Source organism: Pseudoalteromonas sp. Angola-30, from assembly GCF_028599215.1.
In the GTDB taxonomy this organism is placed as follows: domain Bacteria; phylum Pseudomonadota; class Gammaproteobacteria; order Enterobacterales; family Alteromonadaceae; genus Pseudoalteromonas; species Pseudoalteromonas atlantica.
In genome coordinates this window covers 1-57,671 of the sequence record NZ_JAQREI010000009.1, presented here as the reverse complement: position 1 = coordinate 57,671, position 57,671 = coordinate 1, and the positions used below count along the sequence as shown (strand labels likewise).

The following is a 57,671-nucleotide window of genomic DNA, read 5'->3' as shown; positions in this document are numbered from 1 at the left end:
TAGTTCAATGGTGGCGTCAATGTTTGTGCTTCATCTGTACCAGATGCACGAACGTTAGTAAGTTGCTTACCTTTAAGGGCGTTAACTGTAAGGTCGTTATCGCGGCTATGAATACCGATAACCATACCTTCGTAAACTTCAACACCGTGACCGATGAATAATTTACCACGCTCTTGTAAGTTAAATAATGCGTTAGTAAGTGCTTTACCTGTAGCATTTGCAATCATTACGCCGTTCTTACGAACACCTAGCTCGCCACCTTTGTGCGGACCGTAGTGATCGAATGTATGGTAAAGTAAACCAGAACCTGAAGTTAACGTCATGAACTCAGTTTGGAAACCGATTAAGCCACGGCTTGGGATCATAAAGTCTAAACGCATACGGCCCTTACCATCTGGTGCCATATCAGTAAGTTCACCTTTACGAAGACCAATTTGCTCCATGATAGAACCTTGATGCTCTTCTTCACAGTCAATTGTTAATGTTTCATACGGTTCTTCTAATACGCCATCAACAGTACGCAAGATTACTTCTGGACGAGATACAGCTAGCTCATAACCTTCACGACGCATGTTTTCGATTAAGATACCAAGGTGTAATTCACCACGGCCCGATACGCGGAAGCTATCTGGGTTGTCAGTATCAGCAACACGAAGTGCAACGTTATGTACTAATTCTTTGTCTAAACGCTCACGAATATTACGTGATGTTACAAACTTACCTTCTTTACCACAGAAAGGAGAGTTATTTACAGAGAACGTCATTGTTACTGTTGGCTCATCAACACTTAGTGGTGGTAATGCTTCAACGTTGTTAGGGCAACAAACAGTATCTGAAATCTTAAGCTCGCCAAGACCTGTTACCGTTACAATGTTACCAGCGTAAGCTTTATCTGTTTCGATACGCTCAAGACCTAGGTAGCTTTGTACTGAACCAATTTTGCCGTTACGTGTAGAGCCATCAGCACTAACAATCGTTACTTGCTGGTTAGGCACAACAGAACCACGTTTGATACGGCCGATACCGATTACACCTTTATAAGAGTTGTAATCAAGCTGAGAAATCTGCATTTGGAAGTCACCTTCAGGATCTGCATCCGGTGGTGATACTTCATCAACGATCATTTGGAACATAGGTTCCATGTTGTCAGACGGCTCGTCTAAATCTAGTGTAGCCCAACCGTTGATTGCTGAAGCGTAGATTACTTTAAAGTCTAGCTGTTCGTCAGTTGCACCAAGGTTGTCGAATAAATCAAAGATTTGATCCATAACCCAATCAGGACGTGCACCTGGCTTGTCGATTTTGTTGATAACAACAATTGGCTTTAAGCCTTGCGCGAATGCTTTTTGCGTTACGAAACGCGTTTGCGGCATTGGACCTTCTTGAGCATCAACAAGTAATAATACTGAGTCAGCCATCGAAAGTACGCGTTCAACTTCACCACCAAAATCGGCGTGTCCCGGGGTATCTACGATATTGATATGGTAGTCTTTCCAAGAAATGGCTGTGTTTTTAGCCAAAATGGTAATACCACGTTCTTTCTCAATGTCGTTTGAGTCCATCACACGCTCTTCGTTACCGCCGCGTGTTTCTAATGTACCTGATTGCTCAAGTAGTTTGTCAACCAATGTCGTTTTACCGTGGTCAACGTGCGCGATAATCGCTATATTTCTTAACTGTTCGATGCTCATATTTTTACTCAGAGAAGTTTATTCTCATTGATCCTGCAAGATCTACGCACTCATCTGCGTTTTCACCAGATGTCCCAGCATAGGATTTAAAAGGGCGCATATTATCCCTCATTAATGACATGGATGAAAGTTTATCCAATACAATTTTAAAAACTTTCTTAATACTTTTACTAAGTATCTGTTTTTTATATGACAATTATATGAAATAAATTTCGACAAATTACATAAATTGTCGTTTTTTAGCTAATTTGTTGATTGCTTTGGCACTATTTACTATTTAAGTTAAGCTGATTTAGGTGATTAAAATACGTGCAGAATCGAGCGTGAAATTTTTGCACCAATGTGGATATTTTACGCACCACAAAAGTGCAAAGCCCGTGACCACTTTTGTGCAACCATAATTTTTAACTTAATAAACAGCAAGTTAAAATAATGGCATAAAATCGGCTTACTAAAAAACCAAAGCATTTAATGCAGCAATAATAAAACCCAACAGTTGGAGGACACATGTCACAATCGGTTTTAGATTTTATTAAAGAAAATGACGTTAAGTTCATTGATTTACGCTTTACTGATACTAGAGGTAAAGAACAACATGTTTCTATTCCTCATCACCAAGTAGATGAAGATTTTTTTGAAGACGGTAAAATGTTCGACGGCTCTTCAATTGCAGGTTGGAAAGGCATTAACGAATCAGACATGGTACTTATGCCAGTAGCTGATTCAGTAAAATTAGACCCATTCACAGAAGAAGCTACGCTAATCGTACGTTGTGATGTTGTAGAGCCATCTACACTACAAGGTTACGAGCGTGACCCTCGTTCAGTTGCTAAACGCGCTGAAGAGTACATGAAATCTACCGGTATCGCAGATACAGTTTTATTTGGCCCTGAGCCAGAATTCTTCCTATTTGATGATGTTAAATACAAGTCAGATATGTCAGGTTCTATGTACAAAATTGATGCTGTTGAAGCAGCATGGAACTCAGATAAAGACTACGAAGGTGGTAACACAGGTCATCGCCCTGGTGTTAAAGGTGGTTACTTCCCATGTTCACCAGTTGACTCTTCACAAGATTGGCGTTCAGCTACTTGTTTAGTACTTGAAGAACTAGGCCAAGTAGTAGAAGCACATCACCACGAAGTTGCAACAGCGGGTCAAAACGAAATCGCAACTCGCTTTAATACAATGGTATTAAAAGCGGATGAAATCCAAGAGATGAAATATGTTATTCATAACATGGCTCACCTTTACGGAAAAACGGCCACATTTATGCCTAAGCCTGTTGTAGGCGATAACGGCTCTGGTATGCACTGTCACCAATCTTTAGCAAAAGACGGTGTTAACCTTTTTGCTGGTGATAAGTACGGTGGTCTTTCTGAAGATGCACTTTACTACATTGGCGGTATTATTAAGCACGCTAAAGCAATCAATGCGTTTGCAAATGCCTCAACTAACTCGTACAAACGTTTAGTACCAGGTTTTGAAGCACCGGTAATGCTTGCATACTCTGCACGTAACCGTTCTGCATCAATCCGTATCCCAGTTGTACCATCTGAAAAAGGTCGTCGTATCGAAGTACGCTTCCCAGATCCAACTGCTAACCCATACCTTGCTTTCTCTGCAATGCTTATGGCTGGCCTTGACGGTATCAAAAACAAGATCCACCCTGGCGATGCTATGGATAAGGATTTATACGACCTACCAGCAGAAGAAGCAGCAGAAATTCCACAAGTTGCATCTTCACTAGATGAAGCGCTAGAAGCACTTAGTGCTGACCGTGAATTCTTAACGCAAGGTGGCGTATTCACTGATGATTTAATCGATGCTTACATTGCACTTAAATCTCAAGAAGTTGAAAAACTTAACATGACAACTCACCCAGTTGAGTTTGAAATGTACTACAGCGTTTAATACGCCGTAGACAAAATTATCGATAAGATAATAAATGTGTGTTCTCAAGCCCGCTTAGCGGGCTTTTTTTTATGGTAAATTAGGGTTATCTCCACTAAAGTTATGTAATTACAAAATATGCAGGGTAGCAATGTGAATTACAGGATATTATTACTATTTTTTGCTTTAGGATTAAGCATTTATAGTTATGCAGGCAATAAGAAAATTTATGCTTGGAAAGATAAAAATGGTGTTTTAGTGTTCTCAGATACACCACGTAGTGGCGCGCACGAAATAAAACTAAGCAGCCAAGATCTTACCCTGTCTGAGACCGATAAACACCCCCCTGGTTCACCACAACCAACACACCCTAACCGTTTTCAAATTATGATATCGTCGCCTACACATAACCAAACCGTACGCGAAAACACCGGCTCGGTGTACGTAACAAGCCGCATAACACCGCGTTTTGAAGCTGGCTTTACCATACAGCTATTTTTAAACGGTAACGCTTATGGGCCCGCAAGCGATTTATCAACGTTTGCTATACGGGATGTAGAAAACGGAGCTCATACTTTGTATCTCAAACTTTATAATAAACAAAATCAAGCCATTGCTATCAGTCAGCCCAGTACCTTTGTGATGCAAAGAAAGGCTGTAAACTAAGTACAATGTCTCATGAAGCAAAATTAGCGCAGCAGTATTTACTGATTAAAACTTGCTTGCAAATATTAACGCACTAAAGTGGTGCAAAGATGTCAAACGAACAAAATTTTAGCCCTGAACTTCTCAATGCCATTTGGCAAAATCAAACTACATCGGTCATGTTACTTGATAAAAGTTTTACCCTTGTTTATGCCAACACCAGCACCAGCGAACTACTCGGCTTGGGTAAAAAGCGCATTATTGGGCAAACCTTTAACAGCTTATTTAATTACCATTCTGTGGATTTAGAGCGCATAGCCCAGTACTCACTTGTTGATGGTGTAGATTGCAGCCAGCACAGAGCTGACGTGGTCTTTATAGATTCTCGCCATGCAAAAATAGCCATTACATCGCGCCAAGTTAAGTTTAAAAACGAACGCTATATTTTACTTGAGTGTCGTAAAACCGATGAAGAAATAAAACACGACAAAGCCTCTAACCAAATGCATCAATATCAAGCTGCACGAAATTTAATTAGAGGGCTTGCTCACGAAATTAAAAATCCTTTAGGGGGAATACGCGGAGCGGCGCAGTTATTGCAGTATGAGGTAGATCAACAAGAAAGGGACGAATGCGCTGAGCTTATAATTGAGCAAGCCGACCGATTACGCGAATTAGTTGATAGGCTACTTGGGCCAAATCAGCTTCCGCAAAAGTCGTATGGCAATATTCACCAAACACTTGAGTCGGTTGTTAAATTAAGCACATTAGATAATTGTAAAAATATTAGTCTAGTTAAAGATTACGACCCAAGTATCCCTGATGTGTTTATTGACCAAGGCAAGGTTCAGCAAGTTGTACTTAATATTGTACGCAATGCTCAACAGGCGTTAGTTGATGGCGGTGAAATAAAAATAAAAACCCGCATTAATCATCAGTATCGCCGCCCCGGAAAAGCCCCTAAAAAAGCCTTGTTGATCCAGGTTTCTGATAATGGACCAGGCATAGACCCTAGCGTTCGCGAAACATTGTTTTACCCGATGATCACCAACAAGGAAGGTGGCTCAGGGCTAGGGCTTTCAATCGCACAAACGCTCATAGATCAGCACGACGGTTATATAGACTGCGATAGCTGGCCTGGCCATACTGAATTTAATATCTATCTGCCTTTTGCAGATTAATGTTTTGGAGTTGGCATGAAAACAGTTTGGCTTGTAGATGATGACGCATCAATTCGCTTTGTATTAGAAAAAGCGCTGACACGCGCAGGGTTTGAAGCAGAAAGCTTTGCAAATGCGCAAGACGTGTTAAGCGCGCTTAAATTTAGCCAGCCAACCGTGTTGGTATCTGACGTACGGATGCCAGGCATGGACGGCATGGCATTGCTTGAACTCATAGCAGAGCAAAACCCAGGGCTGCCGGTTATTATAATGACCGCCCACTCAGATTTAGACTCAGCGGTTAACGCATTTCAAAAAGGCGCGTTTGAGTACTTAGCCAAGCCATTTGATTTAAACGAAGCCGTGGCATTAATCGAAAGTGCCTGTAGAGCAAACTCAACTAAAAAGACTAAGCGTAAACAAGTTCCACCTAAAAGCGCGCACATTATTGGCGAAGCCCCTGCGATGCAGGAAGTGTTTAGAGCGATAGGTAAACTGTCGGCTTCAAGTATGAGCGTACTAATTAATGGTGAGTCTGGCACAGGTAAAGAGCTTGTTGCCAGCGCTTTGCATAACCACAGCCCACGTAAAGAAAACCAGTTTATTGCATTAAACATGGCCGCTATTCCAAAAGAGCTTGTGGAGTCTGAGCTATTTGGCCACGAAAAAGGCGCATTTACTGGTGCCGATAGCGTTCGTAAAGGCCGCTTTGAACAAGCCAATGGCGGCACACTGTTTTTAGATGAAATTGGCGATATGCCACTGGATGTGCAAACACGTTTATTACGTGTACTCGCCGATGGTGAGTTTTACCGCGTGGGCGGGCACCAAAGTATTAAAGTTGATGTACGCATTATTGCTGCAACGCATCAAAATTTAGAAGATTTAGTAAAACAGGGTAAATTTAGGGACGATTTATTTCATCGTTTGAACGTTGTGCGCCTTCGTTTACCGGCTCTTAGAGAAAGAACTGAAGACATTGAGCGCCTAGCGCAGCACTTTTTACACAAAAGCGCAAAAGATCTACAAGTAGAAAGTAAAGTGCTAAGCCCAAAAGCCACAGAGCAGCTTAGGCTATTTAGCTGGCCTGGTAATGTTCGCCAACTCGAAAACACCTGTCGCTGGTTGACCGTTATGGCCCCTGGTGAATTAGTAAGTGAGCAAGACCTACCACCAGAGATCATTGATGCAGCGCCTGTTCAACAAGAAGGTGATTGGCTCGATGCGTTTCAGCAATGGCTCAATCAAGAGCTTAAGCAAGGTAAAGAAAATATTTGGCCCGATATTCAAGCCCAGCTTGAAACTCGCCTTATAAAAACAGCACTGGCTAATTGCTCTGGCCATAAACAAGATGCAGCCATAAAAATTGGCTGGGGGCGCAACACGTTGACCCGCAAATTAAAAGAGCGCAATATTAGCTAGTTTCTAACCGTTACTCGTTGGCCCTAGGATGAAATTAATAGAACACATTCCATTATTTAAACAAATGGAAATAGTGAATAGATTGCACTTTTTTAAAGACTTCACCCTTGCTGAACGCCAAGTGTTATTAGAGTCGTTTGGGTTATTGTATTTAATTAACCAGCATCAGTTTTTATTTAAACAATACGATAACGACAAACGCTTATACATTGTATTAAGTGGTGCGTTACTTGTTTTTAAACATAACCACTTGCTGGAGCTTGGCACTATAGAGCCCGGTGAGTTTATCGGTGAAGGCGCATTTATTAATAACCGCGAGCGCAGTACGAGCGCTCGCGCTAAAACCGACACCATAGTACTTGCCATTACCCCAGAGGCACTTACTCGCTTGCCTAATGTAATACGCGAAAAAATTAAAGATAGAATCATAGAAGGTATGAGCCTGCGTATTGCAAAGCTGAGTGAGCACATAGAAACCCACGGTTAACTCTATCACTCAGTCCATGTAAACAATTTGTAGTGAGCAATCAAGCCAGCTGGGGTGATTAACATGCGCCGTAAATGTATACGTATCGGATGGCTTAGCGCCAAAGGGCGTTGCTACAAGCGGCTGTGAGTGGCTATATGTTTGCGAGTAGGTTTTATAATAAATAACAACATAACCATATAAAAACTCCCAACCTAACCTTACAACAGCGCCGCTGGGTAAGGTAAAGTCAGCGTGTTCATTTGAAAATCTAACCGCTAAGTCATTGTACTTGTCTTCGCTGCATTGGGTTGTTCTTAGCCGAGACGGCATAGTAAAAGCATCTTCTCCATCAGTGCTCTTTAAATAAAAACCAATATTGCCATCGCCATAAAAATGATTTGATCGTGTGGTGTAGTTAATTTCGGGCTGATAACCTAGCTCTTGCATAATAATAGCTAACTGCTCAGTTTCTTTTGGGTAAATTTTATCGCTTGATAAGAGTAACGTAGCCTCACCAAAGGTAGATGGGATTTCTAGCGCTACGTATTCATAAGGAAGATTTTGTGCTTTTAGCGCAGCATCGAGCTGCTTGCGCTGCTCATCTTGCAAGTTTTCACTAAAAACATAAACGGTAGGTTGTTGGCACGCAGTTAATAAAAGTACCCACATACAGATTAAAATGCCATTTTTCATAGCGTCCCTCCAATGATTACAATTGTAGTCTATTGGAGGAAACTATCTATAGCAACTTAATACTCATGTGCTTAATTAAGTATTATTGTACGTTGGTATAATTTGTTTGGCTGTCTAACCAGGCATCTACACTTTGGCGCGTATATAAAACTTCGTTAAATAAGCGATGACGTTCAAATTCCAGTTTTGATTTTTTAAGTGGATCGCCACTAATTAGTCGACTGTGCGTATCGTTAAACTTAGAAATAACCGAAAAGCCGCGTTCATCTTGCTCTTTGTGTGTTTTTACCGAGTTAGCTAAGTGAGCTCTTACATCATCTGCTGTCAGCATATCTGAATTATCTAAGCCCATTAGCTCTTTTTTCATTGCTAATCTTATGCCCATTTACTGCTCCACTTATATGCAGACCTAAACAATTAAAACGGTGAAATAATTACCATGTTTTAGGTACGATTTTTTATTTGCCAAAGCAATAGCAAATAGCACACCAAATTTTTGCTAGAGCATACGCATCAAATGCTGCAGTTTTTTTAAAGTTGAAAAAAGTTTTATATTTATCACTCTTTTTTATCCCACTCGGGCGAGCTTGCTAGGTGCAAAAAACAGTGCAAGCCTTTATACTTGCTGCTTATGCGCCACCAACAGAGATAACCATGTCAGAAGAATACATTGAAATTGAACTTGAAGAAGAACCTATAGAGCTTTGTAAATTACTAAAAGTACTCGATTTAGTAGAAGGTGGCGGCCAAGCTAAAAACCTAATAGCGCAAGGCTATGTTGGGGTTAACCATGAAATATGTACAATAAAACGGAAAAAATTATACAGTGGCGATGTACTTGAATTTGATGGCGAGCTTTTTCAACTCACTTTAAGTGAAGATGCGACTCCTGTAGAGCGCCCAGTGGCAACAACCCAGCCACAGCCAGAAAAAACACCCAATGAAACAGCTCAAAAGCCGGCAAAAAATAAAAGAAAGCGCACTAAAAAGCCAAAGGTTGATGAAAACACAGGGCGCCGCCCTATCTCATTTGGCTAGCCATTAGCGCTTTGTGCCATTTTTATTATATGTATAGGCTAGCTTGAACAGTTAGCCTTTTTGCTCTTTAATTACCTCGTAAAATACAATAAAAACAAGGTAATAATATGACAACCTCAGCTACACCCAATTGGTTTAAACCCGCCCTGTGGGCAGCACTTATCTGGAATTTATTAGGTGTGTTTGCATTTATAATGCACCTTATGATGACCCCCGAGATGATAAGTAAACTTCCGCTAGATCAACAAGCTGCATATTCAAACGTGCCTTTATGGTCTACCATTGCGTTTGCTGTAGCGGTATTTGGTGGCACCCTTGGCTGCATACTACTATTGGCCAAAAATGCACTTGCAACGCCTACCTTTGCGCTATCGTTGGTAGCGATATTTATTCAGCAATTTTATAATTTTATTGTGATAAATAGCATTAAAATGCTGGGGGTAAGCGCGGTGTTTATGCCTATTTTAGTGATTGTTATTGCGTTTTTGCTTTTATATTTAAGTATAAAAAGCAAACAACAAGGTTGGTTGAACTAACTTCCCCCCCTTTTTGTAAACTCATTATTTTGCTACTTGAAAAAACAATTTTAGGTAGCACTTCTATACTTAGTACTGTCTAAAAAACATGCATTGCACTACCTGCTTTTTAGCCTGATTTGTCATATTTATTATCTCTGGTATGCACTTTGCAAACTATTGGCAAATAAACACGTTATTTTATCAAGGACATAATCCTAAGTATCAAAGGGGCAAAAAATGAATAGTTTCGACACCCAACAACAATTAACGATTAATGGCGAGCAATACCATATTCACTCACTTAAAGGATTAGGCGACAAAGCAAAGCGATTGCCCTTTTCTCTCAAAGTATTACTAGAAAACCTATTACGCAATGAAGATGGCGTAAATATTAAAGAACAAGACATTCAAGCCCTTCTTGACTGGGACCCTAAAGCAAAGCCCTCAGCTGAGGTAGCCTTTACGCCGGCACGTGTGGTAATGCAAGACTTTACAGGTGTTCCCGCCATTGTTGATTTAGCAGCCATGCGTGATGCAATGGAAAAACTAGGTGGCGATCCTGCAAAAATAAATCCGCTTTCTCCTGCTGAACTTGTAATTGACCACTCAGTACAAGTAGATGGCTATGGTGACGACGGTGCGTTTGATTTAAATGCCAAGCTAGAATACGAACGAAATAAAGAGCGCTACGAATTTTTACGCTGGGGGCAAACTGCTTTTGATAATTTAAAAGTAGTGCCACCAGCTACAGGTATTGTGCACCAAGTAAACTTAGAGTTTTTAGCGCGTGTTGTTTTTAACGACAGTGAAAACGGAAAATCAATAGCCTACCCAGACACCCTTGTAGGGACTGATTCGCACACCACCATGATTAATGGTTTAGGTGTGCTAGGCTGGGGCGTAGGCGGTATTGAAGCCGAAGCAGCCATGCTTGGGCAACCAATTAGCTTGCTTATTCCTCAGGTAGTGGGCTTTAAATTAAATGGCCGCTTACCCGAGGGCACCACAGCTACCGATTTAGTGCTCACCGTTACCGAAATGCTACGTAACCACGGCGTAGTGGGTAAATTTGTTGAGTTTTATGGTGACGGCCTAGCTGATTTACCGCTCGCCGATAGAGCAACCATTGCCAACATGGCGCCAGAGTACGGTGCAACATGTGGTATTTTCCCCATTGATGATGAAACAATTAACTACCTGCGTTTAACGAACCGCGATGAAGATCACCTCAAACTGATCGAAGACTACGCTAAACACCAAGGCTTATGGCGCCATGAAGGCGACGAAGCGCATTACACAGACACCCTTGAGCTTAAATTAGACGACGTAGTACCTAGCCTTGCAGGCCCTAAACGCCCACAAGACAGAATTACACTTGATAAAGCCGGTGATGTGATAGGCCAGCACCTAAAAGGTTTCCAAGATGAGCGTATGGCTCGTCGTGATAAAAGCGATATTGAAGAAGCGCGCATTGAAAGTGAAGGCCCAACAACCAACCCAGATGAACCGGTAGACGAAGCGCAGTTTATGGGTGCAGCCAAAGTGAAGTTTAAAGGCCAAGAATTTGAACTAAACGATGGCGCCTGTGTTATTGCCGCGATTACAAGCTGTACAAATACCTCTAACCCCAGTGTTATTTTAGCCGCAGGCTTAGTGGCTCAAAAGGCTAAACAGCTGGGTATTAATGTAAAACCGTGGGTTAAAACATCGCTTGCACCCGGTTCGCAAGTGGTAACCGACTACCTTGAAAAAGCAGGCCTAATGGATGACCTAGAAAGCTTAGGCTTTAACTTGGTCGGTTATGGTTGTACCACGTGTATAGGTAACTCAGGCCCGCTTGCAGATGAAATTAGCGAAGCTATTCAAAAGCATAAGCTAGTTGTAAGCTCTATTTTATCGGGTAACCGTAATTTTGAAGGGCGTATACACCAAGACGTTAAAATGAACTTTTTAGCCTCGCCTCCACTTGTGGTAGCGTATGCCATTGCAGGGCGTACAGACATAGATGTATACAACGAGCCATTAGCGCAAGATGAAAACGGTAACGATATTTACCTAAAAAATATTTGGCCAAGCGTGAGCGAAGTCAGCGAACTAGTACAGAAAACGGTAACCAGAGAAATGTTCGAAAAAAGCTATGCCAACGTATACGAAGGCGACAGCCGTTGGCAAAAAATTCAAATTCCTGATGGTAAGCTCTATGATTGGGATGATGGGTCAACTTACATTAAAAAAGCACCATTCTTTGAGGGCATGAGCGTTGAACCACCAGGCGTGCCAACAATTGAAGGGGCGCGTTGTTTAGCTAAACTTGGCGACTCAGTAACCACTGACCATATTTCTCCTGCGGGGGCCATTAAAGCTGAAGCGCCAGCCGGTATTTACTTACAGGAAAAAGGCGTAGAAAAAGCGCAGTTTAACTCGTACGGTTCACGCCGTGGTAACCACGAAGTGATGATGCGAGGCACATTTGCGAACGTTAGGCTTAAAAACTTACTCGCACCAGGTACAGAAGGTGGCGTTACTCGCACCCAACCTGATGACAAGCTTGCCAGCATTTACGATGCCGCAATGGAATATGAAAAGAGTAACACACCATTAATTGTGTTAGCTGGTAAAGAATACGGTACCGGTTCATCACGCGACTGGGCAGCAAAAGGCTCACTCTTATTAGGTGTAAAAGCGGTGGTTGCACAAAGTTATGAGCGTATTCACCGCTCTAACCTTATTGGTATGGGTGTACTGCCTTTACAGTTTAAAGAAGGTGAGAGCCACGAATCATTAAATTTAACTGGCCAAGAGCAGTTTGATATTGAAGGTTTGTACGACAAAACGAATGAAGTGAGCATTATTGCCACGAATGCTGAGGGCAAAAAAGTCAGCTTTAGCGCCGATGTACGTATAGATACCCCTAAAGAGTGGGATTACTACAAGCACGGCGGTATTCTACAATACGTTTTACGTAACATGCTTGACTAATCATATACTTAAAACTAAAAAGCCTAGCAGTCGCTAGGCTTTTTTATGCACAAAAAAATTAACGAGTATTGCAACTTGATATTGCTCTTAACTGGTTATAAGCCCTTAGCCTAACGAAGGCGCAGTAACTCAGCTCACAAATTACAAACCCCCTCATATTGAGTAAGTTTTAATGCTAAGCACACAATAAAATTTAGTACCCACCTATACTTTGCATCTCTTTACTGCGCTGCTCTAATTTTTGCTTTGCCTTTTCGGCATCTTCAAACAGTTTTTGAATAGATTCAGCGTTGTAAACGGTAGGCGTAGGTGGTTGAATACTCTTTTTTGAGGTACTTGCACTGCTACTCAAAATTGAGGTGTCTTCTGCGGCTACAACAGTGACATCACGGGCATCAAGTTTTACCTCAATACTTTTGCCATCTGCATTAGGCGTATCTGAAAAATTCCATTGGCCGTTTTTATCTTGCCACTTATAAATTTTACTACCGGGTTTAATTGTCGCCGCATCATTGTTTACACTCTGCGCAATTTTATCACCCGCTTGCTTTGCACCTTGCACTGCCTGATTAAGCGTATTGGTAGATAACGCGACCATTTTTTCTTTAATTTTGTGAGATTCAGCACTAATAGATGAACTAGAAAGCCATGTTTGGCCATCTGGCTTTTTTAGGTAAAACAAAGAGATAACAGCAATGATCATGACTGATATTGCCAAGTAGGTGAAGTATTTCATAGCGTTCCTGCTTAAAAATGAATCCTTGAAAGGCAAGTCTAATAAAAAATACTTAATCAGGCAATTTTTTTGCAATAAAAAACGCAACCTAAGTTGCGTTTAAATAGTTGTTTAGCATTCGCTTTTTTTAAATACCATCGCCGTCAATATGCAGTCCGCATTCGCGGTTTAAACCAAAAAAGCGCGTTTCTTCTTCGCTCATACCTGGCTCAAGTTTACGCGTAGTATGCACATCACCCATCGACACATAACCTTGCTCCCATAATGGGTGGTAAGGTAAATCATGCTTGGTAAGGTATTGATATACATCGCGGTTTGACCATTCAATAATCGGGTACACTTTTACCGTACCTCGGCTTATCTCAACAAACTGTTTATCTGCACGGGTCGACGATTGGTCACGGCGCAGGCCACTAAACCAGGTACCGGCACCAATTTCTTTTAATGCGCGGGTCATGGGCTCTACTTTATTAAGCTGATTATATTGCTTAATACCGTCCTCGCCTTGTTCCCATAATTTACCGTATTTAGCTTCTTGCCATGCAGGGCTTAGCTCAGCTTTATACACCTGTAAATTGAGTGATAGGCGCGCTGTCATTTGCTCAATAAACTGATATGTTTCTGGAAATAAATAACCCGTATCGGTTAATACCACAGGAATATCAGGACGCTGAGATGTTACTAAATGCAGCATGACCGCCGCTTGAATACCAAAGCTTGATGATAAAAAAGCTGTATCGGGTAAGTTCTCTAGTGCCCATGCAACACGCTGCTCCGCACTCATTGGTGCAAGTATGCCGTTTGCATCTGCAAGCAATGCCGCTTGGCTTTGCTTATCAAGCTGTAATATGTTTTTAAATTCACTCATGGTCAATTTTAAACCTCACCCACGCTCCGCGTGGGTATTTAATTAAGCGTGAAAATCGGTTACTGATACTTTTACTTCAGCAACAATGCCTTTGCGAATTACAAAGTCACCAAAACATTCACCGTCGTTTCGCTCACTTGCCCACTGGCCAATTAGCTTATCAAACGCGTCTAGGTAAACATCTTCACCTACGTTTTCTAGGTACAGTTTAGGAATGCGTGTACCTTCTAAATTACCACCTAGGTAAACGTTGTATTTACCAGGGCCTTTACCTACTAAACCAGCTTCTGCAAGCATTGCGCGGCCACAACCGTTAGGACAACCTACAACACGCATAATAATGCTGTCATCAGGTATGCCATGCTTAGCAAGTAGTGCTTCGGTTTTTTCAATTAAGCTTGGTAAGTAACGCTCAGCTTCGGCCATAGCAAGCGGACACGTTGGCAATGCTACACACGCCATTGAGTTTTTACGTTGCTCAGTGTCTTTGTCATCAATTAGGCCGTGGTTACGGGCAATTTCTTCAATAACTGCTTTTTGATCGGCAGGCACACCGGCAATAATTAAGTTTTGGTTAGCCGTCATGCGCATATCGCCTTGGTGCACTTCTGCAATTTTACGACAACCTGTTTTTAATGGCTTACCTGGGTAGTCTAAAATACGGCCACTTTGTATAAATAGCGTAAGGTGGTGCTTGCCATCAATGCCTTCTACCCAACCGATACGATCGCCACGGTGAGTAAACTCATAAGGGCGGCTTGGTGCAAAGCTTACACCGGCACGTTTTTCTACTTCGGCTTTAAATACGTCAGACCCAACACGGTCTAGTGTGTATTTAGTTTTTGCATTTTTACGGTTAGAACGGTTACCCCAATCGCGCTGCACTGATACAACGTGCTCAGCAATTTTTAAGGTGTCTTCTAGGGCAATAAAACCAAAGTCGTCAGCTTTACGCGGATACGTAGCCGTATCACCGTGAGTCATAGCAAGGCCACCACCTACAAGTACGTTAAAGCCAACAAGCTTGCCATCTTCAGCAATAGCAACAAAGTTTAAGTCATTCGCATGCACATCAACTTCGTTGTTAGGCGGAATAGTAACCGTGGTTTTAAACTTACGCGGTAAGTAGTTAGAACCTAAAATTGGCTCTTCTGTGGTTTCTGCCTTTTCGCCATTTAACCAAATTTCAGCGTATGCTTTCGTTTTTGGAAGTAAATGCTCAGAAATTTTTGCAGCCCACTCATACGCTTCTTGATGTAACTCTGACTCAACAGGGTTAGTCGTACATAGTACGTTACGGTTTACATCGCCTGCGGTGGCAATAGAGTCAATACCAACGCTATTAAGCATTTGGTGCATGCCTTTAATATTTGGCTTTAATACACCATGAAATTGAAACGTTTGACGTGTTGTTAAACGAATACTGCCGTAGCTTGTTTTTTCATCGGCAAATTTATCAATTGCTAGCCATTGCTCAGGCTTGATAATACCGCCAGGCATACGTGCACGTAGCATTACATTGTGCAGCGGCTCTAGCTTTTGCTTTGCGCGCTCAGGGCGTATATCGCGGTCATCTTGCTGGTACATACCGTGAAAACGTATAAGTTGGAAGTTATCGGCTGTAAAACCACCGGTAATTTCATCTTTTAAGTCTTGCTCTATGGTGCCACGTAAAAAGTTACTTTCTCTTTTCAAACGTTCGTTATCAGAAAGTTTTACGTTTTTATCTTGTTCGCTCATTTTAAATCCTAAATTTGTTACAGTGACGGCTGCTAGCTGTTAATAAAATAAGAAACGTGATTAATACACGTCTTTCTGATAGCGGTTAGCACTACGTAAGTCTTTTAAATATTGCTCTGCGTCTTCGTAGCTTTTACCGGTGTTTTCGCTGATGATATCAACTAAGGCGTTGTGTACATCTTTTGCCATGCGGTTTGCATCACCACATACATAAAAATGCGCACCTGCTTCTAGCCACTCAAAAATTTCTTTTGAGTTTTTGCGTAGTTTGTCTTGTACGTATACTTTTTCGGCTTGGTCACGGCTAAATGCAACGTCAACTTTGCTTAATAGGCCTGATTTTAAATAACCCTGAATTTCTACTTGGTACAAAAAGTCTTGTGTAAAGTGTGGGTTACCGAAAAACAGCCAATTTTTGCCTTGTGCTTCTCGCGAGTCACGCTCTTGTAAAAATGCACGGAATGGCGCAATACCGGTACCTGGGCCAACCATAATAATGGGGGTATTATCATCGCTAGGTAAACGGAAGTTGTCGTTGTGCTCACTAAATACTTTAACTTTACACCCTTCTTCAGCACGGCGTGCTAAATAACCAGAGCAGCCACCTAAATGTTCGCTGCCAAAGGCGTCAAACTCAACTAAACCTACCGTTAAGTGCACTTCCTCTTCAACCTCGCTTTGGCTTGAAGCGATTGAGTATAAGCGCGCTTGTAGTTTACGTAGGCAATCTACTAAGGTTTGTGCGTCTATTTTTGCAGGATTTTGTGCCACTACATCAAAAATTTGACGAGGCTCAATGTACTCACGCATAGCGGCTTTATCTTCTACAAGCTTTAGTAGCTCTGGCGTGCCCGTTGCAACTGCGTATTTTTCTACAAAGCCTGGGTATGACTGAGTAAGCTCTAACTTTTCGATTAATGCATCGCGAATAGGCAGTGACTCTTCGCCCACTTTTACAAGTGTGCCTGAATCGATTTGCGTGTGTGTTAGTAGCTCATCTACGCGGGCTTCATCATTTAAAAAGTACACGCCTAATGAATCACCAGGTATGTAGGTGATGTCTGAGCCTTCAAGCGAAATCTCAACATGGCGTACATCTTTAGTAGAATCGCGCCCTGTAATTTTTTGTACGGTAACAAGCTCTGCCGCAAATGGGTTTTGCTTAGTGTATTGGCTTGCTGCCGCTGTTGGCGCGCCAAATGGCATTGATACAACTTGGCCGCCAGCAGCATCTTGCTGCGCTTTTAAATCAGGTTCGAATGCATCAAGTGCACCGGTGATCCAAGTGGCTGCTTCATCATCGTAATCAACATCTAGGTCGGCACGTTGGAAAATAGTTTCTGCGCCAAGTTTGTTTAAACGCTCTTCAAAGTCTTTTGCTGTTTGGCAGAAAAACTCATAGCTAGAGTCGCCTAAACCCAGTACCGCGACTTTAACGCCATCTAACTTAGGTGCTTTTTTGGTAGTTAAAAATTCATACAGTGTTTCAGCATCTTCAGGTGGCTCACCTTCACCGTAGGTAGATACAACAACGGTTAAAAACTTTTCTTTTTTCAGGGCTGTAGGTTTGTAGTCAGACATGCTCACAAGTTTTACAGCTAGACCGCGCGACTCTGCTTGCTCTTTAAGCTTAGTCGCCACACCTTTTGCATTACCTGTTTGCGAACCATACAAAATAGTAAGTGGCGCAGCATCGCTTGCAGCCGCTGTAGGCGCTGGCCCACCAAGAGCCGCAGAATTAGCATTTGCAGCTAAGTAACCACTTACCCACGCTTGCTGAATCGGATTAAGTTCTGCTACTAAGCCTTGCAGCTTTTGTACTTGCTCTTGCGATAGCGGGCTTGCCGCTGCGTTAAGTTGACCTAACAACATGAATTTGTTCCCCATAACCCTGAAAATTACATACAGCCCACATGGTGCGCTGTTCAAAATGAGTTTTACCTCACCCAGAGTAACTCTGCTGAGGTTTTATTAGTGTGCAGGATAGCGGGCTATGCGGTGAGAAAAAAAGAATAGAATCTGCTTTGTTATTCCATTTAGTTATTAATTTATATAAAGACCTTCAAAAACAGCTTAAAGGCTTATTATTGCTATTTTATTAATTTTGTATTTAACAAATTTGTAACCTTGTGCAGATAGTGTATGTTATTTACTCAACTATAAAAAATAGGAAAAATCATGTCACACGGGACATACAAAAATAAGTTACTTAGCACGGCATTACTGATTGCCGCCACCCCAGCAATGGCCAATGTCGCAAATGGCGGATTTGAGCAGTGGACAGGCAATACGCCTGACGCGTGGACCACAATTGATAGCGGTATTAATGTATCGCGCTCAACCAGTATCGTAAATAACGCAAACAGCGCGGCGGCTATTAATGTGACCACCGGCTCGCAAAGCAATACCGACTTATTACAACAAGTTAGTGTGGAGGCTGGCAAAACATATGATTTCTCAGTGGATGTATATCACACTGAAGGAAGCATAAGAGCCCGCCTGTATGTAGATGGCTACCAAGGGTACTCTAACCAAGCGCAAACTAACCAGTGGCAAACAATTAACCACAGTTATACGCCTAGCAGTAATAAAACCATTAATGTTGGTTTACGTTTTTACGATATGAGCGGCTTTGATGGCAATGAAACCGTTTATATAGATAATTTTTTGCCTAATACAGACGGCGGCGCTACAGGCAGCTGTAACGACCATAGCCTTACTTTAACACTTAATACCGATAACTACGGCAGCGAAACCAGCTGGGTGGTTAACAACAGCCAAGGTAGCAGCGTAGCCAGTGGTAGTGGTTATGCCTCTAACACACAATATAATGAGCAACTATGTTTAACTGATGGCGCATACACCCTAGTTATAAGTGACAGCTATGGCGACGGTATGTGCTGTAACGTAGGTAATGGTAATTACGCGCTCACTCAGGGCAGCACCACACTTGCCAGTGGCGCAAGTTTTAATAACACAGATAGTACAACTTTTGAATTAGGCGATAGCTCTGGTGGTGATACTGGCGGTGGCACTAACCCAACACCAACAGGTTACTACGTAACAACTCAAGGTTTATCTGGCTATGCATTAAAAACTGAGCTTTATAACATTATCAAAAATCACAGCTCGCAAGGTTACTCAGCTATTTGGAACTTTTACGATTCTTCAGCACGCGATAAATACTTTGAAAACGATAACAGTATTTTAGATATGTATAGTGAAAAGCCAAATGGTAGCGACAGCTATACTTACACCGCGGTGAGCGATCAGTGTGGTACTTATAACAGTGAAGCAGATTGCTATAACCGTGAGCATTCGTTCCCTAAAAGCTGGTTTGGCGGCACAAATGAGCCAATGAATTCAGACGTGCACCACATTTATGCAACCGACGGTTATGTAAACTCAAAACGTAGTAACTACCCTTTTGGTGAAGTGGCTAGCGCATCATTTACATCAACAAACGGTAGTAAAGTCGGTTCAGCAGCAAGCTCTATTAATTACTCAGGTACGGTGTTTGAGCCAATTGATGAGTTTAAAGGTGACTTTGCCCGCGCTTATTTTTACATGGCAACCCGCTACGAGAATGTAATAGGCTCGTGGCAAAATAACACAACTGCCAGTAATGCAGTCCTTAATGGTACAAGCAATCAAGTATTCGAAAACTGGGTGGTAGCTATGCTACTTAACTGGCATAACGCCGACCCTGTTAGCCAAATGGAACTTGACCGTAACCAAGCAGCTTATGAGTTTCAAGGTAATCGTAACCCGTATATCGATCACCCTGAATTTGTTGAGATGATTTGGTAAAGGGTCAGCGGTCAGCGGTCAGCGGTCAGCGGTCAGCGGTCAGCGGTCAGCGGTCAGCGGTCAGCGGTCAGCGGTCAGCGGTCAGCGGTCAGCGGTCAGCGGTCAGCGCAGAAAAACATCAGCCTTTGCACTTGCAAAGGCTTTTTATTACCACAATCGGAATGTTCTTTATAATCGATTGGAGACTTATTATTTAAAAAAACCTACCCCTATTAAAATAAGTAGATAGTTTATAGTTGAGAGGGCCTCAGCAGGAAATTTGCTTATAAAAAAACTAACTATATGCGGATATACAGTTGAGCCGAACCATGAGCTAAACAATAATTCAATACAAAACAAACATAAAAAGACTAAGTTCCCTACTAATCTTCTAAAGAAATAATTTGGATGAGAGTCTTCTTCTTTCTTTTCTTGATGAATATTAAGTGTGATTATATTGCAGTTTGTATAAATTTTAGAGTCGCCTTTTTCTTTCATTATTTTTCCTTATTATTAAAGAGCACAACTAAACCCACATAAAGGATAAGCTTAATGTGTAGTTATTTATTTTAGTTTGAAGAAAAGTTGTGCTTATGGTTATCGTAGGGTGGGGTACATTTGATATGTACAGAGTTCTATTTTAGTTCGCACCTCCTTAATTGGTTAGTTTGATGGGGTATCTATAACTTAATTGATTACTTATTTAGCCTTATTAACCACTTTATAGAACCATTATAAACCCAAAAGAAGAACCTGTCAATTAACATAAAAAACACCTAAAAGTCAAATTTAAATTTAATTATAAATCAATAACTTGATAATAAAACTACAGTTAACATATATTGGTAATATTCTTTATGGTGGCATAAATGTAATGCCAGCGTATTCTTGACCTTCATTTCTCCTCGGGTATCCTAGTCAACCCAAGCTACGGCGTTCAACTTTACTCCAAGTGACTGACGACTGACGGCTTTAGACTTGCAGCTCCTGCAAACAAAAAGCCCCGGCTAATGCCAGGGCTTTTTTTACAAAACTTACTTAATTTAAAAATTAAGCTTGTTTTGGACTAGAAACAACGTCTACTAAAGTCCAAGATTTATTCTTAGAAATTGGTGCGCATTCACGGATAGTAACTACGTCACCCGCTTTTGCTGTGTTGTTTTCGTCATGTACGTGTAGCTTAGTAGTACGTTTGATGAATTTCCCATAGATTGGGTGCTTCACGTAACGTGCGATAGCAACAGTGAAAGATTTTTCCATCTTGTCGCTTACTACACGGCCTTGAAGAGTACGAATTTTATCGCTCATTATTGACCTGCCTTCTGGTTAATAATTGTTTTTACACGCGCGATATCGCGACGTACTGTTCTTAGCGTGTGTGTCTGAGCTAACTGACCAGTGCTTGCTTGCATGCGCAGGTTAAACTGCTCACGAAGAAGTCCTAGAAGTTCAGCATTTAGCTCTTCTACGCTTTTGTCTTTTAGTTCGCTTGCTTTCATCACATTACCGTCCGAGTTACGAAAGTTGTTTTGAATGGCAGTTTACGAGCTGCAAGGTCAAACGCTTCACGAGCAAGCTCTTCAGAAACACCTTCCATTTCGTAAAGTACTTTACCAGGCTGAATTTCAGCAACCCAATATTCAACAGAACCTTTACCTTTACCCATACGAACTTCAAGAGGCTTTTCTGTGATCGGCTTGTCAGGGAAGACACGGATCCAGATTTTACCTTGACGTTTCACGTGACGCGTCATAGCACGACGAGCTGCTTCGATTTGACGAGCAGTCATGCGGCCACGACCAGTAGCTTTCAAACCGAAAGTACCGAAGCTTACTTTGTTACCGTTTTGCGCTAAACCGCGGTTGCGGCCTTTGTGCATTTTACGGAATTTTGTACGTTTTGGCTGTAACATTACTCGCTACCTCTACTTAGCACTTTTCTTGGCTTTCTTTGGTGCGCGTTTAGCTGGCTTCTCTTGCTCTTGTACTAGTGGTAAACCACCAATAACTTCGCCTTTGAAGATCCAAACTTTAACACCAATGATACCATAAGTGGTTAAGGCTTCAGAAGTTGCGTAGTCGATATCAGCACGAAGAGTATGTAGAGGTACACGACCTTCACGATACCATTCTGAACGTGCGATTTCTGCGCCGCCAAGACGACCGCTAACTTCAACTTTGATCCCTTTAGAACCGATGCGCATTGCATTTTGTACCGAACGCTTCATAGCGCGACGGAACATAACACGACGCTCTAGCTGAGAGGCAATGCCGTCTGCTACTAGTTGTGCATCTAACTCTGGTTTACGTACTTCAGAAATATTAATCTGAGCAGGTACACCTGCGATCTTAGTTACCGCTTGACGTAGCTTTTCAACGTCTTCGCCTTTTTTACCGATAACAACACCCGGACGAGCCGTGTGAATTGTTACGCGGATCGATTTTGCTGGACGCTCAATAACGATTTTAGACACAGAAGCCGCTTTTAATTCCTTTGTAAGGAAAGTACGTACTTTGTGATCGCCAAAAAGCTGATCAGAGAAATCTTTAGAACTCGCGTACCAGGTAGAAACCCAAGGTTTAGATATACCTAGGCGAATACCAGTAGGATGAACTTTTTGTCCCATTACTTATACTCCTAGCTATCTGAAACCACAACAGTGATGTGGCTTGTACGCTTAAGGATGCGGTCTGCGCGTCCTTTAGCACGTGGCATAATACGTTTCATTGTAGGACCATCGTCCACAAAAATCGTAGTTACACGAAGCTCATCAATGTCAGCACCTTCGTTATGCTCTGCGTTAGCAATAGCAGACTCAAGTACTTTTTTAACTAATACAGCCGCTTTTTTCGGGCTGTACGCCAGGATTTCTAGAGCGCGATCGACAGGTAGTCCGCGGATCTGATCTGCAACTAGACGAGCTTTTTGCGCCGAACCAGAGGCGAATTTATGTTTAGCTAATGCTTGCATTTATCATTCCCCTCTTAGCGTTTCTTCGCTTTCTTATCCGCAGCATGGCCACGGTAAGTGCGAGTTGGTGCAAATTCACCTAGTTTGTGACCGATCATTTCGTCAGAAACGAAAACTGGTACATGCTGGCGACCATTATGGACAGCAATGGTCAATCCGATCATGTTAGGTATGATCATTGAACGACGGCTCCAAGTTTTAATTGGCTTCTTTTCACCGCTTTCCAAAGCTTTCTCTACCTTCTTCAGCAAGTGTAGGTCTATAAAAGGACCCTTCTTGAGAGAGCGTGGCATGGCTATTCCTCAATATTACTTAGTACGACGACGTACTATAAATTTATCCGTACGCTTGTTCTTACGCGTCTTAGCACCTTTAGTAGGCTTACCCCATGGAGACACAGGATGACGACCACCAGATGTACGACCTTCACCACCACCGTGTGGGTGATCAACCGGGTTCATGGCAACACCACGAACTGTCGGACGAATACCACGCCAGCGATTTGCACCTGCTTTACCAAGTGAACGAAGCATATGCTCAGCATTGCCTACTTCACCTAGCGTTGCACGACAATCAGATTGTACTTTACGTACTTCGCCAGAACGAAGACGTAATGTTACGTATTGACCATCACGCGCAAGGATTTGAACGTATGCACCAGCAGAACGTGCGATTTGAGCACCTTTACCTGGTTTTAATTCTACGTTGTGAACAGTCGAACCTACAGGCATGTTACGCATAGGTAATGCATTACCAGGCTTGATTGGTGCATCAACACCAGACTGGATTGCATCGCCAGCTTTTAAGCCTTTAGGTGCGATAATGTAACGACGCTCACCGTCTGCATATAATACAAGAGCGATGTTTGCGCTACGGTTTGGATCATATTCCAAACGCTCAACAGTGGCTGGAATGCCATCTTTAGTACGTTTAAAATCGATTAAACGGTAATGATGCTTATGACCACCACCGATATGACGAACCGTAATACGACCATTGTTATTACGACCACCTGATTTAGAGTTTTTCTCTAATAGTGGTGCGTAAGGTTTACCCTTATGTAAATCTGGGTTAACCACTTTAACTAGGTGACGACGACCCGCAGAAGTTGGTTTACACTTTTGAAGTGCCATAATTCTAACTCCCCTTATTACTCGGCGCCGCCGACAAAGTCTAGCTCGCTACCTTCTTTAAGAGTAACGTAAGCTTTCTTCCAGTCGCTACGACGACCGAAACGCATGCCAGTACGTTTTGTTTTACCCTTAACGTTAAGTGTGCGAACACCCGTTACTTCTACTTCAAAAAGCTTCTCAACTGCTGCTTTAATTTCAGCTTTAGTTGCGTCATTTGTTACTTTAAAAACAATAGTATTGTTTTCTTCAGCAGCAATTGTGCTTTTTTCAGAGATATGTGGAGCAAGGATCACTTTTAAAAGACGTTCTTCACGGATCATGCTAGCGCCTCCTCAAGTTGCTTAACAGCAGCAGCTGTAATAAGTACCTTGTCGAAAGCAATTAAGCTTACAGGATCGATACCAGCTACATCACGCGTGTCAACCTTGTACAGGTTACGTGCCGATAAGAAAAGATTTTCATCTACTTCTTCAGTCACGATAAGAACATCTTTAAGCTCAAGTTCTTTAAGCTTAGAAACTAGTTCTTTAGTCTTTGGTGCTTCAAGACCAAAGCTTTCAACAACGATTAAACGCTCTTGACGAACTAATTCAGATAAGATGCTTTTGATCGCACCGCGGTACATTTTACGGTTTACTTTTTGGCTGTGGTCTTGTGGTTTAGCTGCGAAGCTAACGCCACCTGAACGCCAAATTGGACTACGGATTGTACCAGCACGTGCACGGCCAGTACCTTTTTGAGCCCATGGTTTTTTACCACCACCGCTTACTTCAGAACGTGTCTTCTGAGCACGAGTACCTTGACGAGCACCTGCTGCGTATGCAACAACTACTTGGTGTACTAATGCTTCGTTAAACTCACGTCCAAAAGTAGCTTCAGAAACTTCAAGAGCGCCAGAAGCGTCTTTAATTGCTAATTCCATCACTAAATCTCCAGGACTTATGCTTTAACAGCTGGTTTAACGATAACGTCACCGCCGATAGCGCCAGGTACTGCACCTTTAACTAAAAGCAAGTTACGCTCAGCGTCAACGCGAACTAGTTCTAAGTTTTGAGTCGTTACACGCTCAGCACCCATATGACCGGCCATTTTCTTACCTTTAAACACCTTACCAGGTGATTGGTTTTGACCGATTGAACCAGGAGCACGGTGAGATAGAGAGTTACCGTGAGTAGCGTCTTGCATGCTGAAATTCCAGCGCTTAACACCACCTTGGAAACCTTTACCTTTAGAAGTACCGGTTACGTCAACTTTGTTGATTTCGTTGAATAATTCAACAGTAAGCTCAGCGCCTACTTCAAAATCGCCTTCACCACCATTTAGGCGGAATTCCCACAGACCGCGACCCGCTTCAACACCAGCTTTAGCGAAATGACCCGCTGCTGCTTTGTTTACACGGCTTGCTTTTTTAGTGCCTGCGGTTACTTGAAGCGCGTTATAACCGTCTGTTGCGTCAGATTTGATCTGAGCAATGCGGTTAGGAGTCGCTTCGATAACTGTCACAGGGATAGATACACCATCTTCAGTGAAGATACGTGTCATACCCACTTTACGACCGACTAGACCTAATGCCATTTTCCTATAACCTCTCTAATCTTTCGATTAACCCAGGCTGATTTGAACATCAACACCAGCAGCAAGATCTAAACGCATTAATGCGTCAACAGTCTTGTCAGTTGGTTCTACGATGTCGATCAGACGTTTATGGGTGCGGATCTCGTACTGATCACGCGCATCTTTGTTTACGTGCGGTGAAGTTAGTACAGTAAAACGTTCAAAGCGTGTAGGTAGTGGGATTGGACCACGTACTTGTGCGCCTGTGCGTTTCGCAGTTTCCACGATTTCCGCCGTTGATTGGTCAATCAAACGGTGGTCAAAAGCTTTTAGGCGAATACGAATGCGTTGATTTGACATTCTTAAACCTCAATATAAAGAGCATTTAAAGAGCATAAAAAAACGACCGAAACAATCTTAATAATTAAGATGCCGGTTGTTGATTTATATCTACGATGAGTTCCAAATCGGAACTCCTGTTTATTAGCTTGAAATCCAAGCTTAATTTATCCCTTCAAGTTCCAGAGGAATCTTGAAAGCCTGCGTATTATAGTGATATTGGTGATAAATGCAACAACTAATTGCAAATTAATTATGGGTGTAAGGCTGCCCAAATAACCGCCACGGGTTATTTATAGCTATAATTGAACTGCTCAGCGCCAAATTAGTCTTATGTTTATAATTTAACCGATTACGCAAATTACAGGATTTTATAGATATTATGGTATCCTATGCGCTAATTTTGCTTTTAATACTCTCAATATGGTGAGTCGATGCGTTTATTAAATTATTGTTTGAATTTTCTTACTAGCTGCGTAAGCCGTGTTTTGGTAAAAAGTAAGGTCCTTCCCCAAAGCCCAATAGAACAATATGACCTTAATCCTGAACACCCTACTTTTTATATAGTACGTTTAAATTCGCGTTTCGATTTAGCTGCGCTTACTAATGTATGTAAAAAGCATGGTTTGCCTAACCCATGCGAATATCAAACGTTAGGAAATCAAGAGCTGGCACGCTTTATTGGTATTAAAAATCCGCCACCTTTATTTGGCGATACCGCGAAACCGACCGCCGCTTTATCACAGGGTAAGCAAATAGTTGAGCATTTATTAAATAGCGGGCAAAAGAATGTACAAGTGGTGCCGGTAACTATTTTATGGGGGCGCGACCCAGGTAAGGAAAAGCCAGGTATTCGTACCTTAATTACCCACTCTCTTACGCCTAGTTGGTTTAGAAAATTTTTTGTTGTGCTGTTTTCTGGGCGCGATAACTTTATTCGCTTTAGCCAGCCACTCGATTTATCACTTATCGTGAACGAAAAAGCCGACGTAAATGAGCTACCACAAAAACTATTGCGTGTTGCTCGGGTGCACTTTAAACGCCAAAAACTGGCCGCTACGGGCCCTAAAATGCCCTCTCGCGAGCAATTATTTAACTCGCTTTTGGCTTCGCCGACAATAAAAAAAGCGATTCAAGATGAAGCCAAGTCAAAAGGAATAAGCCAAACAGAAGCCCGTCAAAACGCGTTAAAACTACTAGATGAAATTGCTGCTAATTACTCTGAGGCAATGATACGTGTAGGCGACAGAATTTTAACATGGCTGTGGACTAAGCTTTATAACGGTATAGATATAAAATACACCGAGCAAATTCATGAGCTAACAAATAAGGGTCACGAGATAATCTATATGCCGTGTCATCGCAGCCACATGGATTACTTGTTACTTACCTATGCTATATACCATCAAGGTTTGGTGCCGCCGCATATTGCCGCGGGCATTAATCTAAACTTTTTCCCTGCAGGTGGTATTTTTCGCCGCTCAGGGGCGTTTTTTATACGCCGCTCGTTTGCCGGTAATAAACTTTACTCAGCCGTATTTAAAGAGTATTTAAGCCAGCTATTTATTAAAGGTTACTCAGTTAAGTTTTACACTGAAGGCGGGCGCAGCCGCACTGGCCGATTACTACCGCCAAAAACCGGTATGCTCGCCATGACATTGCAAGCAATGCTACGTGGCATAGACCGCCCGGTTTCTATTGTGCCGGTATACATTGGCTATGAGCATGTAATGGAAATCAATACCTACTTAAAAGAGCTTGCCGGTAAAGATAAAAAAGGCGAGTCCATTTTTGGTATTTTTAAAGCCATTAAAAACCTTAAAAATTACGGCCGTGGTTACTTAAACTTTGGCGACCCTATTTCTATAAACCAATACTTAAACGACAACCAACCTGATTGGCGCGATGCAATACACCCTACCGATGTGCAAAAGCCGCAATGGCTAGGCCCTCAAGTAGCCGCATTGGCCGACCAAGTAATGGTAAAAATTAATAATGCCGCAGCACTTAACGCTGTGAATTTACTGGCTATGATTTTGCTAGTTAACGACAAACACGCGTTAAGTAAGCCTAAGCTATTAGCGCAACTAGATTTTTACTTACGCCTACAACGCGATGCAAGCTATAGCGATAAAGTCACCGCCCCCGATGAAACACCAGAGCAGCTATTAACGCACGCCATTAAGCTTAATAAGTTTGATGTTATTAGCGATGAATTTGGCGAAATTATTGCAATTAACGATAAAGAAAAAACCCTGTTTAACTATTATCGTAATAATATTTTGCACTTATTTGCTGTGCCAAGCCTTATTGCTTTGCACTTATTTAAGCAACACAGTAGTACGGTTGAGCAATGCCAAAAGCTTGTTTCGGCTTTTTACCCTCTGTTTGCAAAAGAATGGTATTTACAGCCGCTAGATGAAAACTACATAAGCCGTATTTTGGCTAACTTTAGCGATCAAAACTTAATTGAGCTTGATGGCGATACCATTCATGTTACTAACACGAATGATTCGTTAGCCAAACTTGAAATGCTAGGTAGGTCGCTTAGCTTTACGTTGCAACGTTATGCCATTGTTGTAGGCTTTATTCAAACCAGTAACGGAATTGAAAAAGCCGAATTAGAGCGTGAAAGCCAAGTACTGGCAAACCGTTTAGGCACCTTACACGGCATTAAAACCCCGGAGTTTTTTGATAAAAAGGTACTGGTAAGCTTTATTGATAATTTACGCGGTGAGCTGCTAATTACTGAAGGTGAGAATGGTATTCACGGTAGTACACAACTGTGTGAAATATACATGTACTTAAAAACCTTATTACCCGCACGTATATGGCAATCGGTTAGCGACATAGTGCAAGATCAATGTAATTAGCGAGCTGCTGTAATTTAAGCTCTAATTAAACACCATTAAAAAAGCCTCAACATTTAACATGTTGAGGCTTTTTTGTACGTTTAGTTATTGAACAACAATGCTACATGAAGACGCTTACCTCTTGGCAAAACTTTTAGGCGAAAGCACTGCTAATTTGCGCTTAACAGCCTGTCTATTGCTAGTAAACCTAATCAAATTAACGCTGGCGCATCACCCCTTCTTGAATCGTTGATGCGACTAAATTACCTTGGCGGTCAAAAAACTGGCCTCTTACCAAGCCTCGCCCAGAACTAGCACTTGGGCTGTCTATGGTATATAAAATCCAATCGTCCATTCTAAATGGGCGGTGGAACCACATAGCATGGTCAATCGTTGCCACTTGCATATTTGGCTGCATAAACGATACGCCATGAGGCTGTAATGCCGTAGGTAAAAACTCAAAGTCAGAGGCATACGCTAATAAGTAATTATGAATGCGTTGATCGTCGGGCATATCGCCATTGGCTTTAATCCAAATGTGCTTTACGGGCTCAATAACCTCTGGCTTAAACGGGTTATGAAAAGTAACCGGGCGCATTTCAATGGGCATTTCGCGTATAAACTTATTACGGATCACCTCGGGTATGTGGTGGGCGTTTTCTTGATAAAACTCAAGCGACGAGCGAAGCTCCTCTGGTGGCGGTACATTAGGCATGGTTGCTTGATGCGATAAGCCTTCTTCTTCACCCTGAAACGACGCAGTCATATAAAAAATAGGTTTACCGTATTGAATAGCGCTTACTCGGCGGGTGCTAAAGCTTTTACCATCGCGGATGGTTTCTACGTCGTAAACAATCGGTTTTGCGGCGTCGCCGGGGCGTAAAAAGTAAGAGTGTAATGAATGAACAACACGTCCTTTTGGTAGCGTTTCTTTTGCAGCAGACAGCGCCTGCCCCATTACTTGACCACCAAATACCGCTCTAAACCCTAAATCTTGGCTCTGCCCACGATATAAACCTTGTTCAATTTCTTCAAGTGACAATAACGATAATAAATCATCTAATACTTGGCTCATTTGCTGTTCTCTCAATCCCCAGATAAGCTAATGATACTATACAATGCAGCTATGTAAATCTAACTAAATGAGTAACGCTATGAATTATTGGCTATTTAAAACTGAGCCCGATGCTTTTTCGATTGATGATTTAAAAACAGCGCCGCAACAAACCACCCTGTGGGAAGGCGTGCGTAATTATCAGGCACGTAACTTTATGCGTGACGATATAAAATTGGGTGACTTAGTATTTATTTACCACTCTAGCTGCAAACAAGTAGGCGTTGTGGGTATAGCCACTGTTACTAAAGAAGCCTACCCCGACCCAACTCAGTTTGATTTAAATAGTGACTATTACGATGCGAAGGCCACACCCGACAAGCCACGCTGGTTTGTAGTTGAAGTAACCTATAAAAGCCATTTAAACAAACGCGTAAGCTTAAAAGACATTAAAGCTAACGAGGCGATTACCGAATTAGCCCTTAAAAAAGCAGGCCGCCTTTCGGTAATGCCAGTCACACAAAACGACTGGGAGCAAATAATAGCCATGAGCAATTAAGCTCAGTAAGTAAATATCAAGCTGTATTAGTAGCTAACCATTAACGGGCTAAAGCTTGGCTATGTTTGACCTCATTTGGCCGTGTTTGATACGATCCCCCGCGAGTTATAATTGGGGGATTAATGAAACTACTGTATTGGTTAGATGAATGGTTAACGCTTTGCCGTGATGAACAACAAACTAAGCTGCCTATGTGTGGCGGCGACCTACTCGGCGATGTGTATGTAAAATACGAATTTGTTGATTTAAGTAAGCCCCTGCTTTTTACTTTTTCCCCCGCGGGCACCAACGTCCAAGAACACGACCTAACCGATGACTTTGCCCCTTGGGGCTATCACTTAGCGCAAAAACAAAATGTAAATGTTATTTCGTTCCAACATTTAGGCAAAAGCAATTGGTTTAGAAGCCGTAATTTAATCTTCTTTTTGGAGCAGCTATCAAGCTTACTTACACCGTTTAAGTGCCGCTTAGGCTATGGCCTTAGTCGCGGTGGTTTTGCTGTTGGCGCGTTTGCAAAATTACTTAAATTAGATCAGGTTTTATTTTTTCATCCTGTTAGCACCAAAAACACCGAAACAGTTCCGTGGGACACCCGCTCCAGCACAGAGCTTGCGCAGCAATTTGATTGGCAAGGTGAGTATAACGACCTCGATTTAGGCCATGCTAAGGGGTATATAATTTATGACCCCACCAATAAAATAGACCGCCTACATGCTAAGCGGTACCCGCAACTGACTCATTTAAGAGTGTTTGGCATGGGCCACGGTACCCACGCAAGCTACCTCACTAAGTTTGGCTTTTACAAACAGGTGGCTGTTGATTTTATACGCCACCAGCAGATTGATATAGCGCAGTTTCGTTTGCAAACCAAAACCTTGCGCTTAAAAGAAGAGTATTATCAAAGCCTAAATAAGGCAAATGCGAGTTCGCCTCACCGCTTGGCATTATTAAGTACAGCACATCAAATTTTAGCAGATGAAAAAGAAGTGCATGTGCAAGAACATCAGGCCAAAATAGATATTCAGCCATTAATAGATGTCGCACTTAAACATCAAGATGAACACCCAAATGATGCTATTCAGTTATTAGAAGTTGCCCAACAAATAGTGCCAGATGACCCGCTGGTTGAGCACAAGCTCAAGCAGCTAGAATAGACCTATGACGGTTTATTCTTCTTTCTTTTTTTGTGACCATGCTTGGGCACAATCGTAAAATACATAAAAAGCCCCAACCACGAAAAAATAATTACGCCTAATAACCAGCCGTTTTTTTCGTGGCCTTGGGTGCGCTTACTATTAACCACTATCACCACGGGTAATATATAAGCGCTTAAAATAATTATTAAAAATACTACTTCATTCATTATTTAACCTAAGCCTTGGTTATTTGGCCAAGCTTTGCCAATCTACTTCATTTGTTAGCACACGTTCAAGGGCAATGTAGTGCAGGATATCGCCCGCGTTTACCTTGTAATCAAGTGGCGGATTTAAATCCATATTTTGTGCACTTAAGTTATGCGCCACCCCTAACAAAATAGCATTATAGTCATGCTTAAAATGATGAAATAAAGTGCCAAACTCCATCTCTTCGCATTCACTTGGAATAGCTAGGCTAAACTGCGTGTCGCCGTGCAATGTAGATAATAGCTCTTCTTGTACTCGACTCGAGCCTGGGTCTTGCATTGAGCGTACTAAAATCTCAGCCGACTTAGCGCTACTACACTCTACATTTTGGCAGTGCTCAAGCAACATATCGACCTTGGTTTCATCTAAAAAATGCGCGCTAATGTGGCACTCATCTTTAACTAAACGGCTAATACGCAGTGCAGTTGTAAATGTTTGGTCATCATCTTGCCCATCAATAATAACTTTGTCGGCACGGTTAATAGCTACGCGCTCAAGCTCTTCTAAATCGGTAAAACTTGTTAGGCGGGCAAAGTCGACATTTTCGTTAGTTAAAAATGGGTGATCCATTTGCTCAGTAACCGCCAACAAAATACGGCGGTCAGTGCGCTTGGTATCGGCAAGAATATAATCAATCATTTTTTTTGTTCGGGTATCGTGCCAACCAAAAATAATAATGTGGTTGTTACTGTGAGCAAAGTTTTTATCACCAGTCATAGCGCGCCTAATTAAGTAAGTCACTGTTTGCCCTGTTTTTCCTAACAGAACGCCAAATAAAGCTAATCCAAACGGAATTTGTATTAAAGCCACTACCCAACGCCCCAGCTCGCTGGTTGGGCTAAAATCGCCGTAACCCACTGTTGAGGTAGTTACTGTGTAGTAGTAAAAAAAGGTCGTAAACGAGGTAAGCGCTTGCTCATTTGCAATAAATAGCAGCCCCCAAGTCACTAACATATGAGCAAGTATTGCAAGCACCACGGCTTGCCAGCTCAGCTGATCGATATGAGCACGAACAAGTAGCGCTAGCCTCTTAAATATTACCGGCATGATACAAAATCTTTGTTAGTAAATTATCTATAAACAGTACGTTACTGTAAGCCATGCTTTTAAGCAACGTTTAAGCCTTTAAGTAAGGCCTGTTACCCTTTTAGGATTAAATTTTGTTCAACCTATAAGATACTCAGGCCTTAAAATATAAGACTAAATGCGGGTTTGCTAATGTGCTAAGAGCATGATTAATTATAATAAGACTAAAAAACACACAGACACATTATGCTTAATAAAATTGCCACACCGTTTACCAAATTAGTAGAGCGCTACTTACCCGACCCTTTTATATTTGTCATATTGCTGAGCTTAATTACTTTACTCTCTGCCAGTATTTTTACCCCCGCAACACATATTGAAGTTATTAACGCATGGGGGAGTGGTTTTTGGAACCTGCTTAGCTTTGCCATGCAAATGCTGTTAGTGCTGATTACCGGCTATATGCTGGCTAGTACACCACCTATAAATAAACTACTAGAAAAATTAGCTAAACTTGCTAACACTGCGCCAAAAGCGATTTTTTTAGTCACGCTTATTTCGCTATTAGCCAGCTGGCTTAATTGGGGGTTTGGCTTAGTTATTGGGGCTTTATTTGCCAAAGCAATTGCAAGGCAGACACAGGTTGATTACCGCCTATTAGTTGCCAGTGCTTATTCTGGCTTTGTGGTGTGGCATGGCGGCTTAGCAGGCTCAATTCCGCTTACGATTGCTACCGAAGGGCACTTTTCACAAAATAGCATTGGCATAATTAGTACCGAGCAAACCCTGTTTGCTGGTTTTAACATAGCAATATTAATTGGTTTATTTATTATTATGCCGCTGGTTAACCGCTACATGCTACCCAGTGATAAAAACAGCGTATATGTAGACCCAGCACTTATTAAAGAGCCCCCGCCCGCACATGAAAAAATTACTCGCCCTGCTCAGCATTTAGAACACACAAAGCTGCTTGGCATTTCGATTGGTTTACTTGGCCTTTGCTATTTGGCGTATTACTTTATAGTTGCAGGCGGTAGCCTAAACCTAAACAGTATTATTGCTGTGTTTTTGTTTTTAGCCATTACCTTGCACCAAACACCGCATAACTTGCTTAATAGCTTGCAACAAGCAATTCCCAGCGGAGCGGGTATTGTCATTCAATTTCCGTTTTACGCAGGTATTATGGCTGTGATGGTCGATAGTGGTTTAGCGCAGCAAATATCGCGTGGTTTTATAGCTGTTGCTGATGCCGATAGCCTGCCATTTTTTAGCTTTATAAGTGCAGGGCTTGTTAATATGTTTGTACCTTCTGGTGGCGGCCAATGGGCAGTACAAGCACCTATTGTTATACCCGCAGCGCAAGAGCTGGGCGCCGATATATCACGTGTTGCTATGGCTGTTGCGTGGGGCGATGCGTGGACCAATTTAATTCAACCCTTTTGGGCTTTACCGGTATTAGCCATTGCAGGGTTAAAAGCAAAAGACATTATGGGATTTTGTGTTGTGCAGTTATTTGTAACGGGGGTATTTATATCGCTAGTGCTGAGCTTTTACTAACCCTTAATAACGCGCAGTATTTAGGTATACTGCGCGTATAGCGATTAGCTTGATAAAATCGTCATCGGCAGGCTCAATATTGGGTTTTCTGAATCTGCAAAGTGCATCATTACTGCCACATGGCCTGCAACTACAATAGCGTACATAGCGGCTGAAAAACCTTGGCCGTATTTATCAAGCGGCAATAAATGCGAGTAATGTCGGCCGCGCCATTCAAATACGATTTCCAGTGCGCCCACAAACAAAAAGAATACCAGTAACATTAAACCAAATGTATAACTAAGCCATAAGCCAAATAACACGCCCAATAAGCACACACTTAAACCGACCCAAGATCGCATTGAAAAGCTGATACTTTTTAATACATGCCCGCCATCAAGCGGTAAAATAGGCAAAAGGTTAAACAAATTCAATAAGGCACTGAGTACTGCAACGCCGGCAAATATGTCCATTTCGGTGGCGTAATATAAAACCACACCCAGCACAGAGGTAAACAAACCAAACGCTGGCCCCATGAGGGATATAACTACATCTTGCCAGCGCGTTGTTATTTTATCGTCACTTACAGCCAATCCACCTACAAAGGGGATAAGGTAAATCCCTTTGGTTTTTATGCCAAAGTATTTCATGGCTCTAACGTGTCCGTATTCATGTACCACTAAACAGGCAATTAGCATTAGTGCAAATTCAATACTAAATAGCCATGCATAGCCGGCAACCGATGCACTCGCTAAAGCCACCTTAATTACTTTTGCACTTTTAAATAATTTAAAGCCCAATGCCGCTAGCCCTAAAAAGCCTTTTTTGGGCTGGCTATTTACCGGCGCAGGTAAAGCTAGTTCAGTAGCAAACACACCATCAACAAATAACGATAAAGACTGCTCATGAACATGTGAGCTATCAATCCCTATTTGCTTATTATCTAAAGTAAATTCGGCGTAATGCTCTTTGGGTGTTGTAAAGCTTATGGCCTGTTGATTATGAAATATTTGTACTATTTTATGCCCAGATACCATTAGCATTAATGGTTGCTCTGCAAGCATGAGATCGATTTTTATCATGACTAAAACCAGTTAAAACAATGGCGCTAGTATACCGATGAATTTAAAAAACACGAATTGCCTTAAATCATAAGCGCAAAAGCACTTAGAAGATAAAAAATAATATAAAACTAAGCTGACAAAAGGCTGATCAGGCGCTATTTTTACAGTACTAATATATTAAGCAGTTACAAGGATAGAGCATGTCGATTTCGGTACCCAATATTTTAGTTGTGGATGACTCAAAGGCGATTTTAATTGTTATGGAGGCCATTTTAAATGAGCTAGGAGTCTCGAATAAAGTTACAAAATGCCTGAGTGCTCAGCAAGCGCTAACTCATGTAACCGACGATATAAACTTTTACGATATTGTATTTACAGACTTAAACATGCCTGAAATGGATGGTATGGAGTTTATAAGAAAACTAGGCGAGCTTAATTTTACAGGCGCAGTAGTTATAATTTCGGAGATGGATCATAAGGTTATTAACCTAGCTGCCAATTTAGCGCGTCATAGCAATATTCATTTAGTCGCAAATTTAGCTAAACCCGTGCAACTTAGCCAAGTAAAAACCGTTTTACAAAAAGCAAAGCACTTAGCAGTACATAACGACCTTTCTCATGCCTCTATTTCAGAAAAAGCATTGCATGAGGCAATCAATTTAAACGAGATAATCCCTTACTATCAGCCAAAAATAAATTCTCAAACCAGCGAAATAGAAAGTATTGAGGTGCTAGCGCGTATCGTTAAAACGCACACTGGCGAAATTATCTCGCCCAATCGGTTTATTTCGTTATCGGAGCAATCGGGGTTAATTAATCAAATTACCTTTAGCTTATTTGAGCAAGCCACCAGCGATTTAAAAGCTATACGTACAAACATTGCTGCGCATCTAAAACTGGCTTTTAACCTATCTCCCACGCAACTAGATGATTTAAGCTGCCCCAACAAGCTGATGCTTATATTGCAGCTCAATGAGCTATCACCTAGTGATATAATTTTAGAGATTACCGAGCAACATGCGCTGTCTAGCCTTTCTCAGCTAGAAACCTTAAACAGATTAAGAATGCATGGCTTTGGCATATCATTGGATGACTTTGGGGTTGGCTTTACCAACATGAACCAGATTAAGCGCCTGCCTTTTACTGAAATAAAAATTGACCGTACACTTATTAGTAATATTGAAACAGATCAGTTTTCGCAAGTGGTGGTCAGCTCACTGGTTGATATTGCCAGCCAAGAGCAACTAGCCCTTGTAGCCGAAGGCGTAGAGCGCGCCGAAGAATCGCTCTACTTAAAAAACTACCGCACTAATTTAGCCATGCAAGGGTTTTTGTTTACCTGCCCTAAAGCCAAAGACGATTTTATAGAGTGGGCACTAAACTGGGTAAATACGACGGGGGGCACAATTAAACGCTAACCTTCAACCCCGTCGTAATTATTTATTATCTCGGGGCGTGTCGTCATCTTCACTAACTATGTGCTCGCTGCTTGCTAAACGCTGGCGCCAGCGCTGCTTGGCAACCATGCGCATATTGGTCGATTGGTCGCGCTCATCAACAATTTCAAGCCCCATAAGGGCTTCTATCATATCCTCTAGGGTTACAATGCCTTGAACATCACCGTATTCATCAACAATTAAACATATGTGAGTACGCTGTTTAAGCAAGGTTTGTAGTAGCGATGACACATTATGCCCTTCGGGTACCGTATGAATAGGCTTAACTAATTTGCTAATTTTATAATCGGTACCTAAGCGGTGATAAGCCAACATAATATCGTTTTTATGCACAAAGCCAATTATGTCATCGGCGTCTTTATCAAACACTAACACGCGCGAGAATGATGACGAGCCATGCTCGCTCATGTACTGATCGACCGTTAACCCTTTATGCACTTTATACAGCACAGTACGCGGCGTCATTAAGTCGGTTAATTTCGCATGCCTAAAATGTAAAAGGTTGCGGATTATTTCTGACTCATCGGCATGGATTGCCCCAGTTTCGGTGCCTATATCTGCCATGGCTTCTATTTCTTGGCGAATATAAAAAGCCTCATCGTGCTTGGCCCCCATTAAATTAGTAAGCTTTTGAGCAAGCCACACAAATGGTTTTAGCGATATCACTAAAAAGCGTAAAGAATAGGTCACGCTAGGGGTTAAGGCACGCCAATAATTGGCCCCTAAGGTTTTTGGAATAATCTCTGAAAGTACCAATACTAAGAGTGTCATTATGGCAGAGGCAATTCCTACTGCCGCATCTGAAAAAACCACAGCGGCTTGTGCACCCACACCTGCAGCACCGGCGGTATGGGCCACTGTGTTAAGCGTTAGTATTGCAGCAAGCGGTTGATCTACATTATTTTTTAGTTTTTCGAGCTGCTTTGCAAGTTCAGGCTGTTTTTTGCGTAATAGCGCCACATAGCTGGGCGAAATACTTAACAGTACAGCTTCCATTACAGAGCATAAAAAAGAAATAACGATGGCAGCAACCATGTACACAATCAGTAAAGTCACTTTTTCTCCGATGAGTTGAACATATGAGCATGGTAACAATACATGCTATATTTGGCCAAATAACTATCAATAATAGGCACAAATATGAGAATTAGCTCACCTTGGACCACAAAAAATAAATTACTAAAACAAGCAGCTACCTTTTTTGCTCTTGGCAGCTTGAGTTTGACAGCAATAGCAGCCCCGCTTGATAAATCAAATATCGAGTTTATTGGCCCTTTAGGCGAAAACATGCAAGTTAAGCCATTTCAAACACCACACGGCCAAGCCATTGTTAATAACTTATTAGAGCAGTTGCAACGTAATACGCAAAGTGTGTCTGTATTTGGTAAAAAGCATAGCTGGCAGCCGTTTAATAAAGTAAACGCACTTACTTTCGGTGGCCTACAAGCGCTTAAGTTCAATATTGAAACAACCCGCTATAGCCAAGGCACATTAACTATAAAAGGGATAGAGAACGCTCAGTTGTTTATTGATGCCAAGCTTCAAAAAGGCGATAACCACACATACTCTTTATCGTTAACTAATGGCTCTCATAGTGTGATTGTAGTGGCGCAACAAGTGGCTAACTGGAACAACGTTTCTCTCGATTTTGAACCCAAAGCCGACACTGACAACATTACAATTAACACCTCTACAACTAAGCGACTTTCAGCCGAGCAACTTTTTGATGCACCCACCATTAGTGGACTTTCTTTAGCGCCCGATGCTAAGCAATACGTTACCAGCACACGCAGCTATTCAAATAAAACAGCTAACCAAGCAAACGTGGTAACTGAGCTTAAAAATAGCCAAAATCAAACCTTGTATCGCTTTGAAGGCCAGCAACCAAGCAATATGGTATGGAGCCCCAATAATCAATTTTTAGTTTATATGTTAGGGAGTGAACTAAAACAGCTAAACCGTAAAAACCTCAGCATTAAAACATTGGCCAGAGAGCTTGAAGGCGCAAGTAACTTTAATTTTTATAATAATAACAGCCTTATTTTTAGCTGGTCTAAAACCCCCGAAGACAACAACAGCTTAACTAAGCACTACAAAGGCCTTCAAGATAGATGGTCATACGCACGCAACGTAAGTCAGCTCTATATGTTAGACACCCACAGCGGTTTAACCAAAGCGCTTAGCCAAGGCCCTATTTCGCATAGCTTTGAAGATGCAAACACTAATCGTGGCAAAGTATTAATGAGCCGCCAAGTTATGGTTATGCAAGCCACTACCCACCCAGAAACTGAACTGGTGGAACTTGACTTACAATCGAATAAAATAACGTCTTTTGGTAAATTTAAAACCTTTAACCATGCAAAGTACGCCAACAAAGATGTGTACGTTGTTGCTGGCCCAGATTTTAAAAATGGCGCAGGCCGTGCCCTTCCAAAAGGGATGTTAGCTAATAATTACGACGGCCAATTGTACTTACTTAGCGATAACGGTAAAAACGTAAAAGCGCTTAGTAAGCAGTTTGACCCCGCTATAGGTGAATCACATGTGCTTGATAATGGCGATGCGCTTATAAAAGTAACAGAGCAAGATACCCAACCTTTGTATTTATATGACTTGAGCAAACAGCGCTTTAAAAAACTTAATACGGGTTTAGATATCGTTGAGCAATTTAGCTACTCGCACGAGAGAAACTCGCAAGTACTACTAAGCGGTACCACAGCATCCACCCCTCAGCAGCTTAAACGCTTAAATATAAGTAAAAATAAAACAGACCTAATCTGGGACTCTAAGCCGCTTGCCTACGCTAATACACAAATACCGACTCTGGAAGAGTTTAACTTTACAAATAAAGACGGCGTAGAAATTACAGGGCGTGTGTACATACCTACTAACCTAGATAAAACTAAAAAACACCCTGCACTTGTCTATTACTACGGTGGCACCTCACCGGTTACCCGTGGTTTTACAGGGCGCTACCCATTTAACTTGTGGGCAGCAAATGGCTATATTGTTTATGTATTGCAGCCAACAGGGGCAACTGGCTTTGGGCAAACATTTTCTGCTCAGCACGTTAACGCCTGGGGCGATTATACCGCTAGCGATATAATGCAAGGTACGCAGGCCTTTTTAAAAAAATACGATTTTGTTGATAGCAAAAAAGTGGGTAATTTAGGCGCCTCATACGGAGGCTTCATGACCATGCTACTTGCCACCAAAACAGACATGTTTAGTGCATCTATTGCGCATGCGGGTATATCAAACTTAACCTCGTATTGGGGCGAAGGTTGGTGGGGGTATTTATACTCAGGCGAAGCATCAAAAAATAGCTTTCCGTGGAATAATGCTTCGCTTTATAGCGATCACAGCCCTGTATTTCATGCCGATAAAGTAACGACCCCCTTACTACTGTTACACGGCGATAGCGATACCAATGTACCTGTTGGCGAAAGCTTAACCATGTATACCGCCTTAAAGCTTTTAAATAAAGACGTAGAGCTTATTGAATATAAAGGCGCCGACCATCAAATTTTTGCTCGTGATAAACGCTTTGATTGGTGGAACACCATGCTTGCTTATTTTGATAAACAACTAAAAGGCGAACCACAGTGGTGGGACGCAATGTATTCAGATAAGTAACACAGCGCTCAGCACATTTTTAGCTAAATGTGCTGAGCTTTCTCACATAAACAGCAACCTTAGGTAAGCCGCCTTTTATATCTGAAACATAAAGTTACCGAAAAGTTACACCGCCCCCTTCTCAGCATTTAACGATTGGTGCTACCATACAGAGCTATAAATATACAAAAATAAGTCCTATGGCAATTAACGTTTTATTGGTTGAAGACGACGAGCTACTCGTTAAGCGCATCCAAAATCACTTTACAGACACCGAATTTTCGATAGAAATAGACCCCACAGGTGCCGATGCCCTAAACATAGTTAGGCAACGCGTAAACCTGCGCAGTGCTATATCTCTTGCCATTATTGATATTGTATTACCCAAGCGTGATGGGTTGCAGCTTGCCAAAGAGCTCAACACTTTGACCGATATTGGCGTGATTGTTTTATCTAGCCGCGATTCTCAAGCCGATCGTATTGCAGGGCTTGCTCAAGGTGCTGATGACTATATTTGTAAGCCTGTTGATTTATTAGAACTTGAGCTGCGCATGCGCGCACTTTATAAACGTATTGCAATTAATCAAGACGATGATGAAAGCGAAGAGTTTATAGAGTACGCCGACTTTAAACTCCACCCCGATAACCGCACATTAATTACCTCATCAGGTATTGAATCGCGCTTAACCGAAGCCGAGCACAAAGTGCTAATTTGTTTAATTAGCAACGCAGGCAAAGCAACCTCGCGAGAAAAAATATCAGAAGAAATAGGCCAACCAGATTGGAGCCCAAATGACCGCACTGTGGATGTTTTAATTGGCCGTTTGCGTAAAAAACTATACGATGAAAAAGACCAAAAACGCATTGTAACCGTGCGCGGCAAAGGTTACATGCTCTCAATTTAGCGCATTAAAATTTTAAACGCAGAAAAACGCAGCAGGCTCCGAGCTTAGCACCTTAAAATGATTAAACATTATTGCGGTTCGGTATTATTTCCAGCAACGTTTAGTTTATTTAGTTAACTGCGCTAGTAACCGCTCAAAAGCGCGATAGTTTAGCGCCTCTTTTAGCTCTTCTAAACTAATATGCTCTGCACCTTTTAAATCACTAATAGTACGCGCCACTTTAATAACCCTATGGTAAGAGCGTGGCGATAACGACAGCTTTTCGCTAGCGCGTGCTAAAAACTGCAACTCAGCAGGGGCTAAAGTGCAATGTATATTCATTTCTTTATTATTTAATCGTGCATTAACCTTACCTTGGCGCTTTAGCTGTGCACTGTAGGCCGCTTCTACTCGGGCTCTTACTTGGGCGCTGGTTTCTTCAGGCTCAGTACTTTGTAGCTCAACACTTGTTAGTCGCGGCAGCTCTATTTGTAAATCGATACGATCGATAAACGGGCCTGATACGCGCGATAAATAGCGCATCACTTGGTCAGGTGTTGCTCGCTTATCATTATGACACCCTGTAGGGCTTGGGTTTAGTGCGGCTATAAGCTGAAACTGCGCTGGAAACTCCATTTGCCTTGCTGCCCGCGAAATAACCACCGAGCCGGTTTCCATGGGTTCACGCAGCGAATCAAGTACCTTACGTTCAAATTCCGGAAGCTCGTCCAAAAATAGCACCCCGTTATGCGCAAGTGAAATTTCACCCGGTTTAGGGTTTGAAGAGCCACCAACTAAAGCGACTGCCGAGCATGTGTGGTGTGGGTTTCGAAAAGGCCGTTGGCGCCAATTATTTAAATCAATTGATTGGCCAATAATAGAATAAAGTGCAGCCGTTGATATTGCCTCATCGTCAGACATGGTTGGCATTATCGTCGCCATACGCTGCGCTAGCATAGATTTACCCGTACCAGGTGGACCTAAAAAAAGTAGGTTATGGCCTCCAGCGGCGGCTATTTCTAGCACTCGCTTAGCACCAGGTTGGCCTTTAACATCACTTAAATCGAGTAAAAAGTCGGGAGACTGGGCGCAATCTGGGTATTCAATATTTAAAGGTAGTGGCTGCTGATTTAATAAATCCCCCCATACTTCTTGTAACGAGTTAACCGCTTTACGCTTAACGCCGTTCACCAAACTTGCGAGGCTATCGTTGGTAAAAGGTAAAAAGCAGCAACGGTTTTGCTCTTTTGCAGCAAGTACAGAAGGCAAAATGGCATTAACTCCCCGCACTTCACCATTAAGGGCAAGCTCACCGTAAAATTCATATTTATGTATATCTGGACACACTACCTGCCCCGAGGCCACTAAAATACCTACGGCAATGGCTAAGTCAAAACGCCCGCCATCTTTTGGTAAATCGGCAGGGGCTAAATTTACGGTAATGCGTTGATCAGGGAAACCAAATTGAGAGTTTTCTAGGGCGCTACGCACCCTGTCTTTTGATTCTTTAACTGAAGCCTCTGGCAGCCCAACAATATTAAATGCCGGTAAACCATTACCTAGGTGTACTTCTACAATAACCTCGGGGGCGTTTATACCCACTTGGGCACGAGAATAGATTCGAGCTAGCGACATTCCTTATCCTAATTAATGGTTTAATTAATTAGTTTAGTCAGAATATTTAAAAACGTGTACTGTGATTTGCCATTTAATAGCCGCAATACGAAGCAATAAGGTGGTTAGCATTGCCATTACCATGGCCAGCTCGGTCGCGAACGCAAAGTGAATTCCCAGCGTATAAACTACACCGCCAGCTATACAGGTAATAGCGTATAACTCGCCTTTTAGCAGCATAGGAATTTCGCGAGCAAGCACATCACGGAGCATGCCCCCAAAGCAACCGGTAATTACACCCATAATAATCGCGGTCATATTTGGCATGCCGGCTAGTAAGGCTTTTTGGGTGCCCATTACCGCAAAAAATGCTAAACCAAATGCATCGGCAATTTGTAATGTGTAGTGCGGAATCGACTTTTGCTTGTTAATAAGCCGCGTGGTAATAAATACCGCGGCTAAAATAGCATAAAAAAAACTTTGATCGTGTAACCAAAATACCGGAACATCTAATATGAGATCGCGAACCGTACCGCCCCCAATCGCTGTTACCGCTGCTAATACTACAACCCCAAAACCATCCATTTTCTTTTCGTGTGCGACCAAAGTGCCTGTAACAGCAAACACAGCAATGCCGATTAAATCAAACCAGTGATAAAGTTCAGTCATGTGGAACAACCCAAAATTATTTGTGCCGTTTTAACACAAACTATACAAAGTTTTAAGTAATAACGTATTTTTAGAGAAGTTTATAATATTTATAGATATTGCTTGGGGGTATAAATTTAAGAGTGCTTTATAGGGAAAGAAATATAAATTTTAGGCATAAAAAAACACGCCTTAAGCGTGTCGTTTCATTTTATGTATTTCAGTGGTTGCGGGGGCCAGAGCTTATGAAAGGTGAACCGACGACCTTTGCTGGCTTATGCAGAGCTGAGCCCGACGAGCTATTCATTTCACTGAATTTTAGGCATAAAAAAACACGCTTTAAGCGTGTCGTTTCATTTTATGTATTTCAGTGGTTGCGGGAGCCAGATCTTATGAAAGGTGAACCGACGACCTTTGCTGGCTTATAGAGAGCTGAAACCGACGAGCTATCCATTTCACTTAATTTTAGGCATAAAAAAACACGCTTTAAGCGTGTCGTTTCATTTTATGTATTTCAGTGGTTGCGGAAGCCAGAGCTTATGAAAGGTGAACCAAAGACCTTTGCTGGCTAATGGAGAGCTGAGACCGACGAGCTATTCATTTCACTGAATTTCAGGCATAAAAAAACACGCTTTTGGCGTGTCGATTTAATATAACTTATTATTTCAGTGATTGCGGGAGCCAGAGCTTATGAAAGGTGAACCGACGACCTTTGCTGGCTTATGGAGAGCTGAGACCGACGAGCTATTCATTTCACTGAATTTCAGGCATAAAAAAACACGCTTTAAGCGTGTCGTTTCATTTTATGTATTTCAGTGGTTGCGGGAGCCGGATTTGAACCGACGACCTTCGGGTTATGAGCCCGACGAGCTACCAGGCTGCTCCATCCCGCGCCTGAAATATGTATACTTATTTAGCGTTGCTTACATTACAACGTGGCTGCCAACTTCCTAAAGGAAATTGGTTGCGGGAGCCGGATTTAAAACGACTACCTTTGCTGGCTAATGAAGAGCTGAGACCGACAAGCTTTTCTTTAACTAACGTTTTACAGTAACCTCAAACCCCTAAAGGAAATTGGTTGCGGGAGCCGGATTTAAAACGACTACCTTTGCTGGCTAATGAAGAGCTGAGACCGACAAGCTTTTCTTTAACTAACATTTTACAGTAACCTCAAGCCCCTAAAGGAAATTGGTTGCGGGAGCCGGATTTGAACCGACGACCTTCGGGTTATGAGCCCGACGAGCTACCAGGCTGCTCCATCCCGCGCCTGTATATTTTAAGTCTATCGACTACTTAATTTAATCTCTTAAGTTAGAGTTTACAGTAACCAAACTTTTTAAAAAAATTGGTTGCGGGAGCCGGATTTGAACCGACGACCTTCGGGTTATGAGCCCGACGAGCTACCAGGCTGCTCCATCCCGCGCCTGTAATTTCTTTGAAATAGTTTCGTGTTAATAACGAGCCTGTTTCGAAGAGAGCGCTATAATATAGGAATAAACTTATATTGCAAGGCTTTAACTAGTTAATTGTGTTCAACCGAACAAAAAGCAATCAACAAGCACTATAAATAGCTATCTCTGATGTGGGCTTATCATTTTTTGAAACTCCCAATCTGGGTGTCCCATTACAATAAAGTCAGGATTTTCAGTGCTCTCACGCTGGTTATAAGTAAGCGGATTAAATTCTGCATCGGTTATACAACCACCCGCTTCTTCTACAATAACTTGTGACGCGCCGGTATCCCACTCGCCTGTAGGGCCAATTCGTAAAAAGCAGTCGGCTTTACCCTCGGCAACTATACATGCTTTTAGCGAGCACGAGCCGACTGCAATAGTGGCAAACTGCGTATTTAAATACTGACTGACCGCTTCAATTTTTTGTCTACGGCTTACTGCCAACGTTAGGTTATCGGGTGTTGCTACCGACATTTTTGTGTCGCTACCATTTTCTCGTTTAAATGCCCCCTGATTAGCAGTAGCAAAGTAAGTGATCCCTTTTGCTGGCCAATGAATCACACCTAAAACGGGGTGATTATTTTCAATAAGTGCAATATTAACGGCAAAGTCACCACTTTCTAAAATAAACTCGCCAGTGCCATCCATCGGATCTAATAACCAATAGCGCTGCCAGTTCTTTCTTTGGGCAAGTGCCGGAATAGGCGTTTCTTCCGACATGATAGGAATGTCGGGCGCAAGCGCTTTTAAACCAGCAACAAGCACATCGTTAGACGCTAAATCTGCTTTTGTAACAGGCGTAGAGTCTGATTTTTCTTGCTGGCCAATATCGTCTTTTTTATAAATAGCCATAATGGCATCGCCTGCACTTTGTGCAAGTTCAATACAAGGCTCTAGTAATTTATTCATTTGCAGCTCCAGACGCTAAATACTTATTTAATAATAGCAAAGCGGCAACACTGCGAGCTTCGGTAAAATCGTCTTGCTCTAATAATGACTGCCAATCTGTTAATGGCCACTTAACAACCACTAAAGGTTCGGGCTCATCACCTTCTAATGTTTGCGGATATAGTTGCTTAGCAAATAAAATATGCATGGTCGCGTTAAAGTAACTTGGCGCCATTGATACTACTTTTAGCGGCTCAAAAAATTCAGCACCAAAACCCACTTCTTCTTTAAGCTCTCTGTTTGCAGCTTGCTGTGGTGTTTCGCCAGGGTCTATCAAGCCTTTAGGAAAGCCTAATTGGTAGTCGTTTGTGCCCGCGCAATATTCACGTACCAGTAGCATTTCGTTATCTGCAGTTATTGGTACAATCATTACAGCCCCGCGGCCACCGCCACGTATGCGCTCATACTGGCGCTCTTCGTCATTAGAAAACTTAAGCTCTAACGATTCAACAGTAAATAAACGGCTTTTAGCAACTACATTGTTACTAATAATTTGAGGCGGAGTTGGGTGCTTTTTCTGTGTCATTGGCGTTATTTTGCTATCATGGCAGTTGTGCTTAATCATAAACTTTTCACAAGGAAAAGCCCATGCTAAATTGGTCAAAAATCGATACCGTTTTACTCGATATGGACGGAACATTACTCGATTTACATTTCGATAGTCACTTTTGGCTTAACGTTGTACCAGAGCAACTTGCGCTCACTCGCAATATTACCCTTGATGAAGCAAAAGCCGATATGCACAAACGCTATCAAGCGGTAAGTGGTCAAATACAGTGGTATTGCTTAGATTATTGGCAAGAGCAACTCAATTTACCGATAATGGAATTAAAACGCCAAACCCAGCACTTAATAAAAGTACGCGAAGATGTGCCCCACTTTTTAACTGAGTTAAAAAAGGCAGGTAAAGAGCTAATTCTTTTAACTAACGCCCACCCTGAAAACGTCATGCTTAAATTTGAACATACCGCGATAGATAATTATTTAGATGGCGTGGTGTCTACTCATCAATACGGAGTGAGTAAAGAGCAGCAAAGTTTATGGCATCAAGTACAAAAAGACTTAGGGTTTAATAAGCAGCGCACTTTGTTTGTTGATGACAGTGTGCCAGTTTTAAATGCTGCCCGAGAATACGGCATTGAACATTTACTTGCGGTGGCTAACCCAGATAGCCAGCAACCACATAATGTAATAGCCGATTACTTAAACGTAACCGACTACAGAAACATAATCTAGCAGCTAGATTATTGTTGCGGGTAACGCGCCACTAGGCCTTGATATACTAACTTTGCAAAGTCGGCATGTTCGGTATCAAGGCTTTTAACGACTTCGACTAAATGCTCGTTATCTTCTTGGCCATTCCATACTTTGATGTAGCTGCCATCTTTGTAGCCATGATCTTGGCGGAAAAAGTTTAACGTGTTTTTACCTACGTAACCGCGGTATAAATCGTCAATATCCATCCCTATTTGCGCCATACACCCTGCAAACGCGGCCGCGTTAAAGGTTTTATTTGCAACTGCTGAAGCTGCTAATATTTCAAGAGTTTGTTTAAAGTCATCTGCGGCCTGTGGTGCGCTAAGTTCTTGTTCTAGCTGCTTAGCTAACTCTTCGTAAGAGGTTGTTCCGTCAATTCTTAACGACAAACCAAAATGAAATATATCAACCAATTCTAGAATGACTTGCTCGGTGTCTGGGGTTTGTTTTTTCCACCACTTCCAACCGTAATGATCTAGCATTTCTGCACACTCTACCCAAATGGCTCTGTACCACTCAAAGCCTTGGCTAAACCATTGATCATGAACTTTAGTGTTCATGGCATTTTGCATTTCTAGCATTACTACTAGCTTATTTAAGTTGGCTGACATATCGTTTCCACTTGAGCTTTTAAATTACGCTTATGATACAGGCAAATAATAAAAAGTGCATTTTTGATCTATTATAAACAGCACATAAAAACAGGGCAGGAAATAATGATGAGTAAAGTGTTACTGCACACCTTGGCGACTATTGTAATGGCTGCTTTTTTAGTAACGAATGCGCAAGCAAGTACAGAAGGAATTGCTGCAGCCCCTGAGCAAGTATCACCATTATTACCGGGCTTAAGCGTGCCTAATATAACGCTCAAAGATCAACATGGTAATAATGTAGAGTTACAAAAGCGCTTTGCTGAAAAAACAACAGTGCTTATTATTTACCGCGGAGGTTGGTGTCCTTATTACTCAAAGCAACTGGCTAATATACAAAAAATTGAGCAGCAACTCGCTAATTTAAACGCGCAAATTATTGCAGTATCGCCAGATAGCCCAGAAAAACTAGCCCAAAGTAAAATAAGTTCGCCAAATTATTTACTGCTTTCAGATGATAGCTTAACCCTAGCAAAAGCCTTAGGTTTAGCTTATTTTTTAGATGATAAAACAGCTGCTATCTATCGCAATAAGCGCGGTGTTAACTTTGTTGATGCCCAAGGCAAGGTAAACGTCGCCTTACCTGTACCGGCTGTATTTGTAATTGATAAAAGCGGCGTTGTGTATTTTCAGTACGCAAACCCTAATTACAAAGTACGTTTAACAGAGGAGCTATTATTAGCTGGCGTTAAATCAATAGAAAATCAATAATTTGTAGATATATACCAATCGACTTAAATATTTAACCATTCTAGGGTGCTAAATAGAGCGCTATAAATGCCTAATAACTTAACACAATTGATATTACAAAAAAGGCCAACTAGGTTGGCCTTTTAAACATTTAACGCGAGCCACTAAACTCAGCCCACGACTCTATTAAATCTATAAAATCTTCAAAGCCACAACCACTCACTAGGCCATTTTCTTCAAGCATTAAGTCATCATCTTGATAGGCGACTAAATCTTCGCTGTCTTGGTGTAGAGCATGGGCTTCAAATAAGGCTTCGTCTTTAGAAAGTATTAAGTCTATCTCTTGGCCTTTTAACGTTATTGGCTCGTAACTTGTTTTTACCGAGCTAATAAGTGCTTGTGCCATCGCGACTTTTTCTTTGCCAATTTCTTCGTTTAACCAGCGGCCAATTAGGGCATGCTCGCTGCTTATTTTAATGCGCAGCCCACTAATAGGGTCACGTATAAATTGATATTCCATAATTTTTACTTTTAAAACGCTAATGCGCTAATTATACCCATAAATAGCCTTAAACACCGACCCTAAAACGCAAAATAGCGCCAATGGGCGCTATTAAATAGGTGACATAAAAGCTAACTTCGCGATCTAAAACGTGCAGCATCTATAATCGACCATAAATAAATAATAGGCACGAGTACGAAGCCTACTAATACATAAATAAGTGCGTAACTAATTATAATAGCTAGCGCAAAAAAGATAGCGGCTAAAATTCGCCCTTGTACCAATTGCCCTAAACCAGGAAAAAATATATTACACAACGCTGCAATAACATTACCGCCAGAACCTTGATCAGCCATACTCACCTCTGTAGTTAATTAATTTTAAGTTTTAGTTATTTACTTACTATCACACTTTATGCCAATTTATTAAAGCTTAAAAATCAAATAGTTAAATTACTACTAAATAACTGCTTTAGTATTTTTTACTAAATATAGGTCAATTTGATTATTTTTATTATTAATTATCGTTACTTAAGAGTACAAAAAAGCGACTAAGCGATTAGTTTTACAAGTATTTTTAGAATAGCTGTTCATAAAAACAGTATTTTATTTAGCCTAACAAAAACACCTGTTATACTGCCCTCATTATTGATTGAAAAGGCGTAACGATGGACGTTTCTGAATTACTCGATGGCTTAAATGACAAACAACGCGATGCCGTTGCAGCCCCACTACAAAACATGCTGGTATTAGCAGGTGCTGGTTCGGGTAAAACACGTGTTTTAGTTCATCGTATCGCGTGGTTAATGCAGGTTGAGCAAGCATCAGCCTATAGTATTTTTGCAGTTACTTTTACCAATAAAGCCGCTAAAGAAATGCGCACCCGTGTTGAAGAAACCCTAAAAGCCCCTGTCGGTGGTATGTGGATTGGTACTTTCCATGGTTTATCACACCGTATTTTGCGCGCTCATCACCGTGAAGCAAACCTGCCAGAAGCCTTTCAAATTTTAGACTCTGACGATCAACTAAGAATGATCAAGCGCTTATTAAAATCAATGAATATTGATGACAAAAAGTGGCCCGCCAAACAATTTGGCTGGTACATCAGTGCTAAAAAAGATGAAGCCCTGCGCCCTAAAGATATTCAAGCCTACGATATAAACGAGCAAATGATGCTACGTGTATATGCCGCCTATCAAGAGGCGTGTGACCGTGCAGGTTTAGTCGATTTTGCCGAAATACTGCTACGTAGCTACGAAGTACTTAAAAATAACCCTACGCTACTTCGCCATTACCAGCAGCGCTTTGCCCACATGCTGGTAGACGAGTTCCAAGATACCAATACCATTCAATACGCATGGTTAAAGCTACTTGCTGGTGATACACAAAGCATTATGATTGTAGGCGACGATGACCAAAGTATTTACGGTTGGCGCGGCGCTAAAATAGAAAACATTAAACGCTTTTTAACTGATTTTGACGCCGAAACTATTCGTCTTGAGCAAAACTACCGCTCAACCGCAACCATCCTAAAAGCATCTAATGCGCTAATTAAAAACAATTCAGAGCGCATGGGTAAAAGCCTTTGGACCGATGGTAACGAAGGCGAGCCTATATCAATTTATGCCGCCTTTAACGAGCTAGACGAAGCCCGCTTTGTAAGCAGCAAGCTACGCAGCTGGTTAAATGCTGGTAATGCGTTGCAAGACGCCGCTATTTTATACCGTAGTAACGCGCAATCTCGTGTACTCGAGGAAGCCATGCTTCAAGAAGGCTTAAAATACCGTATTTACGGTGGTATGCGATTCTTCGAGCGCCAAGAAATTAAAGATGCGCTATCGTACTTACGATTGGTAGGAAACCGCCAAGACGACGCCGCATTTGAGCGTGTAATTAACACCCCTGCGCGTGGTATTGGCGATAAAACATTAAGTCATATACGCGACTGTGCGCGTGCTGAGTCGCTGCCTCTTTGGTACGCAGCTAAAGCAATTGTTGAACAGCAACATTTATCGGGTCGTGCGGCAAGCGCTGTTACAAAATTTGTAGAGTTGGTAGAGCACATAGAAGATAAAATTAGCGACCTTACACTGCAAGAGCAAGCCAAATACGCTATTCAAACCTCTGGCCTTATGGCTATGTATCAAGCTGAAAAAGGCGAAAAAGGCCGAGCTCGCGTAGAAAACTTAGAAGAGCTTATCAGTGCCTGCGATCAGTATGAACTCCCCGAAGAAGAAGAGTTTAGCTCACCACTACAAGGCTTTTTAGCTTATACATCGCTTGAGTCTGGTGAAGGCCAAGCCGATGAACACGAAGACGCTGTGCAAATGATGACTCTTCACTCTGCTAAGGGCTTAGAGTTTCCACTTGTGTTTATGGTGGGCGTTGAAGAAGGCATGTTCCCATCGCAGCAAAGTAATGAAGAATCAGGACGCTTAGAAGAAGAACGCCGCCTTTGTTACGTGGGCATGACCCGTGCCATGGACAAACTTTACATAAGCCATGCCGAAAGCCGTCGTTTATACGGCCAAGAAAAGTACCATAGCCCATCGCGATTTTTACGTGAAATACCCGAAGATTGCGTAGAAGAAATTCGTATTAAAACACAGGTATCACGACCGCCTGCTGCAGGACGTTTTAGTGCATCAGTAAGCCATGCTGTATTTGAAGAAAGTGGTTTTAATTTAGGCCAACGTGTACTGCACGCTAAATTTGGTATTGGCACTGTGCTTAATTACGAAGGCAGCGGCGCGCAATCGCGTGTGCAAGTAAACTTTGACGACCTTGGCAGCAAATGGTTAGTAACCGCATATGCACGACTTCAAGCTGTATAAGCACTGTGTTGAGCAATTAACGCAGCAACTAACTGGCGCTAAGCATCGTCAGTTAGTGCTTATTACAGGCCAGCCTACTTGGTGCTATGAACTATTAAGCGCGTTAACCCGTTCGGATGATGTAAAGCTACTTTCAAGCAGCCTTGCCAATGCAAGTTGGCCTGAGCATACTCATCAACTACTTGGGCAAGAGTTTCCTCATGCCGTTTATGATGGCTTTAGTGGTATTTACCCCGATAAACTCGCTGCATTAGCCGGCACCGTAAAAGCCGGCGGGCTTTTATTTTTATTACTGCCTGATTTACAACGTTTAGCCTCATGGCAAGACCCTGCGCTGCAAAGCGTGCAGTCTTATGGGTGTAGTAATCAGCAAAGCTATTTTAATTTACGTTTTTCTCGCCTTTTACAAACGCTACCTGCCATACACTTTGATGAACACACTGTCTTTAAACAGCCGCCGCTCAAAAGTAATGTAACAAATAAAATTGAGTATCAGGCGCAGCAGCAATGCGTTGAGCAAATAACTAAGGTGGCCACAGGACGTGCGAACAGGCCTTTAATTATTAATGCCGACAGAGGGCGAGGAAAATCAGCCGCGCTAGGTCTTGCAGCCGCAACATTACATGATAAAAAAATCATTGTATGCGCAACACAATTTAGAGCCACCCATAGCTGTTTTAAGCATTTAGCTAAAACCTTACAGGTGGAATACAAGGCTCAGCAAAAACATTTAGCTAATTTACAATACATGGCGCCCGATGCACTACTTAATCAGTTGCCGCCATGTGATTTATTACTGATTGATGAAGCCGCCGCAATCCCTGTACCCCTACTATTAGCCATGTTAAAGCACTACCCGCGCATAGTCTTTGCGAGCACCTTGGTAGGCTACGAGGGTAATGGCCGAGGCTATACCATTCGCTTTACGCAACATATTAAAGCAAATTACAAAGCGGCAAAAATTGTAAACTTAGAAGAGCCTTTACGCTTTGCCAAGGGCGACCCTCTTGAGCAACATGTACGCACACTCTTTGCTTTAGATGCACAATATAACGAATACCCACCCGCTTTAAATAGCATTGAGCACGTTGAAGTCACTCAACAGCAACTCGTTGACAATGAGCCTTTACTGCAGCAAATAGTTGCGTTGCTAGCACTTGCCCATTACCAGAGCAGTGTTAACGATTTACGCCAATTACTTGATGCCCCAGCGCAAAGGCTGTTTATTAGTAGATGCGACATGCATGTTGTGGGTGTGTGTTTAATAGCAGTTGAAGGCGGTATGGATGCAGAGCTAGCTAAGCAAGTAATCAGTGGTGAGCGCCGCCCACAAGGGCATTTAATGGCGCAATCGCTCGCGCAATTAAGCGCACAGCCAAGCTATTTAACAAAACAAAGCGCACGCGTTATTCGTATAGCTGTTGCACCTAACCTGCACCAACAAGGCGTAGGTAAAGCATTGCTAGCGCATTGCCAACATCAGCTAACCCCCACCTGTAGTTATATAGGTGCAAGTTTTGGGGCTACAGTAGGGCTTTTACGTTTTTGGCAATCTCAGGAATTTTGTGCTGTAAAGCTAGGTTATCAGCGAGATAAAAGCACGGGTGAGCACTCAGCCCTCGTTATTAAAGCATTAGACACTTCCACGCAGGGCTTACATACCTTAGCTCAGCAATTTAAAAGTGATTTGTTTTATGGTTTATTAACGCACTTTAGCCAACTCGACAGTGAGTTAGTCAGTGAGCTAATAAGTAAATTTATCGATGAATCTAGCGTGCCCAGCCCACCTATAAACACCGCAATTAGTTCAATAAATCGCTTTAATACCGCGCCAAAACTATGGTATTTATTTAGCCACTCCCCATCCTGCCTAATGGCAACTAAAAGTGAAGATCGCCACTTGCTGATACAAATGGTATTACAAAACCACAGTAATGATCAGCTAATCAAGCAACATTGCTTAAGTGGAAAAAAAGCATTAGAGCAACAATTTAAACTCGCAGTTAAGTCACTAATTAAAAAACCACACAACCTTTAAGCTATTTATCTATTTTGTTCTATCCTTAAAGCATTACAAGGCAATTAAAGATAAAGGTATGGAATTCATAAACTTTCAAGTGGGCTGTAAAACCATTTCACTTAAAATTCTCGATATTTTACTCACCGAGCGGTTTGATAATAACCTCACTACATTGCCAAATAACAATAAGAGCTTTATTGGTGTAAAAGACTACATGGAAACACCCACGCCGGTGTTCGACCTAGGTGTTATTTTAAATGGCAGCTCTACAGAGCAAAGTAATAAAAAAGCACTTAATGAGCTAAGAACCTGGCAAGCCTCGCTTAATGATTGGTTTAGCCAATTTGAAAAAAGCATCGCGCAACAGAGCCACGTAATAACAAACGATAAAACTCAGCTGCACAACATCGCCGTATTTTATAAAGAGTTTAAAACTGACAACAGTGACCTAAAATCTATCATAGAAAAACTTGATGAGCCTTTTCAAGCGCTAGTAACAGCAACAGATTGCGCAGTTAGTACTCATAACGAGCAAGACTATAAACAAGCCAGTAAATATTTAGCGAGTATAAAGCGCAACAGCTTTATGCAACTACAACGACTGTTTGATGCGGCAAAAGAGCAAATAACACTCGATTATAAACCTATTATTGTTTTTACTACTAAAGATGGGCTCAACCCGCATATCGGATTACTAGTAGATAAAGTAGAGGACAATATAGATTATAAAAAAGAAGACATTAAGCCACTCGATAAATTAACCGAAGTAGGCTTTGATATAGACCCGCAAACCAGAGGCATGATGCGAGGGCTAATAAAGTTAGCCGAAAAACACAGTGTTTTAATAGACCCTAGCGCAATATTTAGACCTGATCATTTAGCACAACAGGAAGACGAAGAAACACAAGCGTATGGTTTATTCTAAAAATAAAAAAGCCGAGAAGGCTCTCGGCTAATTAGCTTATAGCAACACGTTATACAGTAGCTATAATATCTTCAACTGGTAAACGCGCTTTAGGTTTGCCAAAGTTCCAATCTTCTTCTTCAACTGGGTAACCCATTGCAAGTGCCACTTCACAAATATGGCCATCAAGCTCTTCGCTAAACTTCTCACCGATTAACTCTGGGTCAACACCTTCCATAGGCGTAGATGCAATATTTAAACGCGCCAGTGTATGCATAATGTTACCCAGTGCTAGGTAAACTTGTGCTTTAGTCCAGCTGCCATTGTAGCCATTTTCATCCGTATTCATTTCAGCAAAAGCGTAGGCACTCATAAAGCTTTCACGCAGTTGCGCTGGTAAGTGACCAGAGCTCACTTCAACATCCACACGTTTAACAAACTTCTCTTTAGTAAACTTAGGATCGTAAGCTAATAACAGCGTATGCGACGCTTCTTTAGCGTGTAATTGATTAAACTGGTGCTTGTTAGCAAATGTATCGTGCAAACGCTGCTTAGCTTCATCACTTTCTACCAATACAAATTTCCAAGGTTGAGAGTTGATTGAAGAAGCAGACAAGCGAATAGCTTCTTTAATTACGTCAAGATCCGCCGATGAAATACGTTTGCTCGTATCGTATTTTTTAGCCGTGTAACGGTTATGTAAGTCTTTAATAATTTGATGAGACATGCTCTTCTCCCCTTTGGTAAGGTATGTAAATACAAGATGGAGCAAGTTTATAGGCTTTGCTATCAATTGATAATTAGCAAAATACTTAAAAGACTTTCTAAAAAAATTTGATAATAGATCAAGCCCATACCTTTTGGGATAACAGTGTTATTGGTGCGGGATCGGTCGTTACGAAACATATAGAGGCGGATACTGTTGTTGCTGGTAATCCAACTCGTGAGATAAGAACACTATATTTATCATACAAAGATGTGCGGCGAGCCTTATCCGCGGGTTTCGTGATACTCAACCCACGCTACGGAGGTGGTGGAGACTGTGCGAATAATATCTGCAATGTATTTTTCACTTTTCTGCAGACATAAAAAAGCCCTGCTCTTTCGAGTCGGGCCTTCTTGTATTTGGATCCTGGCGATGTCGTAGTGCCCACAGCGGTAGAGAGTCACATAGCAAATGGGACATTATCATTGCGTCGGGTGTCGCTTCGCTCGCCCGACCTACATTTTAGGTTTAAAAGTGAATTCATTACGAGTGCTTTTTTCACTTTCCTGTAGACGTAAAAAAGCCCGGCTCTTACGAGTCGGGCTTTCTTGTATTTGGAGCCTGGCAATGTCCTACTTTCACATAGCAAATGCTACACTATCATCGGCGCTGTTTCGTTTCACTACTGAGTTCGGCATGGGGTCAGGTGGGTCCAAAACGCTATGGTTACCAAGCAAATTAGGTGCAAAGGATTAAGGACAAGCACGTAGTGCTACTATTTCCTTTGCGCAAGGTGCCTCAATGTTAACGCTACGCGCTAAGAGTCACCTCATAAATTTGGAAAATTCTGATAATATTTTTTAAGTCTAAGTATCTATCTACTTTAGCTATTAACTTCTGTCGCTTGTTTCTGTCACAAAACGCGTTTGGCGTTGTATGGTTAAGCCTCACGGGTAATTAGTACAAGTTAGCTTAATGGCTCACACCACTTCCACATCTTGCCTATCAACGTTGTAGTCTTCAACGGCCCTTCAGAGACTTTAAAAGTCTAGTGAGAAATCATCTCGAGGCCTGCTTCGCGCTTAGATGCTTTCAGCGCTTATCAGTTCCGAACGTAGCTACCGGGCAATGCCATTGGCATGACAACCCGAACACCAGCGGTTCGTTCACTCCGGTCCTCTCGTACTAGGAGCAACCCCTCTCAATTCTCAAACGCCCACGGCAGATAGGGACCGAACTGTCTCACGACGTTCTAAACCCAGCTCGCGTACCACTTTAAATGGCGAACAGCCATACCCTTGGGACCGACTTCAGCCCCAGGATGTGATGAGCCGACATCGAGGTGCCAAACACCGCCGTCGATATGAACTCTTGGGCGGTATCAGCCTGTTATCCCCGGAGTACCTTTTATCCGTTGAGCGATGGCCCTTCCATTCAGAACCACCGGATCACTATGACCTACTTTCGTACCTGCTCGACGTGTCTGTCTCGCAGTTAAGCTGGCTTCTACCATTACACTAACCGTACGATGTCCGACCGTACTTAGCCAACCTTCGTGCTCCTCCGTTACTCTTTGGGAGGAGACCGCCCCAGTCAAACTACCCACCAGGCACTGTCCGTAACCCCGATTCAGGGGCCAACGTTAGAACATCAAAACTACAAGGGTGGTATTTCAAGGACGACTCCACAACAACTAGCGTCGCTGCTTCAAAGTCTCCCACCTATCCTACACATGTAGGTTCAATGTTCAGTGCCAAGCTGTAGTAAAGGTTCACGGGGTCTTTCCGTCTAGCCGCGGGTACACAGCATCTTCACTGCGATTTCAATTTCACTGAGTCTCGGGTGGAGACAGCGTGGCCATGGTTACACCATTCGTGCAGGTCGGAACTTACCCGACAAGGAATTTCGCTACCTTAGGACCGTTATAGTTACGGCCGCCGTTTACCGGGGCTTCGATCAAGAGCTTCGTCCGAAAACTAACCCCATCAATTAACCTTCCGGCACCGGGCAGGTGTCACACCGTATACGTCATCTTGCGATTTTGCACAGTGCTGTGTTTTTAATAAACAGTCCCAGCCACCTGGTCACTGCGGCTCCCGTCCGCTTAGAGAGCAAGTCTCATCACAGATAGGAGCGTACCTTCTCCCGAAGTTACGGTACGATTTTGCCTAGTTCCTTCACCCGAGTTCTCTCAAGCGCCTTAGTATTCTCTACCTGACCACCTGTGTCGGTTTGGGGTACGATTCGGTATAATCTGAAGCTTAGAGGCTTTTCCTGGAAGTATGGCATCAGCAACTTCACACCCTTGGGTGCTCGTCTCGTGTCTCAGCCTAACAGCAACCCGGATTTACCTAAGTC

The 57,671-nt window shown here is 42.1% G+C and carries 53 protein-coding genes, 3 tRNA genes, 2 rRNA genes and 1 pseudogene (1 of these 59 running past the window's edge); 22 read left to right on the top strand and 37 right to left on the bottom strand.

Annotated features, from left to right (window positions below):
* Nucleotides 1-1,691, bottom strand: partial view of a translational GTPase TypA gene (gene typA, locus PSH54_RS12590; protein ID WP_004589455.1) — the 5' portion only. It extends 133 nt beyond the left edge of the window; 1,691 of the gene's 1,824 nt are visible here — the first part of the coding sequence; its start codon is at nucleotides 1,689-1,691; its stop codon lies off the left edge, out of view.
* A 507-nt stretch (nucleotides 1,692-2,198) separates the two neighbouring features.
* On the opposite strand from typA, the gene glnA reads away from it, so the two are divergent.
* From glnA to PSH54_RS12565, 5 genes are all read left to right on the top strand, one after another.
* Nucleotides 2,199-3,605, top strand: a complete 1,407-nt coding sequence (gene glnA, locus PSH54_RS12585) for a glutamate--ammonia ligase (protein WP_024031998.1) — start codon at nucleotides 2,199-2,201, stop codon at nucleotides 3,603-3,605.
* Between the two features lie 132 nt (nucleotides 3,606-3,737).
* Nucleotides 3,738-4,250: a DUF4124 domain-containing protein gene (locus tag PSH54_RS12580; protein ID WP_138685779.1), complete on the top strand. Its 513-nt coding sequence runs from the start codon at nucleotides 3,738-3,740 to the stop codon at nucleotides 4,248-4,250.
* Nucleotides 4,251-4,339: 89 nt separating this feature from the next.
* On the top strand, nucleotides 4,340-5,410 hold the full coding sequence (glnL, locus tag PSH54_RS12575) for a nitrogen regulation protein NR(II) (RefSeq protein WP_004589452.1): 1,071 nt from the start codon (nucleotides 4,340-4,342) through the stop codon (nucleotides 5,408-5,410).
* 15 nt (nucleotides 5,411-5,425) lie between these two features.
* Nucleotides 5,426-6,811 (top strand): nitrogen regulation protein NR(I), encoded by a 1,386-nt coding sequence (gene glnG, locus PSH54_RS12570; protein WP_004589451.1) that lies wholly within the window; start codon nucleotides 5,426-5,428, stop codon nucleotides 6,809-6,811.
* A 28-nt stretch (nucleotides 6,812-6,839) separates the two neighbouring features.
* The gene (locus PSH54_RS12565; RefSeq protein ID WP_064386697.1) at nucleotides 6,840-7,298 is read left to right on the top strand and encodes a cyclic nucleotide-binding domain-containing protein; all 459 of its coding nucleotides are present in this window, start codon (nucleotides 6,840-6,842) and stop codon (nucleotides 7,296-7,298) included.
* Nucleotides 7,299-7,307: 9 nt separating this feature from the next.
* On the opposite strand, the gene PSH54_RS12560 is transcribed toward PSH54_RS12565, so the two are convergent.
* Together PSH54_RS12560 and PSH54_RS12555 are read right to left on the bottom strand one after the other, a co-directional pair.
* Nucleotides 7,308-7,973: a hypothetical protein gene (locus PSH54_RS12560; RefSeq protein WP_273606259.1), complete on the bottom strand. Its 666-nt coding sequence runs from the start codon at nucleotides 7,971-7,973 to the stop codon at nucleotides 7,308-7,310.
* Between the two features lie 82 nt (nucleotides 7,974-8,055).
* Nucleotides 8,056-8,358: a hypothetical protein gene (locus tag PSH54_RS12555; protein WP_248462982.1), complete on the bottom strand. Its 303-nt coding sequence runs from the start codon at nucleotides 8,356-8,358 to the stop codon at nucleotides 8,056-8,058.
* A 269-nt stretch (nucleotides 8,359-8,627) separates the two neighbouring features.
* Here PSH54_RS12555 and PSH54_RS12550 point away from each other — a divergent pair, with 269 nt between their 5' ends.
* The 3 genes from PSH54_RS12550 (at nucleotide 8,628) to acnA (ending at nucleotide 12,508) form a co-directional block, all read left to right on the top strand.
* Complete coding sequence (locus PSH54_RS12550; RefSeq protein ID WP_024031994.1) at nucleotides 8,628-9,011, top strand: RNA-binding S4 domain-containing protein; 384 nt, start codon at nucleotides 8,628-8,630, stop codon at nucleotides 9,009-9,011.
* Between the two features lie 107 nt (nucleotides 9,012-9,118).
* Complete coding sequence (locus PSH54_RS12545; protein WP_055255159.1) at nucleotides 9,119-9,547, top strand: hypothetical protein; 429 nt, start codon at nucleotides 9,119-9,121, stop codon at nucleotides 9,545-9,547.
* Nucleotides 9,548-9,766: 219 nt separating this feature from the next.
* The gene (acnA, locus tag PSH54_RS12540; RefSeq protein WP_024031992.1) at nucleotides 9,767-12,508 is read left to right on the top strand and encodes an aconitate hydratase AcnA; all 2,742 of its coding nucleotides are present in this window, start codon (nucleotides 9,767-9,769) and stop codon (nucleotides 12,506-12,508) included.
* 193 nt (nucleotides 12,509-12,701) lie between these two features.
* Here the strand turns inward: acnA and PSH54_RS12535 are convergent, their stop codons facing one another.
* The 4 genes from PSH54_RS12535 to PSH54_RS12520 all read right to left on the bottom strand — a co-directional run bounded on the left by PSH54_RS12535 (nucleotide 12,702) and on the right by PSH54_RS12520 (nucleotide 17,724).
* A complete protein-coding gene (locus PSH54_RS12535) occupies nucleotides 12,702-13,244 on the bottom strand; it encodes a DUF4124 domain-containing protein (protein ID WP_273606258.1) in 543 nt (180 codons plus the stop codon).
* 127 nt (nucleotides 13,245-13,371) lie between these two features.
* Entirely contained in the window at nucleotides 13,372-14,112 is a 741-nt protein-coding gene (locus PSH54_RS12530) for a phosphoadenylyl-sulfate reductase (RefSeq protein WP_004589442.1), read from the bottom strand.
* A gap of 42 nt (nucleotides 14,113-14,154) precedes the next feature.
* A complete protein-coding gene (cysI, locus tag PSH54_RS12525) occupies nucleotides 14,155-15,852 on the bottom strand; it encodes an assimilatory sulfite reductase (NADPH) hemoprotein subunit (RefSeq protein ID WP_024031990.1) in 1,698 nt (565 codons plus the stop codon).
* A gap of 60 nt (nucleotides 15,853-15,912) precedes the next feature.
* Nucleotides 15,913-17,724 carry an assimilatory sulfite reductase (NADPH) flavoprotein subunit gene (locus PSH54_RS12520; RefSeq protein WP_273606257.1) on the bottom strand — a complete coding sequence of 604 codons (1,812 nt, stop codon included), beginning with the start codon at nucleotides 17,722-17,724 and terminating at the stop codon, nucleotides 15,913-15,915.
* Between the two features lie 306 nt (nucleotides 17,725-18,030).
* Between PSH54_RS12520 and PSH54_RS12515 the strand changes: the two genes are divergently transcribed.
* On the top strand, nucleotides 18,031-19,662 hold the full coding sequence (locus PSH54_RS12515; protein ID WP_273606256.1) for an HNH endonuclease signature motif containing protein: 1,632 nt from the start codon (nucleotides 18,031-18,033) through the stop codon (nucleotides 19,660-19,662).
* A 189-nt stretch (nucleotides 19,663-19,851) separates the two neighbouring features.
* Here the strand turns inward: PSH54_RS12515 and PSH54_RS12510 are convergent, their stop codons facing one another.
* The 12 genes from PSH54_RS12510 to rpsJ form a co-directional block, all read right to left on the bottom strand.
* Nucleotides 19,852-20,139, bottom strand: coding sequence for a hypothetical protein (locus PSH54_RS12510; RefSeq protein ID WP_273606255.1), 288 nt, complete (start codon nucleotides 20,137-20,139; stop codon nucleotides 19,852-19,854).
* Between the two features lie 552 nt (nucleotides 20,140-20,691).
* Nucleotides 20,692-20,949 (bottom strand): 30S ribosomal protein S17, encoded by a 258-nt coding sequence (rpsQ, locus tag PSH54_RS12505; RefSeq protein WP_004588693.1) that lies wholly within the window; start codon nucleotides 20,947-20,949, stop codon nucleotides 20,692-20,694.
* Entirely contained in the window at nucleotides 20,949-21,140 is a 192-nt protein-coding gene (rpmC, locus tag PSH54_RS12500; RefSeq protein WP_004588692.1) for a 50S ribosomal protein L29, read from the bottom strand. Before rpmC ends, rpsQ begins: the two co-directional genes overlap by 1 nt.
* Nucleotides 21,140-21,553, bottom strand: coding sequence for a 50S ribosomal protein L16 (gene rplP, locus PSH54_RS12495; RefSeq protein WP_002957890.1), 414 nt, complete (start codon nucleotides 21,551-21,553; stop codon nucleotides 21,140-21,142). Before rplP ends, rpmC begins: the two co-directional genes overlap by 1 nt.
* 12 nt (nucleotides 21,554-21,565) lie before the next feature.
* Nucleotides 21,566-22,267 (bottom strand): 30S ribosomal protein S3, encoded by a 702-nt coding sequence (rpsC, locus tag PSH54_RS12490; RefSeq protein ID WP_004588691.1) that lies wholly within the window; start codon nucleotides 22,265-22,267, stop codon nucleotides 21,566-21,568.
* 11 nt (nucleotides 22,268-22,278) lie between these two features.
* Complete coding sequence (gene rplV / locus PSH54_RS12485) at nucleotides 22,279-22,611, bottom strand: 50S ribosomal protein L22 (RefSeq protein WP_004588690.1); 333 nt, start codon at nucleotides 22,609-22,611, stop codon at nucleotides 22,279-22,281.
* Nucleotides 22,612-22,625: 14 nt separating this feature from the next.
* Nucleotides 22,626-22,904 carry a 30S ribosomal protein S19 gene (gene rpsS, locus PSH54_RS12480; protein ID WP_004588689.1) on the bottom strand — a complete coding sequence of 93 codons (279 nt, stop codon included), beginning with the start codon at nucleotides 22,902-22,904 and terminating at the stop codon, nucleotides 22,626-22,628.
* 15 nt (nucleotides 22,905-22,919) lie between these two features.
* Nucleotides 22,920-23,744: a 50S ribosomal protein L2 gene (gene rplB / locus PSH54_RS12475; protein WP_004588688.1), complete on the bottom strand. Its 825-nt coding sequence runs from the start codon at nucleotides 23,742-23,744 to the stop codon at nucleotides 22,920-22,922.
* Nucleotides 23,745-23,761: 17 nt separating this feature from the next.
* A complete protein-coding gene (gene rplW, locus PSH54_RS12470; RefSeq protein WP_004588687.1) occupies nucleotides 23,762-24,064 on the bottom strand; it encodes a 50S ribosomal protein L23 in 303 nt (100 codons plus the stop codon).
* Entirely contained in the window at nucleotides 24,061-24,666 is a 606-nt protein-coding gene (gene rplD / locus PSH54_RS12465) for a 50S ribosomal protein L4 (RefSeq protein ID WP_004588686.1), read from the bottom strand. Before rplD ends, rplW begins: the two co-directional genes overlap by 4 nt.
* 17 nt (nucleotides 24,667-24,683) lie before the next feature.
* Complete coding sequence (gene rplC / locus PSH54_RS12460) at nucleotides 24,684-25,319, bottom strand: 50S ribosomal protein L3 (RefSeq protein ID WP_004588685.1); 636 nt, start codon at nucleotides 25,317-25,319, stop codon at nucleotides 24,684-24,686.
* Nucleotides 25,320-25,346: 27 nt separating this feature from the next.
* Nucleotides 25,347-25,658: a 30S ribosomal protein S10 gene (rpsJ, locus tag PSH54_RS12455; RefSeq protein ID WP_002957900.1), complete on the bottom strand. Its 312-nt coding sequence runs from the start codon at nucleotides 25,656-25,658 to the stop codon at nucleotides 25,347-25,349.
* 413 nt (nucleotides 25,659-26,071) lie between these two features.
* On the opposite strand from rpsJ, the gene plsB reads away from it, so the two are divergent.
* The gene (gene plsB / locus PSH54_RS12450) at nucleotides 26,072-28,510 is read left to right on the top strand and encodes a glycerol-3-phosphate 1-O-acyltransferase PlsB (RefSeq protein ID WP_029773518.1); all 2,439 of its coding nucleotides are present in this window, start codon (nucleotides 26,072-26,074) and stop codon (nucleotides 28,508-28,510) included.
* Nucleotides 28,511-28,706: 196 nt separating this feature from the next.
* Here plsB and tesB read toward each other — a convergent pair whose 3' ends face one another.
* Entirely contained in the window at nucleotides 28,707-29,564 is an 858-nt protein-coding gene (tesB, locus tag PSH54_RS12445) for an acyl-CoA thioesterase II (RefSeq protein ID WP_004588683.1), read from the bottom strand.
* Between the two features lie 79 nt (nucleotides 29,565-29,643).
* Between tesB and PSH54_RS12440 the strand changes: the two genes are divergently transcribed.
* Together PSH54_RS12440 and PSH54_RS12435 are read left to right on the top strand one after the other, a co-directional pair.
* Entirely contained in the window at nucleotides 29,644-30,102 is a 459-nt protein-coding gene (locus PSH54_RS12440) for an EVE domain-containing protein (protein WP_029773519.1), read from the top strand.
* Nucleotides 30,103-30,224: 122 nt separating this feature from the next.
* Nucleotides 30,225-31,256, top strand: coding sequence for a cytosolic protein (locus PSH54_RS12435; protein ID WP_273606254.1), 1,032 nt, complete (start codon nucleotides 30,225-30,227; stop codon nucleotides 31,254-31,256).
* A 2-nt stretch (nucleotides 31,257-31,258) separates the two neighbouring features.
* On the opposite strand, the gene PSH54_RS12430 is transcribed toward PSH54_RS12435, so the two are convergent.
* Nucleotides 31,259-31,465, bottom strand: coding sequence for a PLDc N-terminal domain-containing protein (locus PSH54_RS12430; RefSeq protein WP_004588680.1), 207 nt, complete (start codon nucleotides 31,463-31,465; stop codon nucleotides 31,259-31,261).
* 19 nt (nucleotides 31,466-31,484) lie between these two features.
* Nucleotides 31,485-32,552, bottom strand: a complete 1,068-nt coding sequence (locus tag PSH54_RS12425; protein ID WP_055255152.1) for a potassium channel family protein — start codon at nucleotides 32,550-32,552, stop codon at nucleotides 31,485-31,487.
* Nucleotides 32,553-32,777: 225 nt separating this feature from the next.
* On the opposite strand from PSH54_RS12425, the gene PSH54_RS12420 reads away from it, so the two are divergent.
* Nucleotides 32,778-34,088, top strand: coding sequence for a short-chain fatty acid transporter (locus PSH54_RS12420; RefSeq protein WP_064386689.1), 1,311 nt, complete (start codon nucleotides 32,778-32,780; stop codon nucleotides 34,086-34,088).
* A 44-nt stretch (nucleotides 34,089-34,132) separates the two neighbouring features.
* On the opposite strand, the gene PSH54_RS12415 is transcribed toward PSH54_RS12420, so the two are convergent.
* Complete coding sequence (locus PSH54_RS12415) at nucleotides 34,133-35,149, bottom strand: metalloprotease (RefSeq protein ID WP_264390858.1); 1,017 nt, start codon at nucleotides 35,147-35,149, stop codon at nucleotides 34,133-34,135.
* Nucleotides 35,150-35,331: 182 nt separating this feature from the next.
* Between PSH54_RS12415 and PSH54_RS12410 the strand changes: the two genes are divergently transcribed.
* Entirely contained in the window at nucleotides 35,332-36,549 is a 1,218-nt protein-coding gene (locus PSH54_RS12410; protein ID WP_004588676.1) for an EAL domain-containing response regulator, read from the top strand.
* Between the two features lie 18 nt (nucleotides 36,550-36,567).
* Here PSH54_RS12410 and PSH54_RS12405 read toward each other — a convergent pair whose 3' ends face one another.
* Entirely contained in the window at nucleotides 36,568-37,644 is a 1,077-nt protein-coding gene (locus PSH54_RS12405; RefSeq protein WP_004588675.1) for a CNNM domain-containing protein, read from the bottom strand.
* Nucleotides 37,645-37,728: 84 nt separating this feature from the next.
* Between PSH54_RS12405 and PSH54_RS12400 the strand changes: the two genes are divergently transcribed.
* Nucleotides 37,729-40,224, top strand: a complete 2,496-nt coding sequence (locus tag PSH54_RS12400) for an alpha/beta hydrolase family protein (RefSeq protein ID WP_273606253.1) — start codon at nucleotides 37,729-37,731, stop codon at nucleotides 40,222-40,224.
* A 179-nt stretch (nucleotides 40,225-40,403) separates the two neighbouring features.
* Nucleotides 40,404-41,108: a response regulator transcription factor gene (locus PSH54_RS12395; protein ID WP_004588673.1), complete on the top strand. Its 705-nt coding sequence runs from the start codon at nucleotides 40,404-40,406 to the stop codon at nucleotides 41,106-41,108.
* A 105-nt stretch (nucleotides 41,109-41,213) separates the two neighbouring features.
* On the opposite strand, the gene PSH54_RS12390 is transcribed toward PSH54_RS12395, so the two are convergent.
* From PSH54_RS12390 to nudE, 7 genes are all read right to left on the bottom strand, one after another.
* A complete protein-coding gene (locus PSH54_RS12390; protein ID WP_004588672.1) occupies nucleotides 41,214-42,722 on the bottom strand; it encodes a YifB family Mg chelatase-like AAA ATPase in 1,509 nt (502 codons plus the stop codon).
* 33 nt (nucleotides 42,723-42,755) lie between these two features.
* Nucleotides 42,756-43,370 (bottom strand): trimeric intracellular cation channel family protein, encoded by a 615-nt coding sequence (locus PSH54_RS12385; protein ID WP_055255143.1) that lies wholly within the window; start codon nucleotides 43,368-43,370, stop codon nucleotides 42,756-42,758.
* 795 nt (nucleotides 43,371-44,165) lie between these two features.
* A tRNA-Met gene (locus PSH54_RS12380) sits at nucleotides 44,166-44,242 on the bottom strand.
* 296 nt (nucleotides 44,243-44,538) lie between these two features.
* Nucleotides 44,539-44,615, bottom strand: a tRNA-Met gene (locus tag PSH54_RS12375).
* An 80-nt stretch (nucleotides 44,616-44,695) separates the two neighbouring features.
* A tRNA-Met gene (locus PSH54_RS12370) sits at nucleotides 44,696-44,772 on the bottom strand.
* 148 nt (nucleotides 44,773-44,920) lie between these two features.
* Nucleotides 44,921-45,712, bottom strand: coding sequence for a 3'(2'),5'-bisphosphate nucleotidase CysQ (gene cysQ, locus PSH54_RS12365; protein WP_004588670.1), 792 nt, complete (start codon nucleotides 45,710-45,712; stop codon nucleotides 44,921-44,923).
* On the bottom strand, nucleotides 45,705-46,277 hold the full coding sequence (gene nudE / locus PSH54_RS12360; protein ID WP_029772216.1) for an ADP compounds hydrolase NudE: 573 nt from the start codon (nucleotides 46,275-46,277) through the stop codon (nucleotides 45,705-45,707). Before nudE ends, cysQ begins: the two co-directional genes overlap by 8 nt.
* Before the next feature lie 62 nt (nucleotides 46,278-46,339).
* Between nudE and yrfG the strand changes: the two genes are divergently transcribed.
* Nucleotides 46,340-46,987 carry a GMP/IMP nucleotidase gene (yrfG, locus tag PSH54_RS12355; RefSeq protein WP_004588668.1) on the top strand — a complete coding sequence of 216 codons (648 nt, stop codon included), beginning with the start codon at nucleotides 46,340-46,342 and terminating at the stop codon, nucleotides 46,985-46,987.
* A gap of 8 nt (nucleotides 46,988-46,995) precedes the next feature.
* Here yrfG and PSH54_RS12350 read toward each other — a convergent pair whose 3' ends face one another.
* Entirely contained in the window at nucleotides 46,996-47,619 is a 624-nt protein-coding gene (locus PSH54_RS12350; protein ID WP_004588667.1) for a dUTP diphosphatase, read from the bottom strand.
* Nucleotides 47,620-47,724: 105 nt separating this feature from the next.
* On the opposite strand from PSH54_RS12350, the gene PSH54_RS12345 reads away from it, so the two are divergent.
* Nucleotides 47,725-48,369: a peroxiredoxin-like family protein gene (locus tag PSH54_RS12345; RefSeq protein WP_273606252.1), complete on the top strand. Its 645-nt coding sequence runs from the start codon at nucleotides 47,725-47,727 to the stop codon at nucleotides 48,367-48,369.
* A 130-nt stretch (nucleotides 48,370-48,499) separates the two neighbouring features.
* Here the strand turns inward: PSH54_RS12345 and PSH54_RS12340 are convergent, their stop codons facing one another.
* Both PSH54_RS12340 and PSH54_RS12335 read right to left on the bottom strand, forming a co-directional pair.
* Entirely contained in the window at nucleotides 48,500-48,868 is a 369-nt protein-coding gene (locus PSH54_RS12340) for a YacL family protein (protein ID WP_273606251.1), read from the bottom strand.
* Between the two features lie 113 nt (nucleotides 48,869-48,981).
* Nucleotides 48,982-49,206 (bottom strand): hypothetical protein, encoded by a 225-nt coding sequence (locus tag PSH54_RS12335; RefSeq protein ID WP_004588664.1) that lies wholly within the window; start codon nucleotides 49,204-49,206, stop codon nucleotides 48,982-48,984.
* Between the two features lie 311 nt (nucleotides 49,207-49,517).
* On the opposite strand from PSH54_RS12335, the gene uvrD reads away from it, so the two are divergent.
* The 3 genes from uvrD to PSH54_RS12320 are packed head-to-tail and all read left to right on the top strand — an operon-like array spanning nucleotide 49,518 to nucleotide 54,628.
* A complete protein-coding gene (gene uvrD, locus PSH54_RS12330) occupies nucleotides 49,518-51,683 on the top strand; it encodes a DNA helicase II (protein WP_024031969.1) in 2,166 nt (721 codons plus the stop codon).
* Complete coding sequence (locus tag PSH54_RS12325; protein WP_273606250.1) at nucleotides 51,661-53,721, top strand: GNAT family N-acetyltransferase; 2,061 nt, start codon at nucleotides 51,661-51,663, stop codon at nucleotides 53,719-53,721. The genes uvrD and PSH54_RS12325 overlap by 23 nt, the downstream gene beginning before the upstream one ends.
* A 58-nt stretch (nucleotides 53,722-53,779) precedes the next feature.
* Nucleotides 53,780-54,628, top strand: a complete 849-nt coding sequence (locus PSH54_RS12320) for a chemotaxis protein (RefSeq protein ID WP_273606249.1) — start codon at nucleotides 53,780-53,782, stop codon at nucleotides 54,626-54,628.
* A 49-nt stretch (nucleotides 54,629-54,677) separates the two neighbouring features.
* Here the strand turns inward: PSH54_RS12320 and PSH54_RS12315 are convergent, their stop codons facing one another.
* A complete protein-coding gene (locus tag PSH54_RS12315) occupies nucleotides 54,678-55,334 on the bottom strand; it encodes an NAD(P)H-dependent oxidoreductase (RefSeq protein ID WP_273606248.1) in 657 nt (218 codons plus the stop codon).
* A 137-nt stretch (nucleotides 55,335-55,471) separates the two neighbouring features.
* Here PSH54_RS12315 and PSH54_RS12310 point away from each other — a divergent pair.
* Nucleotides 55,472-55,567: pseudogene (locus tag PSH54_RS12310) on the top strand (sugar O-acetyltransferase); the annotation flags it as partial.
* 365 nt (nucleotides 55,568-55,932) lie between these two features.
* Here PSH54_RS12310 and rrf read toward each other — a convergent pair.
* Both rrf and PSH54_RS12300 read right to left on the bottom strand, forming a co-directional pair.
* Nucleotides 55,933-56,047, bottom strand: a 5S ribosomal RNA gene (rrf, locus tag PSH54_RS12305).
* Nucleotides 56,048-56,249: 202 nt separating this feature from the next.
* A 23S ribosomal RNA gene (locus tag PSH54_RS12300) occupies nucleotides 56,250-57,671 on the bottom strand; the annotation flags it as partial.

Excerpts from the sequence above, each read along its gene's own strand:
- PSH54_RS12550 (WP_024031994.1), top strand. The coding sequence starts at position 8,628 with ATGTCAGAAGAATACATTGAAATTGAACTTGAAGAAGAACCTATAGAG.
- PSH54_RS12415 (WP_264390858.1), bottom strand. The coding sequence starts at position 35,149 with ATGATAAAAATCGATCTCATGCTTGCAGAGCAACCATTAATGCTAATG.
- PSH54_RS12390 (WP_004588672.1), bottom strand. The coding sequence starts at position 42,722 with ATGTCGCTAGCTCGAATCTATTCTCGTGCCCAAGTGGGTATAAACGCC.
- PSH54_RS12535 (WP_273606258.1), bottom strand. The coding sequence starts at position 13,244 with ATGAAATACTTCACCTACTTGGCAATATCAGTCATGATCATTGCTGTT.
- PSH54_RS12325 (WP_273606250.1), top strand. The coding sequence starts at position 51,661 with ATGCACGACTTCAAGCTGTATAAGCACTGTGTTGAGCAATTAACGCAG.
- PSH54_RS12385 (WP_055255143.1), bottom strand. The coding sequence starts at position 43,370 with ATGACTGAACTTTATCACTGGTTTGATTTAATCGGCATTGCTGTGTTT.
- yrfG (WP_004588668.1), top strand. The coding sequence starts at position 46,340 with ATGCTAAATTGGTCAAAAATCGATACCGTTTTACTCGATATGGACGGA.
- PSH54_RS12345 (WP_273606252.1), top strand. The coding sequence starts at position 47,725 with ATGATGAGTAAAGTGTTACTGCACACCTTGGCGACTATTGTAATGGCT.
- PSH54_RS12340 (WP_273606251.1), bottom strand. The coding sequence starts at position 48,868 with ATGGAATATCAATTTATACGTGACCCTATTAGTGGGCTGCGCATTAAA.
- rplP (WP_002957890.1), bottom strand. The coding sequence starts at position 21,553 with ATGTTACAGCCAAAACGTACAAAATTCCGTAAAATGCACAAAGGCCGC.
- glnL (WP_004589452.1), top strand. The coding sequence starts at position 4,340 with ATGTCAAACGAACAAAATTTTAGCCCTGAACTTCTCAATGCCATTTGG.
- rpsJ (WP_002957900.1), bottom strand. The coding sequence starts at position 25,658 with ATGTCAAATCAACGCATTCGTATTCGCCTAAAAGCTTTTGACCACCGT.
- cysQ (WP_004588670.1), bottom strand. The coding sequence starts at position 45,712 with ATGAATAAATTACTAGAGCCTTGTATTGAACTTGCACAAAGTGCAGGC.
- PSH54_RS12315 (WP_273606248.1), bottom strand. The coding sequence starts at position 55,334 with ATGTCTCATCAAATTATTAAAGACTTACATAACCGTTACACGGCTAAA.
- rplC (WP_004588685.1), bottom strand. The coding sequence starts at position 25,319 with ATGGCATTAGGTCTAGTCGGTCGTAAAGTGGGTATGACACGTATCTTC.
- PSH54_RS12350 (WP_004588667.1), bottom strand. The coding sequence starts at position 47,619 with ATGTCAGCCAACTTAAATAAGCTAGTAGTAATGCTAGAAATGCAAAAT.
- PSH54_RS12400 (WP_273606253.1), top strand. The coding sequence starts at position 37,729 with ATGAGAATTAGCTCACCTTGGACCACAAAAAATAAATTACTAAAACAA.
- rpmC (WP_004588692.1), bottom strand. The coding sequence starts at position 21,140 with ATGAAAGCAAGCGAACTAAAAGACAAAAGCGTAGAAGAGCTAAATGCT.
- PSH54_RS12555 (WP_248462982.1), bottom strand. The coding sequence starts at position 8,358 with ATGGGCATAAGATTAGCAATGAAAAAAGAGCTAATGGGCTTAGATAAT.
- PSH54_RS12395 (WP_004588673.1), top strand. The coding sequence starts at position 40,404 with ATGGCAATTAACGTTTTATTGGTTGAAGACGACGAGCTACTCGTTAAG.
- glnG (WP_004589451.1), top strand. The coding sequence starts at position 5,426 with ATGAAAACAGTTTGGCTTGTAGATGATGACGCATCAATTCGCTTTGTA.
- PSH54_RS12565 (WP_064386697.1), top strand. The coding sequence starts at position 6,840 with ATGAAATTAATAGAACACATTCCATTATTTAAACAAATGGAAATAGTG.
- uvrD (WP_024031969.1), top strand. The coding sequence starts at position 49,518 with ATGGACGTTTCTGAATTACTCGATGGCTTAAATGACAAACAACGCGAT.
- PSH54_RS12320 (WP_273606249.1), top strand. The coding sequence starts at position 53,780 with ATGGAATTCATAAACTTTCAAGTGGGCTGTAAAACCATTTCACTTAAA.
- rpsQ (WP_004588693.1), bottom strand. The coding sequence starts at position 20,949 with ATGAGCGATAAAATTCGTACTCTTCAAGGCCGTGTAGTAAGCGACAAG.
- rpsS (WP_004588689.1), bottom strand. The coding sequence starts at position 22,904 with ATGCCACGCTCTCTCAAGAAGGGTCCTTTTATAGACCTACACTTGCTG.
- tesB (WP_004588683.1), bottom strand. The coding sequence starts at position 29,564 with ATGAGCCAAGTATTAGATGATTTATTATCGTTATTGTCACTTGAAGAA.
- PSH54_RS12515 (WP_273606256.1), top strand. The coding sequence starts at position 18,031 with ATGTCACACGGGACATACAAAAATAAGTTACTTAGCACGGCATTACTG.
- rpsC (WP_004588691.1), bottom strand. The coding sequence starts at position 22,267 with ATGGGACAAAAAGTTCATCCTACTGGTATTCGCCTAGGTATATCTAAA.
- glnA (WP_024031998.1), top strand. The coding sequence starts at position 2,199 with ATGTCACAATCGGTTTTAGATTTTATTAAAGAAAATGACGTTAAGTTC.
- PSH54_RS12545 (WP_055255159.1), top strand. The coding sequence starts at position 9,119 with ATGACAACCTCAGCTACACCCAATTGGTTTAAACCCGCCCTGTGGGCA.
- rplD (WP_004588686.1), bottom strand. The coding sequence starts at position 24,666 with ATGGAATTAGCAATTAAAGACGCTTCTGGCGCTCTTGAAGTTTCTGAA.
- nudE (WP_029772216.1), bottom strand. The coding sequence starts at position 46,277 with ATGACACAGAAAAAGCACCCAACTCCGCCTCAAATTATTAGTAACAAT.
- rplB (WP_004588688.1), bottom strand. The coding sequence starts at position 23,744 with ATGGCACTTCAAAAGTGTAAACCAACTTCTGCGGGTCGTCGTCACCTA.
- acnA (WP_024031992.1), top strand. The coding sequence starts at position 9,767 with ATGAATAGTTTCGACACCCAACAACAATTAACGATTAATGGCGAGCAA.
- PSH54_RS12420 (WP_064386689.1), top strand. The coding sequence starts at position 32,778 with ATGCTTAATAAAATTGCCACACCGTTTACCAAATTAGTAGAGCGCTAC.
- rplV (WP_004588690.1), bottom strand. The coding sequence starts at position 22,611 with ATGCAAGCATTAGCTAAACATAAATTCGCCTCTGGTTCGGCGCAAAAA.
- cysI (WP_024031990.1), bottom strand. The coding sequence starts at position 15,852 with ATGAGCGAACAAGATAAAAACGTAAAACTTTCTGATAACGAACGTTTG.
- PSH54_RS12440 (WP_029773519.1), top strand. The coding sequence starts at position 29,644 with ATGAATTATTGGCTATTTAAAACTGAGCCCGATGCTTTTTCGATTGAT.
- PSH54_RS12510 (WP_273606255.1), bottom strand. The coding sequence starts at position 20,139 with ATGAAAGAAAAAGGCGACTCTAAAATTTATACAAACTGCAATATAATC.
- plsB (WP_029773518.1), top strand. The coding sequence starts at position 26,072 with ATGCGTTTATTAAATTATTGTTTGAATTTTCTTACTAGCTGCGTAAGC.
- PSH54_RS12410 (WP_004588676.1), top strand. The coding sequence starts at position 35,332 with ATGTCGATTTCGGTACCCAATATTTTAGTTGTGGATGACTCAAAGGCG.
- rplW (WP_004588687.1), bottom strand. The coding sequence starts at position 24,064 with ATGATCCGTGAAGAACGTCTTTTAAAAGTGATCCTTGCTCCACATATC.
- PSH54_RS12530 (WP_004589442.1), bottom strand. The coding sequence starts at position 14,112 with ATGAGTGAATTTAAAAACATATTACAGCTTGATAAGCAAAGCCAAGCG.
- PSH54_RS12425 (WP_055255152.1), bottom strand. The coding sequence starts at position 32,552 with ATGCCGGTAATATTTAAGAGGCTAGCGCTACTTGTTCGTGCTCATATC.
- PSH54_RS12335 (WP_004588664.1), bottom strand. The coding sequence starts at position 49,206 with ATGGCTGATCAAGGTTCTGGCGGTAATGTTATTGCAGCGTTGTGTAAT.
- PSH54_RS12520 (WP_273606257.1), bottom strand. The coding sequence starts at position 17,724 with ATGTTGTTAGGTCAACTTAACGCAGCGGCAAGCCCGCTATCGCAAGAG.
- PSH54_RS12430 (WP_004588680.1), bottom strand. The coding sequence starts at position 31,465 with ATGAATGAAGTAGTATTTTTAATAATTATTTTAAGCGCTTATATATTA.
- PSH54_RS12435 (WP_273606254.1), top strand. The coding sequence starts at position 30,225 with ATGAAACTACTGTATTGGTTAGATGAATGGTTAACGCTTTGCCGTGAT.
- PSH54_RS12560 (WP_273606259.1), bottom strand. The coding sequence starts at position 7,973 with ATGAAAAATGGCATTTTAATCTGTATGTGGGTACTTTTATTAACTGCG.